The sequence below is a fragment of the Pseudomonas anuradhapurensis genome (assembly GCF_014269225.2).
GTDB lineage: Bacteria > Pseudomonadota > Gammaproteobacteria > Pseudomonadales > Pseudomonadaceae > Aquipseudomonas > Aquipseudomonas anuradhapurensis.
In genome coordinates, this window is record NZ_CP077097.1 from 1,945,050 (window position 1) to 1,990,000 (window position 44,951).

Sequence of the window (44,951 nt, forward strand, 5' to 3'; positions counted from 1 at the left end):
TGGAATTGCCCCTGGCAGGAGCGGCCTTGTGTCGCGATGGGCCACAAAGCGGCCCCGGCCACAGCTGTGGCGTCCGAAATCGTGGGGGTGCTTCGCACCCCTTTCGCGACACAAGGCCGCTCCTACCGGTACAGCGTCAACCCGAAGCCGGCGCGGTTCACACCTGTAGGAGCGGATTTATCCGCGATGCAGGCGCTGCGGTGGATGGCACCGGCTGCGCCGGTGATCGCGGCCGAAGCCACTCCAACAGATTCCGCGCCAGGGCCGTACCTGGGGGCAAGCTCGCGATGCGGCCGGTTCAGGCAAACGCCGCCAGCAAATCCTGCGCAAATGCCTGCTGTGCCTCGCCAACCCCCTGCGCCCGATGCCGGGCCAGGGTAAACGGCACGACGAAATCCAGCCGCGAATCCAACGCCCATAACAGCCCCTCGGCCTCCCAGGTCTGCGCGTAATGACGGGGCAGGTAACCGATGTGCCGCCCCGACAGGACAAACGTCAGCACGCTCTCGATCTGTTCCGCGACCGCCATGCTGCGCCGGCTCTGGAACGGTTCGCCGCCCTTGAGAAACCGGTACGGATGGCGCACCTGGTCCATTTCCAGCAAGCGCTCGTGCGTCACCCCCGTTACGCCGAACAGCACATGCCCGGCGCCGCAATACAGCCGCTGCCGCTCCTCGAACAGCGGCTGGTAATCGAACGCCGCCTGGTTACCGGAGAAATAGCTGATGGCGTAGTCCAGCCGCTGCTCCAGCAACAGCCGCTCCAGCTCCGCCGGCGGCGCACTGATCAGCTCCAGCTGCACCGCCTCGGCACGCCGGCGAAACGCCGCGATGGCCGCTGCCAGGCGCAGGTTCACCGCCTTGTCCTGATTCTCTGCCATGCCGACCCGAACCGTCCCCAACAGCCGCCCGGCAACGCCATTGGCCTGCTGGCGGAAGCGCTCGACGTCCAGCAGCAGGTCACGCGTGGCGTCCAGCAGTAACGCACCTTTTTCGGTCAGGGCAAAACCGCCCTTGCCCCGGCTGCACAGGCGGTAGCCCAAGCGCGTTTCCAGCTGCGCCATGCGCTGGCTGATGGTGGGTTGGCTCAGGCCCAGCACGCCCTGGGCAGCGCTGAAGCCACCGGCCTCGACTACAGTGACGAACAGCCGCAGCAGGTGCAGGTCGAGGTCGTGCAGTTGTCCGAGCATTACATTGCTCCTGATGAATGTCAGCTTTGCAAACTTGCCATTCCTGCAATGTAACCCGGCTGGCATGCTCGCGGCATCCACCCACTTGCCGAGGTGTCCGCCATGCATCGCTCGTTGTGCCTGCTGTCTCTGCTCCTGGCCTTGCCACTGCAGGCCGAGGAAAAGGTTGTCAATCTGTACAGCTGGGCCGACTACGTCGCCCCGCAAACCCTGCAGCGCTTCGAGCAGGAAACCGGCTACAAGGTGCGCTACGACACCTTCGACACCACCGAGGTGCTGGAAACCAAGCTGCTGACCGGTGGCAGTGGCTACGACGTGGTGGTGCCGTCTTCCAGCGTACTGGCCCGGGCGCTGAAGGCCAATGCCTTGCAGCCGCTCGACGCCCAGGCCATGCCCGGCTATGCCAACCTCGACCCGGACCTGCTGGCCAAGCTCGCCGAAGCCGACCCCGGCAACCGCCATGCCGTGCCCTACACCTGGGGCACCCTGGGCCTGGGGGTGAATGTCGAAGCGGTACGCCAGCGCCTGGGCGATGTGCCGCTGGACAGCCTTGACCTGTTGTTCAAGCCCGAGTACGCCAGCCGCCTCAAGGACTGTGGCATCGCCATGCCCGACTCGCCGCAGGAAGTGATCGGCGTCGCCCTGAACTACCTGGGCAAGGACCCCTACAGCCAAAGCAAGGGCGACTTGGCGGCGGCGCAACAGCTGTTGAGCCAGTTGCAGCCTTCGATCAGCTACGTTGCCAATGGCCGGCAGATCAGCGACCTGGCGAACGGCAGCGTGTGCCTGGCATTGACCTACAACGGCGATGCAGCGATGGCCGCCGACCAGGCGCGCCGCGCCGGCAAGCCGTTCGAGCTGGTCTACCGCATCCCCCGCGAGGGGACGCTGGTCTGGCAGGACAACCTGGTCATCCCCAGGGACGCCCCGCACCCCGAAGCGGCGCGGGCGTTCATTGCCTTCATGCTCAAGCCCGAGTCGGTCGCCGCGCTGACCAATACGCTGTTCTTCGCCAACGCCAACCAGGCAGCCACGCCGCTGGTGGACGAAGCGGTGCGCAATGACCCGGACATCTACCCGCCGCAGGCGCTACGCCAGCGGCTGTATGCCGACCGCAGCATGGCCCTGGCCGACCTGCGCCAGCGCAACCGCCTGTGGACCGCCTTCCGCAGCCGCCAGTAACCGATGATGAACAGGAGCCCGACCGTGGAGCACGCTGCAAACAATGACCAAGCCATGACCCGCGACAGCCTGTACGGCACCGCCGCGGAAAGTACCTACGCCGGTATCACCAGTTTTTCCCGCCGCCGTTACAGCCGTGACCTGCGTGGCGTCGATGTGGTCGTCAGCGGGGTGCCGTTCGATACGGCTACCAGCAACCGCCCCGGCGCGCGCTTTGGCCCGCGGGCGATCCGCGCCGCCTCGGTGCAGCAGGCCTGGGCCCGGCATTGGCCGTGGGCGTTCGATCCGTTCGATCACCTGGCGGTGATCGATTACGGCGATTGCGCCTTCGACAGTGGCACGCCGCAATCGGTACCGGACAGCATCGAGGCGCATGCGGCGCATATCCTGGAGGCGGGCTGCGCCATGCTCACCCTGGGCGGCGACCATTTCATCAGCTACCCGTTGCTCAAGGCCCACGCGCGGCGCCACGGCCCGCTGGCGCTGATCCACTTCGATGCACACAGCGACACCTGGCCGGACGAGGAGGGCCAGCGCATCGACCATGGCACCATGTTCTGGCATGCCGCTCGCGAAGGCCTGGTAGACCCGGCCTGTTCGGTACAGATTGGCCTGCGCACCACCAATGACGACAGCCAGGACTTTGCCATCCTTGATGCCCGCCAGGTGCACCGCCAGGGCAGCGAGGCGGTGATTGGGGCGATTCGCCAGCGGGTGGGCGAACGACCGGTGTACCTGACCTTCGATATCGACTGCCTCGACCCGGCCTACGCGCCCGGTACCGGCACGCCGGTGTGCGGCGGGCTGAGCACGCTGCAGGCGCTGGAGATCCTCGGTGGCTTGCGCGGTATCAACCTGGTCGGCATGGACCTGGTGGAGGTGGCACCGGCCTATGACCACGCCGACATCACCGCGCTGGCGGGGGCCACCCTGGCGATGGAGATGCTGTGCCTGTATGCCGCACGGCACAAGGTGCAGGCCCCGTAATCAGCGCCGAGGCGAACGGTTCCCCTGTAGGAGCGGCCTTGTGTCGCGAAGGGCTGCGCAGCAGCCCCCGAAGCCCATACTGAAACATCAGGAATCATCTCCACCCGCATTCACACTTTTGCCGCGAACCCTTCGCGCCGTAGGCTATCAAAGCCACCAGGCGCGGCTTTTTCGTACAGGAGGTGAAGCATGACCCCAACCTTGCCCATCCTGGCACTCGGCCTGGCGCTGTCTCTGCCTGCGCAGGCCGCAGCCGAGCCACCGGTGCAAATCGCCGCCAGCAACAACACCCCCTACAACAGCCCGGTCCAGCGCGCCAACCCCAACAGCCGCCAGGGCAGCATGCCGGCCACGCCGCCGCTGCGTGGCCCGTCCACCGAGCCTTCCCCGCGCCCACCCACGCTGGATAATCGTGGCATTGGCAACGGCGACAATCTGCGTCGCCAGCAACAGACCCCGAACCTGGAACCCACCCGGCCGCCCCGCGACAACCCGCGCGCGCCGTGAGCCAAGTACGCAAAGGAATCCTGCATGCGCCAAGCAACCTGGCTTGTCACCGTCACTGCCGCCGCACTGCTGCCGCTGTTGGCGCAGGCGGCGGACGAACAGCAGTTGCGCAGTGAAGAAGGCAGCTTGACCGTCAATACCGTAGCCGATGGCCTGCGCCACCCGTGGGCCCTGGCGTTTCTGCCGGGCGGCAAGGACATGCTGGTCACCGAGCGTGCCGGTAACCTGCGGCTGGTCAACGCCGAAGGCAAGGTCGGCGCACCGATCAGCGGCGTGCCCAAGGTCTGGGCCGAGGGCCAGGGCGGCCTGCTGGATGTGGTGCTGTCCCCGGACTTCGCCAAGGACCGCACCGTCTACCTGTCCTATGCCGAGGAAGGCAGTGATGGCAAGGCTGGTACTGCAGTGGGCCGTGGCCAGTTGTCCAGCGACCGTGCCCGGCTGGAAAATTTCACCGTGATCTTCCGCCAGCAGCCCAAGCTGTCGGTCGGCAACCACTTCGGCTCGCGCCTGGTGTTCGACCGCGACGGCTACCTGTTCATCACCCTCGGCGAGAACAACCAGCGCCCGACCGCCCAGGACCTGGACAAGCTGCAAGGCAAGATCGTGCGCATCCTGCCAGACGGTGAGGTGCCCAGGGACAACCCCTTCGTTGGCCGGGACAATGTGCGGCCGGAGATCTGGTCGTATGGCCACCGCAATCCGCAAGGCGCCGCGCTCAACCCCTGGACCGGCAAGCTCTGGACCCACGAGCACGGCCCGCGTGGCGGCGACGAGATCAACATCCCCAAGCCTGGCAAGAACTACGGTTGGCCGCTGGCGACCCATGGCATCAACTACTCGCTGCTGCCTATTCCCGAGGCCGAGGGCAAGCACGTGGACGGAATGGTCGACCCACAGCATGTCTGGGAGCAGTCGCCGGGGGTCAGCGGCATGGCGTTCTACGACAGCCCGACGTTCAAGGCGTGGGACCACAACCTGTTCATTGGCGCGCTGGCCACCCAGGAGCTGATCCGTCTGCAGCTGGATGGCGACAAGGTAGTGCATGAAGAGCGGCTGCTGGGGGAGCTGAAGGCGCGTATCCGCGATGTACGGGTGGGGCCGGACGGCTACCTGTATGTACTGACCGATGACAAGGATGGCGCGCTGCTCAAGGTAGGCCTGGGCGACGCTTGATCACCACTGCTGCACGCGGCCCCTGTGGGAGCGGGCGTGCCCGCGAAGCAGGCGCCGCGGTGGATGGCACGGGCTTCGCCCGTGTTCGCGGGCACGCCCGCTCCCACAGGGATCGCGGCAGCCTTTTGAATTCATATAAGACCGTTGTTTCCACAAGGTCCGCGGTATGGCAGCCGTGTAGAATGCCGCATGGCTATCGATCCCCACTCCCTCTACCAGCAGGCCCTGACCACCCAGGGCTATGTCGCCGACCCGGCCCAGGCCCGTGCCGTCGAGGCTTTGCAGGCCTGCTTCCAGGCTGTCGAACAAGGCCGCGCCAGCCTCGGCATCTACCTCTGGGGCCCGGTCGGCCGTGGCAAGACCTGGCTGATGGACCAGTTTCACCGGTGCCTGCAGGTTCCCAGTCGGCGCCAGCACTTCCACCATTTCATGGCCTGGGTCCACCAGCGCCTGTTCCAGCTTAACGGCACCGCAGACCCGCTGCTGGCGCTGGCCCGGGAGCTGGCCGGGCAGATCCGCGTGCTGTGCTTCGACGAGCTGTTCGTCAACGACATCGGTGACGCGATCATCCTCGGTCGCCTGTTCCAGGTGCTGTTCGAACAGGGCGTGGTCATCGTCGCCACCTCCAACCAGCCACCCGAACAGCTGTATCGCGACGGCTTCAACCGAGAGCGTTTCCTGCCCGCCATCGCCGCCATCCAGCGGCACATGCAGGTACTGCCGGTAGCCGGCGAGCAGGACCATCGCCTGCACCCCGGCGCCGCCCGCCAGCGTTACTGGGTGGCGCAGGCGGGGCAGGCCAGCCAGCTGGATGAAGTGTTCCGCCAGCTCAGCCCGAGCGACGCGGGCGATGACCAGCCCTTGGCTCTGGGGGCCAGGCAGGTGCAGGTGGTGCGGCGCAGCCAGCAGGCTATCTGGTGCCGCTTCAGCGACTTGTGTGAACAACCGCTGGCGGCCATGGAGTTCATGGCCCTGTGCGACCGTTTCCCGGCCATCCTGGTATCGGGCGTTCCGGCGCTCGGCGGTGAGCAGCGGGCCGGGCGCATCGCCCGTGGCACCGAGGACGGCGCGCAGCGGGTGGCGGCGGGCGAGCGCGAACTGCCAGCGCTCTCACCCAAGGATGATGCGGTGCGCCGCTTCATTGCCCTGGTCGACGAATGCTACGACCGCCGGGTGGCGTTGTACCTGGAAGCGCAGGTGCCTCTCGATGCCCTCTACACTCAAGGGTATCTGGCGTTCCCGTACCAACGGACCCTGAGCCGGCTACGGGAGATGCAACTGCAACGCTTCGCCTGAAAAGGAGGGTAGCCATGGAGCCGTTGTCGCATTACCTGCTGACCCAGGCCTACAACAATGGCTGGGCCAACCACCGCCTGTACAAGGCCTGCCTGCAACTGACCCAGGATGAATTCGTCGCCCCGCGCTGCAGCTTTTTCCCGTCCATCAAGGCCACCCTCAACCACCTGCTGACGGTGGACTGGTTCTACCTGCACATGCTCGAATGCGAGCAACGTGGGGAGTTGCCCGACGCCGATGGCGAGCGCTTCTTCGCGCCGGAACAGCCGTTCGCCACCTGTACCGACCTGCAGGCCGAGCAGGCCCAGGCCGATCACCGGCTGATCACCTATTGTCGTGGCTTGCGAGATGACGAACTGGGGCGCTATGTGAACATCGTGCGGCCCGACCGGGTGCAGCGCGAGCAACGCTTGCGCCTGCTGGCACACCTGTTCGAGCACCAGGTGCATCACCGCGGGCAGGTGCACGCGATGCTCAGCGACACGGCCATCCGGCCGCCGCAGCTGGACGAGTTTTTCTGCGAGGAAGAGGCTGGCTTGCGGGCAAGTGATTTTGCCGAACTGGGCTGGACCGAGGCGCAAATCTGGAAAGGTTAGGGGGCCGCTTTGCGGCCCTTCGCGGGCTGGCAGAGCAGCCCCTCGACTACCGGCTCATTTGTCCAGCCACTCGACCAGCGTCCGGTTGAACCGCACCGGCTCTTCGATCTGCGGCGCATGGCCCATGCCTTCGAAGGTGATCAGCTCGCCCTTGGGCATCAGCTTGGCCACCTGCGGCCCCAGCACGGCGTACTTGCCCAGCCTGGCCTTCACTTCCGGCGGCGCGATATCACTGCCGATGGCCGTGCTGTCCTGGTCGCCGATCAGCAGCAGGGTCGGCATCTGCAGGTCCTTGAACTCGTAATACACCGGCTGGGTGAAGATCATGTCGTAGATCAGTGCCGAGTTCCACGCCACCGCTTCATGTCCCGGCCCCTTGTTGAGGCCGACCAGCATCTGTACCCAGCGCTCGTACTCCGGCTTCCAGCGCCCGGCGTAGTAGGTCTTGCGCTCATATTCGCGCACGCCGTCGGCATCCAGCTTGAGCTCACGGGCATACCACTGGTCAACCGTGCGGTAGGGCACGCCCAGCGCTTTCCAGTCTTCCAGGCCGATAGGGTTGACCAGCGCCAGGCGTTGCACCTGTTGCGGGTACATCAGCGCGTAGCGGGTGGCGAGCATGCCGCCGGTGGAATGGCCAAGCACCACGGCCTGCTTCACGCCCAACTGTTCGAGCAGGGCATGGGTGTTGCTCGCCAGTTGCTGGAAGCTGTACTGGTAATGCGCCGGCTTGCTGGCGCTGCAGAAGCCGACCTGGTCGGGGGCGATAACCCGGTAGCCGGCCTTGCTCAGGGCGTCGATGGTGGTTTCCCATGTGGCGGCGCAGAAGTTCTTGCCGTGCATCAGCACCACGCTGCGGCCGTTGGCCTGGCCTTGGGCAGGCACGTCCATGTATCCCATCTGCAGGGCCTGGCCCTGGGACTGGAAATCGAAATGCCTGAGTGGGTACGGGTAGCTGAAGCCTTCGAGCTGGGGGCCGTAGGTGGGCGACTCGGCGGCGATGGCCGGGCTGCCGGCAAGGCAGGCCAGGGCCAGGGCGGTTGCGCGCAGCATGGGGGCACTCCGTGTAGGGCCAGGTAGGAAGAGGCGACTGTAACAGTCGATGGACCACACGGAGCGCGAAAGGTGTTACCAGGCATGAAACCTGTCAGGCTGGTTTTTCGCCAGTTGTATCAGTGCCGGCGCGGGTAGCCGGCATCAGTAGTTGGCGACCACGGTGTCCTTGCCATCCTGGGTCACGCCGATGACCTGGTAGGCATCCTTGTGGTCACCCATTTCCATGCCCGGCGAGCCCATCGGCATGCCCGGCACGGCCAGGCCCTTGAGGTCGTTGCGCTTGGCCAGCAGGCGTACCTGCTCGGCCGGCACGTGGCCTTCGACGAACTTGCCGTCGATCACCCCGGTGTGGCAGGACGCCAGGCGCGGCGCCACGCCCAGGCGTTGCTTGACCGCGCTCATGTTGGGCTCGACGTGGTCGTTGACGGTGAAGCCGTTGTCACGCAGGTGGCTGATCCAGGCTTTGCAACAGCCGCAATTGGGGTCGCGGTACACGTCGATGGTCTCGGCGGCCTGTGCCAGGCCGGTCACGGCCAGCAGGCCCAGGGTCAGCAGGTGTTTGCGCAGCATGGGAAGCACTCCTTCCAGCGGTAGGTCAGCCGCTTAGTGTAAGCGGCCTGCACGATGTTCGCCCCTGGCAGCTGTCAGGCAGCTGAGACGCACATTACAGGATTGTCAGCTGGCCACCTCGTCACTGCCGAGGTCGCGCATCAGCAGGGCGTAGCCGAGGGCCACCTGCTCGGGAATCGGCAGGTACACCACATGGCCGTCACCTGGCGCCACCTCGATCGGCTGCTGCTGTCGGTCGCACAAGCGGTGCAGGTCGAAGTGGTAGTTGCCGCGCGGCGTCATCAGCTCCAGGTGGTCGCCCACCGCGAAGCGGTTTTTCACCCGGACTTCGGCCAGGCCGTCGACACGCGCCCCGGTCAGCTCGCCCACGAACTGCTGGCGCTCGGATACCGAGTTGCCGCGCTGGTAGTTCTGGTATTCGTCGTGCACATGGCGGCGCAGGAAGCCCTCGGTGTAGCCACGTTGTGCCAACGACTCGAGGTTGTCCATCAGTGCGCGGTCGAACGGCCGCCCGGCCACCGCGTCGTTGATAGCCTGGCGGTATGCCTGTACGGCGCGCGCGCAGTAGAAGTGCGACTTGGTACGACCCTCGATCTTCAGCGAGTGCACCCCTATGCCGGTCAGGCGAGCAACATGCTGGATGGCGCGCAGGTCCTTGGCATTCATGATGTAGGTGCCGTGTTCGTCCTCGAACGCAGGCATTTCGCTGCCGGGGCGGTTGCTCTCCCGGAGCAGGAACAGCTGGTCGGTCGGTGCACCCAGGCCCAGGGTCGGTTGTACTTCGCGCACGATGTCGCCGGTCGCATTCTCGGTGGCGGGCGTGGCGTCGTACTTCCAGCGGCAGGCGTTGGTGCAGGTGCCCTGGTTGGCATCGCGCTTGTTGAGGTAGCCCGACAGCAGGCAACGCCCGGAATAAGCCATGCACAGGGCGCCATGGACGAACACCTCCAGCTCCATGTCCGGCACTTGCTGGCGGATTTCCTCGATTTCTTCGAGCGACAGCTCGCGCGACAGGATTACCCGGCTCAGGCCCAGCTGCTGCCAGAACTGCACGCTGGCCCAGTTGACCGTATTGGCCTGCACCGACAGGTGCACCGGCATTTGCGGGAAATGCTGGCGCACCAGCATGATCAGGCCCGGGTCGGACATGATCAGCGCGTCCGGCGCCATCTCGATCACCGGCGCCAGGTCCTTGAGGAAAGTCTTCAGCTTGGCATTGTGTGGGGCGATGTTGACCACCACGTAGAAGCGCTTGCCCAGGGCGTGCGCTTCCTGGATGCCCAGTGCCAGGTTGGCATGGTCGAACTCGTTGTTGCGCACCCGCAAGCTGTAGCGCGGCTGGCCGGCGTAGACCGCGTCGGCGCCATAGGCAAAGGCATAGCGCATGGTCTTGAGGGTGCCGGCGGGGGCCAGCAGTTCGGGCTTGGCGGTAGGGTTCATGTGCGCACCGGGGCAAAAGGCGCGGATGCTAGTGCTCACGGACATTGCGGGTATTGATTTGCATCAAGGAAAGCGTGGCACTTTTACCCACGCGGTATGCACTAATATCCCAGAAGCCACGCGAGGACAGGCGATGAACGAAACCGCTTTACAGAACCGAGCCCTGGCAGTGCTCCTGGCGCTGGTGACCATTGCCTTCGTGTGGATCCTGCTGCCTTACTATGGCGCGGTGTTCTGGGCGGTAATACTCGGCATCCTGTTCGCCCCGTTGCAGCGCCACCTGTTGATGCGCTTCGGGCGTCGACGCAACCTGGCTGCGGCCACGACCCTGCTGGTTTGCCTGCTGGTGGCGGTGCTGCCGGTCATCATCACCAGTGCCCTGCTGGTACAGGAGGGCGCCGTGCTGTACCAGCGCATCGAGAGCGGGCAACTGGATATCGCCGGCTATGTCGAGCGCGGCAAGGACATGCTGCCGACCTTCGCCCAGCGCGGCCTGGACAGCATGGGCATGGGTAACCTGGACGGGCTGCGCGACAAGATCAGCAAGTGGGCGACCCAGGGTAGCCAGGTGCTGGCCAGCCGGGCGTTCAGCTTTGGCCAGGGCACGTTCGAGTTCGTGGTCAGCTTTGGCGTCATGATGTACCTGTTGTTCTTCTTCCTGCGCGAAGGCGCGGAGGTCGCTCGCCGGGTACGGCTGGCGGTACCACTGCCCGAGCAGCAGAAGCGCCGCCTGCAGTTGAAGTTCAACCGCGTGGTGCGGGCGACGGTGAAAGGCAATGTGCTGGTGGCCATTACCCAGGGGGCGCTGGGTGGTTTCATTTTCTGGGTGCTGGATATTCCCAGTGCGCTGGTGTGGGCGGTGCTGATGGCGTTTCTGTCACTGCTGCCGGCAGTGGGCGCGGGCATCGTGTGGGCGCCGGTGGCGGCGTATTTCCTGCTGACCGGGGCGATACTGCCGGGGGTGATCCTGACTGCGTTCGGGGTATTGGTGATCGGCCTGGTGGACAACCTGCTGCGACCGATCCTGGTGGGCAAGGATACGCGCATGCCGGATTACCTGATCCTGGTGTCGACCCTGGGCGGGCTGGCCGTGTTCGGCCTCAACGGTTTTGTCATCGGGCCGTTGATCGCGGCGCTGTTCGTGTCGAGCTGGGCGATCTTCGCCGCGACCAAGCCACAGGTGCAATTGCCGGAGTAGGGGGAGGGGCCGCAGCGCGGCCCCGATGAAGGTTCAGGATGCCTGCGGCATCTCGCCCTTGGCCAGGCGCCGGTTGATATCGGCGATCACTTCGGGCAATTCGTTGATCGTGTCGATCAGGTAATGCGGACGGGAGCCGGCGAACAGCGTGTGGATGCGCTGGCGTTCGCTTTCCAGCTTCTCGGCGCTCAGCGCGCGGTAGCCTTCCCAGGTCAGCCCCAGGGCATTGCCCGAGCACACCAGGGCCACGGTCCACATGCCGGCCCGGCGGCCCTCGAGAATGCCCGGCACGGTGTCGTCGACCTTCACGCAGGCCGCCACATCGTCGATACCCAGCGCGATCACGTTGGCCAGGGCCTGGGCCGGCCAGGGGCGGCCGTTCGGGGTTTCGTCGGTGGCCACCACATGGTCGGCCACGTAGCCGTTCTGCGCGGCCAACTCCACCACCTTGTCCATCACCACCTTCGGGTAGCCCGAGCACGAGCCGATCTTCAGGCCAACCTTGCGCAGACCGGTGAGGGTCTCCAGGGCGCCGGGGATCAGCGCCGAGTGCACGGCGATCTTCTCGATCTGCAGCGGCATGAAGCGGTTGTAGATGGCGGTGACATCATCGTCGGTCGGGGTGCGACCGAACACCTTGCGGTAGCGCTCGGCGATTTCCGGCACATCGCACAGGGTGCGGATGTGGTCCCACTTGCCCATGCCCATCGGGCCGCGGGCTTCTTCGATGGAAACCTGCACATCGAATTCGGCGAAGGCTTCGACAAAGATCTGGGTCGGGGCGAAGGAGCCGAAATCGACCACGGTACCGGCCCAGTCGAGAATGGCGGCCTGCAGCCGGGTAGGGTTGCTGTAGTTCATGTGCGCTGATTCCTGGATTGGGGTGGGCAAAGGGTCAGACGTGCAGTACTTCCATTTCCCGCAGCACTTCGGCCACGGCATTCACGGCGGCTTGCATACCGTCCGCGCCGACCACGCCAATGCAGCCGACGCGGAAGGTTTCCACCTGGGTCAGCTTGCCCGGGTAAAGGATGAAGCCCTTGGCCTTGACCCGCTCGTAGAAGTCCTTGAACTGATAGCGAGCATCGTTCGGCGCATGGAAGGTGACTATGATCGGCGCCTGGATCTCGGCTGGCAGGAAGCTGCGCAGGCCGATCGCGGCCATGCCGTCGAGCAGGGTCTTGCAGTTGTCGGCGTAGCGTCGATGACGCGCTGGCAGGCCACCTTCCTCGTGGTACTGCTGCAGCGCTTCATGCAACGCGGCCACCACATGGGTTGGCGGGGTGAAGCGCCACTGGCCGGTCCTGGCCATGTAGGCATGCTGGTCGTGCAGGTCCATGGCCAGCGAGTGGGCATTGCCTTCGGCGGCGGCCAGGGCGGCTTTTTCGGCAAATACGAAGCCCATGCCGGGTACGCCTTCCAGGCATTTGCCGGAGGCGGCGATCAGCGCCTCGAAGGGGATTTCGCGGGCATCGATCGGCAGTGCGCCGAACGAGCTCATGGCATCGATGATCAGGCGTTTGCCGTGGCCTTTGACCACCTCGGCGATCTCGCGCAGCGGGTTGAGGATACCGGTGCTGGTTTCGCAGTGAATCAGCGCGACATGGCTGATGGCCGGGTCGGCGGCCAGCAGGCGCTCGACATCGGCAGCGGTGGTCGGTTGGTCTTCTGCGGTTTCGAAGGTGCTGAAGGCGCGGCCGAGCACTTGGCAGATCTTCGCCAGGCGCTGGCCATAGGCGCCGTTGATCAGTACCAGGACTTTGCCGTCACGTGGCACCAGGGTACCGATGGCGGCTTCCACGGCGAAGGTGCCGCTGCCCTGCAGGGGGACACAGTGATGGCTGGCGCTGCCATCGATGATCGCCAGCAGCTGCTCGCACACGCTGGCGGTCAGCTGGTTGAAGTCGCGGTCCCATGAACCCCAGTCCACCAGCATGGCTTGGCGGGTGCGCATCGATGTGGTCAGGGGGCCGGGAGTCAGCAGAATCGGGGTGATGCTCATGCCGTTATTCCTCGCAAGCGGTGGGCTGAAACTGGTGGGCCTAGGTTGCAATTCGGGCTTCTATCAATCAAATTGTTTGTTGTTATCCGAGCTATAAGTCAGGCCGATACGTATGAACCTGTTCCAGTTGCGCGCGTTCGATGCGGTCGCCCGTGAGGGCAGTTTTACCCGTGCTGCGGCGCGCCTGTTCATCAGCCAGCCGGCGGTGACCGGGCACGTGAAAGCACTGGAGGAGCACTACCAGGTCACCTTGCTGCGGCGTACTGCGCGGCGGGTGGAGTTGACCGAAGAGGGCACCCGCCTGGCGGCTATCACCCGCGCCATGTTCAGCCTGGCCGAAGAGGCGCAGGTCATGCTCGAGGCCAACCGCCAGCTGCTGACCGGGCGCCTGGAAGTGGCGGCCGACGGCCCGCACCGGGTCATGCCGATGTTGGCACTGTTGCGCGAGCGCTACCCGGGTATTACGGTCAACCTGCGTCTGGGCAACGCCCAGGAAACCCTCGCAGCACTGCTTGGCGAGCACGCCGATGTGGCGGTGCTGACCGAGATCGGGCCGCGCAAGGGCCTGTACCTGCAGAACCTGTGCGAGTCGCGGCTGTGTGCCTTGCTGCCGGCCGGGCATGCCTGGGCCTGCGGCGAGGGTGACCTGCCGCTGGCGGCGCTGCATCAGCAGATCATGGTGCTGCGCGAGCCGAATTCCACCACTCGGCGTACCTTCGACAAGGCGTGCAGCCAGGCGGCTGTGCAGCCTCGGGTATTGCTGGAGCTGGACAGCCGCGAAGCGGTGACCGAGGCCGTGGCCTGCGAACTGGGTATCGGCGTGGTGTCGTCGACCGAGGTGGCCAATGACCCACGGGTAGTGGCACGGCCCCTGGCCGGTCGCGGGCTGGTCAACCAGCACTTGGTCGGTTGCCTGGAGCGCCGCCGTGAGTTGCGCCTGATCCAGGCCTTCCTCGGCCTGGTTGCGGGGCTGTGATGGCTGTTTTGAATGGGGCGGCCTAAGATGGCTGGAACTGAGCGGACACGACGGTCGATGAGCGAAAAAGACACCATTTCCATGCAACTGGTGCGTGAAGCACTGCTGCAGACCTGCCCCGCTGGCGAGCCCGACAGCGGCCTGCTGGCCAGGGCCGGCATCGCCGTGGAGCAATTGCACCTGCCAGAAGCCCGCGTCAGCGCCGAAGCCTATGCCCGGCTCTGGCGCTTGCTGACGCGGCGCTGCAACGACGAATTCTTCGCCATGGACCCACGTGGCCTGCGTAGCGGCAGCCTGGCCTTCATGTGCCGGGCCAGCATGGCCCAGCCGACACTGGGTGCTGGCCTGGAAACGGCGCTGGCGTTCCTCTCGCTGATGCTCGAAGACCTGCAGCCCAGCCTGGTGCGCCAGCAGAGCCTGGCCGAGATCGTCATCAACGAACCGCGTGACGCGCCGCGCCGGGCCTTCACCTATTTCACCTTCTGGATGATCGTGCATGGCCTGGCCTGCTGGCTGGCCGGGCGGCGCATTCCGATCCTAGCCATCGACCTGCGCTGCAGCGAGCCGCCCTTTTGTGATGATTACCGGGTGATGTTCTCGGAAAACCTGCAGTTCCAGCGCCCGCGCACGCGCATGATCATTGCCGCTGACAGTCTTGACCTGCCGATCAGGCGCACGCCCGAGGAGCTGCAACGCTTTCTCGCCGAGGCCCCGGGCAACATTCTGGTCAAGTACCGCGACCCGGCCAGCTTCGCTCGGCGTCTGCGTCATGACTTGCTGCACCAGGCGCCCGGGCAGTGGCCCGATGGCGACAGCCTGGCCCGGCAACTGTGCCTGTCGCCGTCGACGCTGCGCCGGCGCCTTGCCGAAGAGGGGCAGACCTACCAGGGGCTCAAGGACAGTGTGCGGCGGGAGCTGGCAATTGCCTGGCTGAGCGGAGAGGAGGCTGGGCTGGGCGAGATTGCCGAGCGTCTGGGTTTTGCAGACAACAGTTCGTTCTACAAGGCATTTCGCAAGTGGTTCGGCTGCAACCCCGGGCATTACCGCGCACTGATCCAGGCCCGCGCCCCGGGGCGCTGAGGGGCGAGTATCGCTGTCCGACGGTAGCGCCCGGAGGCTTTGGAACACTTCCCTCTGCGTTGTGTCGCGGCGCTTGTACAACATGAAAGGCTCTGCTCAATCCCCTGGAGCCACTCATGCCCGCTGTTACCAATAGCCACGATCAATTCATCGGAGCCAGGTTACCGGCCTGGCTCAAGCGCGCCTCACGAGGTCAGATCAATACCCTGCGTAGCAGCCTGAACGCGCATCATGCGAGCCAGGCCCGCCTGCATGGACTGATGCTTGATCTGCTGTCGCCGTCGCAGTTTGCCGAAAAGCACCTGACGGCGCTGCTGGATGCGCCTTTGCCGGACGGGGTGGCCTTCGCCCAGCTCGAATGGCTGCAGGTTGCCCCGCGGTTTGGCACGCTTACTGGCACATTGCAACAGACTTACGAATACAGCGAAAGCCGTGAAAATGGCTTGCAGCGGCTGATGCGCAACTTTGCTGCAGGTAACAGTTATTTCAACGGCACAGGCCTGGTGCTGCCAGGTCGGGATCAGCCATTGACCCCATCGCTGGATGCATTCATCGCCGCGTGCCGCAGACTGGATGTCGGCCAGCGCTATCAGGATGAGTTGCGAAGGGTCTTCAGCCCGGCCACCCGGGCGATCCTGGCCGAGGACAAGCGCTCGGGGTTCAAGCTTGCGATCGAAGTGGCTGCGTTACAGGGCAACATAAGCGCCGATGTACAGATTGCCCTGCGTGAGGTGGTCGATAGCCAGTTGCACCGCCCGCAGGGGCTCAGGGCGACGCCCAGGCTGCTGATGATCCTGGGGCAACCGGTGGCTGACGGCTTGCTCATCCAGTTACATGACAACACCGGCCTGGAACGAGGCACCGTGCTTTACCTGCCCAGCGATCCACACCAGGCCTTGCGTTACTTCGACGATGCGGCGGGCATGAACGACGGCATGGCGCAGCAGCTGCAGAAGGCGGCCTACCGACAGTACTTCACCCAGCTGATAAGCCTTCAACAGCGCGCAGGTTTCGTTACTTTGCTTGGCCAACGCCTCAGTGACGAGCAGCCAGACTTGCAGCTTGAAAGCATGCCGCAGGAAGGCGGCATCTTCACCCAACTGGCTGAGCTGCAAGCCCAACGGGTCAAGGATGATGCACGTCTTTTACTGGTAACGAGCGCCGATGCCGATAGCCGCGCCGCAGAGGCCAGGCACGCGGAGTGGAAAGCCGTGGGGCTAGACATGATGAACCTGGCCGGGTTTTTCATTCCTGTCGTGGGCGCCCTGTTCATGGGGCAACTGGTGGTTCAGGTGTGTTCCGAAGTGTTCGAAGGGGTGACGGATTGGTACAGGGGGCACCAGCACGAAGCGCTGGACCATTTACTTGGCGTCGCCGAGACCCTGGCAGCCACGGCGGCTACCGTAGCAGGGGTCAGCTTCGTGCGCAGCGCATTCGTCGACGGCCTCGAACCGGTAAGCGTCGGTAATGGAATAAGCCGCCTGTGGCGCTACGACCCCGACCAGTATCGATCCATGCCAGACACCATTCATTTGCATGAGGACGGGCGCTTCGGCGGAGGTGAACGCCGCTGGATCCGCATCGATGGATACTACCTGGAAGTGCATAAGCCGGATGCCGATGGCCCCTATCGCTTGCGCCATGCGTCGATGGACGGAGGTTATGGCCCGGTGGTGCTGCATAACGGCGAGCGCAGCTGGCGTTTGCTGCGTGAGCAACCGCTGACCTGGCAGGAGCCCGAGCGTATGCTCGATGCGCTGTGGCCACAATATCCGCACATGGAGTCCCGGCAGGCGGAGCAGGTATTGCAGGTGGCAGGTGTCGACCTGGAAGAACTTCGCGGCGTGCTGGTGGAGAACCGCCCCGCCCCGGTAAGCCTTGGGCAGACCCTGCGTGCTTTCCAGGCACAGGACCGCATCGAAACGTTCTTTTCGCGAATTCGGCTGAACACCCTGATGCCGTCCGACAGTGAGCTGCTGGCCTGGTGTGAGGGCCGGCCGCAGGTTGGCCAGGGGCTGGCACAGGTACTGGAACACGAGGTTGAATTACGACCGCAATTGTTTGCCCACCTGACACAGCAACCGTTTGCCGAGGACCCGCTGACGCAGTTGATCAGGCGTGACTTTCCAGGCTTGCCTTCGGCCTATGTGCGGGAAGTGGTTGCCCACGCCAGCGAACTCGAGCATGGCATGGCGCGGGTCGAGCAACGCTTGCCGTTGCCCTGTGCGCAGGGTGCGCGTTCGCTGTTGCGCCTGGCTCGGCTGAATCGGGCGTTAGCAGGCTTGTACCTGAGTACTGGCTACAGCAATGAAACAGGTGAACTGGCGCTCACGTTGCTCGAAAACCTCGAACTCGAAAACATCGCTATCGACCTGCGTGAGGGCACGCTGGACGGACGTTCGATCAAGCTTCTCGGTGGCGGCGGGCAAGGTCGGGCAGATCGCATACTGGTGTACAGCGATGGCGGGTTCCAGGTCTACAACGGCCTGGGTGAGCAGCAAACCGTTACGATGACTGACCCTGGTTGCATCTATCAGGCCATCTTCGCAGTGCTACCACCTGCGCAGCGGCCTGGCATTGCTTCAGCGCAGCAGTTGCGCGACCAGTTGCTGGCACAGTTGCCTGTTTCACATTGGGGTGTCACCCGCATGCTTGGCTGGCCTGAGCAGCGCAGATGGTTCAGCCCGGGCCGCCGGCTGCAAGATGGACGTTTGGGTTACCCCCTCAGCGACCATCCTTCCATCCCTCCCAGAGATGAGCAGGCAATCATTCGCGACCAGCTGCGTGCGCTGTATCCAGGCCTGGACGAACAGGCGCTCGATACGGAACTGGCGCGCTTGCAGCAGGGCGAGCGCCCGGTATTCGAACGATTGGTGGAATTGCAGGACGGCCATGACCAGCTGGTCCAGCACCTTGACCGCTGGGTTGCAAGCGAGCTGCAGGAAAGCCGCCAAGCTGAGCGCAGGCTGACCGCAGACAGCATCCTTCGGGCCTGGCGATTACAGGGTGAGGTCGTCCCTGCCGCGCAAGGCCGAGCGCAGGGGCAGCGCTTGTCACTGACCGGCGCGCATTTGCGCACACTTCCAGTATTACCGCCGCAGATCGATTTTCATCGTATTACGATGCTGAACATCAACGATACGCCGATAAGTGACATTCCAGTCGATTTCCTCCGCCCGTTCACTGCCGTGACTGCCCTGAACCTCAGCAACAACCAGTTGCTGCGCCTGCCTGTGGGCATCGCGTACCTACCGGGTGTACAGGTGTTGCGCCTGGCGCACAATCAGATCCGGCTCGATGCTCAGACTGTCGCGATACTCCAGGGCCGGCCCAATCTGACCCATCTGGACCTCAGCTACAACCGGCTGGAGGCGCTGGATCTGAGGTTTCACTACCTGTCCCGGTTGACCAGCCTGAACCTGCGGCATTGTCGGCTTGGCACCTGGCCACAGTATCTGGAACTCTGTGGTTTGCTCGAGCGCGCCGACCTGCGTGACAACCAGCTGCGCACGGTGCCGGATGAAATCCTGCAAATGCCGTACGCATTCCGCCGTGTCATCCTGACAGATCGCAATCCATTGACAGGCGTGGCGTTGCAACGATTGTATGCCCTTGACGTCATCAACGAGCACGGGCACTTGCCCGAGACGTCATGGACTGTCGACCTGCGTCGGGCGCTCACGCTTCTGGTTGCCAATGCAGACGCAGCGGAGCAGCAGCGACGACAGGAGCTGTGGCGGCGAATGCTGCAGCAACCAGCGAGCAACCGGCTGCTCCGGCTGTTGGCCCGCCTCGAATTCACCGCCGATTACCGCCAGGCGGGGGCGGCACGAGCAGAGTTGGTCGAGGGCGTGTGGAACCTGCTGGGTGCGCTGGACGCTGACCCGGTGCTCTGCACACGGGTTTTCGCGCGTGCCGAGCTGCCATTGTCTTGCGCGGATGCGGTCGCCAGCCAGTTCAGTGCACTGCAGTTGGAAGTCACCCAGGCCCAGGCGGCAACCCAGGCGCTTGACCCCGAGAGCAGAAGCAGTTTGCTGGCGCTGGGCCGTCAGCTGTTCCGACTGGAGCAGTTGGAGGGGATGGCTTATCGGGATTGTCGACAGCGCCTTTCGGCTGGGGAGCATACCGATGAGCTGGCCCTGCAACTGGCCTACCGAGTGCGCCTGCGTGTTCGCCTGGCGTTGCCCTCTCAGCCCCATGCCATGAGCTACCCCGGTGCGGTGGAACTCGCAGATACCCAAGTCGAGGATGCGTTCCGGCGGGTGACCCAGGCGCAAACGCTCAGCGCCTTCACCGATAGTCTGAGCCAGCGTGAATTCTGGCGCCGTTATCTGCGCCAGCGGCATGAGCAGATGTTCGACGCCATCACAGCGGACTACAGCCAGCGCGCAATCCGGCTTCAAGCGCAGAGGCCGGCCTTGTCGCCGGCCGAATACCAAGCACAGCTGGAGCTGCTGCGAGAGCGGGAAGGCGCGGATATCGAGCGCCTGGTCAGCGGGCTGACGCAGTCCTATCTGCGTGCTACCGAGCGTGCCGAGGGCTGAGCCCGAGGCGGCCAAACCGGTCATCCAGATTGACAGCTTTGGCCATTGTCGCCGTGCCTGAGCGGCGCGAACATCGTCGGACCGATGGTTAACTCCAAAAACAACAAACCAGGAGTCCGACGATGCGTGATTACGCCGAGGCCGTTCGTGCCTTCGACCATGCCCAGGCTGCTGCGGCGGCACTGCATGGCGACCTCACGGCCCTCAACGCCTGTGTCGAATGCTGCGACCGCCATGCCGGGGCCGGCAAGCTGGCACTGACCAGCCTGGACCGCGACGGCAACATTGCGCGGTACAGTTTCGACCAGCTCAGCGACCTGGCAGCCCGTTTCGCCACAGTGCTCAAGGCCCAAGGGGTGCAAGCGGGAGATCGCGTCGCTGGCTTGATGCCACGTACCCCCGAATTGTTGATCACGATTCTTGCCACCTGGCGCCTGGGGGCTGTGTACCAGCCACTGTTCACCGCCTTCGGCCCCAAGGCCATCGAGCACCGCCTGGAACAATCCCACGCCCGCGTCGTCGTCACCGACAGCAACAACCGCGCCAAGCTGGACGATGTGCACGGCTGCCCGACCATCATCACGGTCAACGCCCGCAGCGGCGAGTTGGATTTCCAGCAGAGCCTGGCCAGCACGACGGAGCGCTGCGAACCGCTGATGCGTTCGGGCGATGACCCGTTCCTGCTGATGTTCACATCCGGTACCACCGGCCCGGCCAAGCCGCTGGAGGTGCCGCTGCGCGCGATCGTCGCGTTCCAGGGTTACATGCGCGATGCCATCGACCTGCGTCCGCAAGACAACTTCTGGAACCTGGCCGACCCGGGCTGGGCCTATGGCCTGTATTACGCCGTCACTGGCCCGCTGTCGCTGGGCCATGCCACCACCTTCTACGATGGCCCGTTCAGCGTCGACAGCTGCGCCCAGGTGATCGACACGCTGGGCATCACCAACCTGGCCGGCTCGCCCACCGCTTACCGCCTGCTGATAGCCGCCGGCGACGCATTCGCCAAGCCGGTCAAGGGCCGGCTGCGGGTGGTCAGCAGCGCCGGCGAACCGCTCAACCCGGAGGTGATCCGCTGGTTTGCCGACGAGCTGGGCGTGACCATCCATGATCACTATGGCCAGACCGAACTGGGCATGGTGCTGTGCAACCACCATGGCCTGCAGCACCCGGTGCACCTGGGCTCGGCCGGCTTTGCCATCCCCGGCCATCGCATCGTCGTGGTGGACGAGCAGGGGCAGGAACTGACAGCCGGCCAGCCGGGAATTCTCGCGGTCGACCGTGAGCAGTCGCCGCTGTGCTGGTTTGGCGGCTACCACGGCCTGCCGACCAAGGCCTTCGTCGGCAAGTATTACCTCAGCGGCGATACCGTCGAGCTGAACCCGGACGGCAGCATCAGCTTCGTCGGCCGCAGCGACGACGTGATCACTACCTCGGGCTACCGGGTTGGCCCGTTCGATGTGGAAAGCGCGCTGATCGAGCACCCGGCAGTGGTCGAGGCCGCCGTGATCGGCAAACCGGACCCCGAGCGTACCGAGCTGATCAAGGCCTTCGTGGTCCTGGCCAGCGGCCACGCAGGCAGCGCCGAGCTGGAGGAAACCCTGCGCCAGCACGTGCGCCTGCGCCTGTATGCGCATGCCTACCCCAGGGAAATCGAATTCGTCAGCGAGCTGCCCAAGACCCCGAGCGGCAAGCTGCAACGCTTCATCCTGCGTAACCAGGAAGTCGCCAAACAACAAGCGCAACAGGCCACCCCTGCCAGCGCCTGAAAGGAAACCGATCATGCAAATAGCCAACAAACACTTCATCGTCAGCGGCGCCGCCTCCGGGCTGGGGGCGGCCACCGCGCAGATGCTGGTCGAGGCCGGCGCCAAGGTCATGCTGGTCGACCTCAATGCCCAGGCTGTCGAAGCCAAGGCCCGCGAACTGGGCGGCAACGCCCGCTTCGCAGTGGCCGACATCAGCGACGAACAGGCTGCGCAGGCGGCGGTCGACGCGGCTGTCAGTGCCTTCGGCAGCCTGCACGGGCTGGTCAACTGCGCGGGTATCGTCGGCGCCGAAAAAGTGCTCGGCAAGCAGGGCCCGCACGGCCTGGCCAGCTTCGCCAAGGTGGTCAACGTCAACCTCATCGGCAGCTTCAACCTGCTGCGCCTGGCCGCGGCGGCCATGGCCGAAGGGGCTGCCGATGAGGGCGGCGAGCGCGGGGTGATCATCAACACCGCTTCCATCGCCGCCTACGACGGGCAGATCGGCCAGGCCGCCTACGCAGCCTCCAAGGGCGCCATCGCCAGCCTGACCCTGCCGGCGGCCCGCGAACTGGCGCGCTTCGGCATCCGGGTGATGACCATCGCCCCAGGCATCTTCGAAACGCCGATGATGGCCGGCATGAGCGAGGAAGTACGGGCATCGCTGGCAGCCGGCGTGCCCTTCCCGCCACGCCTGGGCCGCCCGCAGGAATATGCCGCGCTTGCCCGCCACATCATCGAGAACAGCATGCTCAACGGCGAGGTGATCCGCCTCGACGGTGCACTGCGCATGGCTGCCAAGTAAGGAGAACCAACATGACCCTCGCCAACGACCCGATCGTAATTGTTAGCGCCGTGCGCACGCCCATGGGCGGCCTGCAGGGCGACCTCAAGAGCCTGACGGCACCACAACTGGGCAGCGCGGCCATTCGTGCGGCTGTCGAGCGTGCCGGCATCGATGCCGCCAGTGTCGAGCAGGTGCTGTTCGGCTGCGTGCTGCCGGCTGGCCAGGGCCAGGCGCCGGCCCGACAGGCTGCGCTGGGGGCCGGGCTGGACAAGCACACCACCTGCACCACCCTGAACAAGATGTGTGGCTCGGGCATGCAGGCGGCTATCATGGCCCATGACCTGCTGCTGGCCGGCACCGCCGACGTGGTAGTGGCCGGGGGCATGGAAAGCATGACCAATGCCCCCTACCTACTGGACAAGGCCCGTGGTGGCTATCGCATGGGCCACGGCCGGATCATCGACCATATGTTCATGGACGGCCTGGAAGACGCCTACGACAAAGGCCGGCTGATGGGCACCTTCGCTGAAGACTGCGCCCAGGCCAATGCCTTCAGCCGAGAGGCCCAGGACCAGTTCGCCATTGCCTCGCTGACCCGTGCCCAGGCGGCGATCAGCAACGGCCGTTTCGCTGCCGAGATCGTCCCGGTGGAAGTCACCGAAGGCAAGGAAAAGCGCGTTGTCAAGGATGACGAGCAGCCGCCCAAGGCGCGCCTGGACAAGATCCCGCAGCTCAAGCCGGCGTTCCGCGAAGGTGGCACGGTGACCGCCGCCAACTCCAGTTCGATTTCCGACGGTGCCGCGGCGCTGGTGCTGATGCGCCGCTCCGAAGCCGACAAGCGCGGCCTCAAGCCGCTGGCGGTGATCCACGGCCACGCCGCCTTCGCCGACACCCCGGCGCTGTTCCCGACCGCCCCGATCGGCGCCATCGACAAGCTGATGAAGCGCACCGGCTGGAACCTGGCCGATGTCGACCTGTTCGAGATCAACGAGGCCTTCGCCGTGGTCACCCTGGCGGCCATGAAGCACCTCGACCTGCCACATGACAAGGTCAACATCCATGGCGGTGCCTGCGCCCTCGGCCATCCGATCGGCGCTTCCGGCGCACGCATCCTGGTGACCCTGCTGTCGGCCCTGCGCCAGAACAACCTGCGCCGTGGCGTGGCGGCCATCTGCATCGGCGGTGGCGAAGCCACGGCCATGGCTGTCGAATGCCTGTACTGAGGTGAACCATGCTGGTAACTGACGAGCAACAACAGATCGCCGACGCGGTGCGCGCCTTTGCCCAGGAGCGCCTGAAGCCGTTTGCCGAGCAGTGGGACAAGGAACATCGCTTCCCCAAGGAGGCCATCGAGGAGATGGCCGAGCTGGGGCTGTTCGGCATGCTGGTGCCGGAGCAGTGGGGGGGCAGCGACACCGGGTACGTGGCCTATGCCATGGCCCTTGAAGAAATCGCCGCCGGTGATGGTGCCTGCTCGACCATCATGAGCGTGCACAACTCGGTGGGCTGCGTGCCGATCCTGCGCTTTGGCAGCGAGCAGCAGAAAGTCCAGTTCCTTGCCCCGCTGGCCAGCGGCGCGATGCTTGGTGCCTTCGCCCTGACCGAACCGCAGGCTGGCTCCGATGCCAGCAGCCTGAAGACCCGTGCACGCCTGGATGGCGATCACTATGTACTCAACGGCAGCAAGCAGTTCATCACCTCTGGCCAGAACGCCGGGGTGGTGATCGTGTTCGCTGTCACCGACCCGGACGCCGGCAAGCGCGGCATCAGCGCCTTCATCGTGCCCACCGATTCGCCGGGTTACCAGGTGGCGCGGGTCGAGGACAAGCTTGGTCAGCACGCTTCCGACACCTGCCAGATCGTTTTCGACAATGTGCGCGTGCCCCTGGCCAATCGCCTGGGCGCGGAGGGTGAGGGCTACAAGATTGCCCTGGCAAACCTCGAAGGTGGCCGTATCGGCATTGCCGCACAAGCGGTGGGCATGGCCCGCGCGGCGTTCGAAGTGGCGCGCGACTATGCCAACGAGCGGCAGAGTTTCGGCAAGGCGTTGATCGAACACCAGGCGGTGGCGTTCCGCCTGGCCGACATGGCAACGAAAATTACCGTGGCCCGGCAGATGGTGCTGCACGCCGCGGCATTGCGCGATGCCGGGCGCCCGGCGCTGGTGGAAGCATCGATGGCCAAGCTGTTTGCCTCGGAAATGGCCGAAAAGGTCTGTTCGGATGCCTTGCAGACCCTGGGCGGTTATGGCTATCTGAGCGACTTCCCGCTGGAGCGTATCTACCGCGACGTTCGGGTTTGCCAGATCTACGAAGGCACCAGCGACATTCAGCGCATGGTCATTGCGCGCAATCTTTGAAGGAGCAGACTGCATGGCATTCGAAACCATCCTGTTGGATATCCACGGCAAGGTCGGCCTGATCACCCTCAACCGCCCGCAGGCGCTGAACGCGCTTAACGCGCAGATCGTTGGCGAGATCAACCAGGCCCTGGACCAGCTCGAGCGTGACCCGAACATTGGCTGCGTGGTGCTGACCGGTTCCGCCAAGGCCTTCGCCGCTGGTGCCGACATCAAGGAAATGGCCGAGCTGCAATATCCGCAAATCTACGTCGACGACCTGTTCAGCGATGCCGACCGTATTGCCAACCGGCGCAAGCCGATCATCGCCGCGGTGTCGGGCTTTGCCCTGGGGGGTGGCTGCGAGCTGGCGATGATGTGTGATTTCATTCTGGCGGCGGACAATGCCAAGTTCGGCCAGCCGGAAATCAACCTCGGCGTGTTGCCGGGCATGGGTGGCACCCAGCGCCTGACCCGCGCGGTGGGCAAGGCCAAGGCCATGGAACTGTGCCTGACGGGCCGCCTGATGGGCGCTGAAGAAGCCGAGCGCGCTGGCTTGGTGGCGCGTATCGTGCCGCAGGCGGAGCTGGTGGAAGAGGCGCTGAAGGTGGCGGCGACCATTGCCAGCAAGTCGATACCGGTGAGCATGATGGTGAAAGAGAGCGTCAATCGGGCGTTTGAAGTGACCCTCAGTGAAGGCGTGCGCTTTGAACGGCGGGTGTTCCATGCGGCATTTGCTACCGAGGACCAGAAAGAGGGCATGGCTGCGTTCATTGGCAAGCGTGAGGCGCAGTTCAAGGATCGTTGATAGCAGCATCGTTGCCGTTGCTTTTGCTTTTAAGCGCGCGATAGTTCAGGCGCCCCCGAATGCGACTTCAGGAGGCCGAGCGAAGGGCTTGCGGAGGGAGGTGACGGGCATGGATGCCCGTCAAGCGCTGAGGCCCCATGGATGGGGCCTGCAGCGCGTCCTCCCGGGAGCAAGCCCGTAGCGAGGGGACCCCGGAGCGCAGCGTAGGGGCCGGATGATGGGAGTCAGCGTTTTTTGGTTACTTTTTGCCGCGTTTGGCAAAAAGTGACTCGCCGTTGAACTGACCCCTGAATGTTGGACACCTGACCTCACCGAGGGGGTGTTCCATGACGAAATACAACCTATCGCTCAAGCAATTGCTGATCGAGGAATCTCTGTCTGCCGACAGTATTCATGAGGTGGGCGTCAAGCACGGCCTGAGCCCATCGATCCTACGCCGCTGGGTCAAGGGCCATGATGCGCACGGTGCCGCAGGTTTGGCTGCGAAATACAGCCACTACGATGCCCAGTTCAAACTGAAGGTGTTGCAGTGCATCGAGCAAGAGGGGCTGTCCGCCCAGCAAGCGTGCATACGATTTGATATCCGCGGCCCGAGCAGTATCAGGGAATGGAAAAAACGGTACGATGCAGGTGGAGTTGAAGCACTTCAACCGCATCGTCACCGAGAGCCCAGCATGCCCCGCAAACCGTCCAAAAAAACCACAGTAAGCCCTGAAGGCCTTGCGGACGTTGACCTGACACCTGAGCAAATGCTCAAAGAGCTGGCCTATCTGCGTGCCGAGAATGCCTATCTAAAAAAGCTCGATGCCTTGATCCAGGCGGACCCTCGGACTGCGCAGCCAAGAAAACGCAGGCCGTCCAAGGATTGAGGCAGGTATATCCACTTGCTTTGTTGCTCCGTGCTGCCGGGTTGGCGCGCAGCACGTTCTACTACCAAGGCAAAGCGCTGCTGACTGACAAGCATGCAGAACTGAAAGACCGCATCCGCAGCGTCTATCACCAGCATCGCGGACGCTATGGCTATCGCCGCATCACCGCGGCCCTTGGGCACACCGGTGAGTCAATCAATCACAAGAAGGTGCAGCGTTTGATGCAGTTGATGGGCCTTAAATCATTGGTCAGACCGAAGAAATACCGCTCTTATCGGGGCGATGTGGGGCTTGTCTCACCTAATCTGCTCAAGCGGGAATTCAAGACAGAAGGCCCTAATCAGAAATGGGCGACTGACGTGACGGAGTTCAAGGTAAAGGGGCAGAAGCTGTTTCTCTCGCCGGTGATGGACCTGTACAACGGGGAAATCCTGGCTTACCAGACCAACCGCCGACCTGAGTTCAGTATGGTTTCGAGCATGTTGGAGCAAGCCTTTGGGCGGCTGAATCAAGGTGACAAACCAATCTTGCACTCTGATCAAGGCTGGCAGTACCGCCAGCCGACCTACCGGCACATGTTGGCCGAGAAGAACGTTGAGCAGAGCATGTCACGTAAGGGAAATTGCCTGGATAATGCCGCCATGGAAAGCTTCTTCGGTACGCTCAAGAGCGAGTTCTTCTACCTAGAATCCGTTTGAGAGCGTGGAGCAGTTGGCATCAGGGCTGGACGACTACATCGCCTACTACAACCAGGAACGCATAAGCCTCAGATTGAATGGCTTGAGTCCGGTACAATTTCGGACCCAAGCACTGAACCGTTAACCCCTGTCCAACATTCCGGGGTCAGTTCAGGCGAGTCACTTTTTGCCAAACGCGGCAAAAAGTAACCAAAAAACGCTGCGCTCCCATCATCCGGCCCCTACGCTGCGCTTCGGGGTTCCCTCACTCCGGCCTCCTGAAGTCGCGAAGATCAAGATCAAAAGCAGAGCAAGAGCAAGAGCAAGAGCAAGAGCAAGAGCAAGAGCAAGAGCAAGAGCAAGAGCAAGAGCAAGAGCAAGAGCAAGAGCTAGCGCCAGCGCGACGCAGGGCCACGGCCAGACTCCTAGTATGAGGGCGGCGATCGCATTGAGCTGAAGGCACCGACCAGCGGAATGTAGACAATGGAAGCAAATTCCCACCCGATTGCAGTTGCTCCACGCGACGCGGCGCCTTAGACTTCCGCCCCCTGTAAAAGAGTGCCGGTTGGCGCTTGAAGAATTCCGCCACCGATGCCAAGGCGTCGGCAGCATATGAATCGCCCAAATGCACATTTTTTCATAGAGAAATCGATGACCAAGGAACAGTTGCTGGCCATGTCGGCCGATGACTACATGAACGCTGACCAGCTGGCTTTCTTCGCTGGCCTGCTGCAGGCGATGAAAGTCGAAACCCATGAACGCATCGAGCTGAGCCGTGCCACCATCGAAGGCCTGGACACCCCGTCGGACCCTGCCGACGTGGCTTCGGTCGAAGAGGAGCGTAGCTGGCTGGTAAATGCCATCGACCGCGACCAGCGCCTGCTGCCCCAGCTGGAAATGGCCCTGGACCGTATTGCCGACGAAAGCTTCGGCTGGTGCGACGACAGCGGTGAGCCGATCGGCCTGAAGCGCCTGCTGATCAGCCCGACCACCAAGTACTGCATCGAAGCCCAGGAGCGCCACGAGCAGCTCGATCGCCACCAGCGCCAGGTGTAACCCCGCGCGGTGTGCCAAGCCCCACGGAGCGATCCCTGGGGCTTTTTGCGTTTCTTTGCCGCCGGCGGTTTTGTTGCCCCGCGCGTAAAACTGCTGTACCGGGATGCGCTGTTTCCGCGCGGCGAGCGGGCGTATCATGGCTTTATCGTTAGGGTGCTAATTAAATTCCGGAGGGAATGATGAATAGCCGGGTCGATGTAGCCGTGATGATTGGCTCGGGTGTGCCGGCCACGCTGCGGGCGTTGGGTAAACGCATCTGCTGGGTGGTGCTGGTCAATGGCGAGCGGCGTGGTACCGCCTTCGCCACGCGCGAAGAGGCGCTGGAGTGCCAGGCAGCCTGGTTGCAACAGTTGAAGAAAGGCTTGGCCGCCTGAGCGCATCGATTGCGCCGGGCCTGGTAAAACGAGGGCAGGCTGTATCAACGGCAAGAAATGCGCTTTGCCTCTCGACGGATTTCGGTGTTTTCGTGCATATTCTTCCCTCAGTAATGCACTGATGGATTGCAGGGCCCGTTTTCACGTGCGCTCCGGCATTGCCTGTCGCATCTTTCTGGCGGGTTTGCTGTCAGACATTACACTTCCCGGATCGGGAATATGCCGAAAGCCTGTATTGAGGCCAGATCTGGCAAGCCAGAGTAAAGAATCCCGCACGCTGCATCGCCAGCGGGCGCAGACATTTCGCATATCGCTTCATTACTCTTTTCGCCTATCGACAAGAAATGGCCGTGCTTCACCGAGCTTGGGTGAGCGCGGGTTGTAACCGGTTGAGGATTACTTCATTGGCAGTCAGCACTCTTGATACCCATGCGTTGTTCGCCCTGGGCGACTTGCGCGGTAAATTGGCCCAGCTGTTCCAGGGTCGCTTTGTCTACGTCACCGAACAGAATCCCGAAGGCCTTTACATGGCCGAAATCGACACCGAAAGCGCATTGGTGGTCGACGACAAACAGCGCCTCGAACTTAAAGTCGGCGACCACTTCCGCGCCGCCGTGCTGCCCAGCCGGGAAGGTGGCAAGCTGGAAATGCGCTTTCGTGAAATCAAGCTGAACGTCTATGGCGTAGGCGATTACGCCTTCGTCTCGGTACCTGAAGGTGAGGGCATCGTGTTCCGCGAGGGCCACGGCGTGATGCTGGTATTCGCCGCACAGCAGCAGATTCAGGAAGGCCTGGGCAAGTTGCTCAAGGCGGTGACCGGCAAGGTCGCCAAATGGCGCAAAGGTGAACTGACCACCTTCAAGGCCAGTGAATGACCCACGGTGACGACACACCCACCACGCGTGCCGAGTTTCATCGCCAACACCAGGCGGATGCCGTGGCCGAGGCCCAGCGTTTGCTGGCCAGGCGCGCGGAACTGCAAAGTGCCTGGTTGAACTGGGTAGCAGGCGAATTGTACCGCCTTGGCCCGCCGCCCTATGTGGCCATGGTCCGCCGCGAGTTGCAGCGCCTCAGCCAGGCGTGAGGCGACTGGTCAGTTGCCGCGATCGCGCCCGCTGCTGACTTCTTCCGGCACCGGCTCGTTGGCCATGCGCTTGCGGAACAGCGCTGCCCGGGCCAGCAGTAGGGTGGTGACCGGCACGGTAACGGACAGCAGGATCGGAATCAGCCAGGCGTGCAGCACCGGCGCTTGCTTGAGCCAGGAAAAGTAGATGATCGAGGCCAGCGCCACGCACCAGGCGCCGATGGTCGAGGCCAGTGCCGGCGGGTGCATGCGCTGGAAATAGTCCTTCAGGCGTACCAGGCCCACGGCACCGACCAGCGCAAACAGGCTACCGGCCAGCAGCAGCACGGCGGTCACCAGTTCTACCCAGAACGGCAGTTGCAGGGGTTCAGTCATTCGATCACCTCACCGCGCAGCAGGAACTTGGCCAGGGCAAACGAGCCGACGAAGCCGAACAGCGCAATCAGCAGTGCACCTTCGAAGTAGGTGTCACTGGCATAACGGATGCCCAGCACCAGCATGCTCAGCATGGCCAGGATGTACAGGTAGTCCAGCGCCAGCACCCGGTCCTGGGCGGACGGGCCGCGGAACAGCCGGATCAGTGCCAGGGCCATGGCCAGGGCGAAGATGAACAGGCTGGCGAGGACAGCATTGGCAAGCAGACCTGTCATTGGAAGATCTCCATCAGCGGGCGTTCGTAGGTGTCCTTGAAGTGCTGGATGAAGGCCGCCTCATCGTCCAGGTCGAACACATGCAGCAGCAAGACGCTGCGGTCCAGCGCCAGCTCGGACCAGACCGTGCCTGGCACTACCGTGGTAATCATCGACAGCGCCGCCAGGCCATGCGCATCGCGCAGGCTCAGCGGGATGTGCACGAACGCCGAGCGTGGCGGCTGCTTGCCGGCACGCAGCACGCCACGGGCCACCAGCAGGTTGGAGATGATCACATCAATGCCGACCCGGCCGATCAGCCGGGCGATGACCAGTGGCCGCCGCACATGGGCATGCTGGGGGCGCAGCGGTGCCATCAGCAGCGGCGCCAGCACGCCGAGTGCAGCACCCAGCAGCAGGTTGCCGGGGCTGAGCGAAAGGTTCAGCAGCAGCCACAGCGCGAACAGCGACACCGATAACAGCGGGGCGGGGAACAGTCGCTTCATGGCTGCACCTGTACGTCGAGCGAGGTCGGGCCGGGGACGGGTCGCGCGGCCATGACGGCTTGTATGTAAAGCTCGGGAGCCTGCAGGCTGGCGGCGGTGTCCTGGGTATAGCGCAGCAACGGCTCGGCCCTGAGGCTGAGAACCATGCACAGGCCGAGCAGGATGACGATGGGCAGGCATTCATAGCGGCGCAGTAGCGGTGACGGACGCTCTTCGGGCTTCCAGAAACGCTGGATGCCGACGCGGCCAAAGGCAATCAGCGAGGCCATGCCTGACAGGATCAGCAAGCTCACCAGGCCCCAGCCGGACATACCCAGTGGTTGTTCAGGGGGCACGCCCAGCCCCAGCGGGTTGAACAGCGCGCTGATCAGGTTGAGCTTGCCGATAAAGCCCGACAACGGTGGCATGCCGATGATCAGCAGGGCACAGGCGATGAAGCTGAGGCCGAGAAACGCCATGGTCCAGGGGATGATCTGGCCGATCACCACCTGTTGCTCATCATCGAGGTTGATGCCCTTGGGCGGGTGCAGTGACTCCAGCGGCGGTGGCATGGCGTCTTCCTCTTCGTCCAGCGGTGCTTCATTGGCCGAGCGCGAGCGTTCGACCAGCTCGGCGAGAAGGAACAGCGCGCACAGCGCCAGGGTCGAGTTGACCAGATAGAACAACGCTGCACCGGTCAGCGCCGACTGGGCGAAGCCGATGGCGGCGAGCAGGGTACCGGCCGAGACCAAAATACTGAGGGCAGCCATCCGCTCCAGGCGTTGCGCCGCCAGGATCGACACCGCCGCCACTGCCAGGGTGACCAGGCCACCTGATACCAGCCAGTCGCCACCGAAGTGCGCCGAAGCCCCGGCCTGCCCCGAGAACAGCAGGGTCCACAGGCGCAGCACGGCATACAGACCAACCTTGGTCATGATCGCGAACAGCGCCGCCACCGGCGCGCTGGCCGAGGCATAGGCCGGCACCAGCCAGAAGTTCAATGGCCAGATGCCGGCCTTGGCCAGGAAGGCGATGGCCAGGATGGCCGCACCGGCATGCAGCAAGCCACGGTCGGCCTCCGGCACCAGCGGGATCTTCACGGCCAGGTCTGCCATGTTCAGGGTGCCAGTCACGCCATACAGCATCGCCGCGCCGACCAGAAACAGTGACGAGGCAAAGAGGTTGATGGCGATGTAGTGCAGGCCGGCACGCACCCGGGCACGCCCCGAGCCGTGCAGCAGCAGGCCATAGGAGGCTGCCAGCAGCACCTCGAAGAATACGAACAGGTTGAACAGGTCGGCGGTGAGGAAGGCGCCGTACAGGCCCATCAACTGGATCTGGAACAGCGCATGGAAACTGGCCCCGGCGCCATCCCAGCGGGCTCGGGCAAACAGCAGGGCACTGAAACCGATGGTGCCGGTGAGGGTCAGCATCAGCGCCGACAGGTGGTCGACCACCAGCACGATGCCGAACGGTGCCGGCCAGTTGCCTGGCAGATAGACGCCGATCGATTCCGCCTGGCCCTGGATGCGTACCCACAACAGCAGGCTGACCGCGATGGCCAGGCCAGTGAAGGTCGACAGCAGGTTCAACCGGGCCTTCAGCTGCCGGTGTTTCTCGCCCAGCAGCAACATTACCGCCGCCGTTACCAACGGCAGCAGGATGGGCGCGATGATCAGTTGACTCATGCCGCTCATTCGTCACGCTCCCGGCCATCGACGTGGTCGGTACCGGTCAGGCCGCGCGAGGCCAGCAACACCACCAGGAACAGGGCGGTCATGGCGAAACTGATGACGATGGCGGTGAGCACCAGCGCCTGCGGCAGCGGGTCGGTGTAATGCAGCAGGTCCTGCGGCAGGCCGTCCTTGATGATCGGTTCCTTGCCGATGAACAGGCTGCCCATGCTGAAGATGAACAGGTTGACCCCGTACGACAGCAGGCACAGCCCCATGATCACCTGGTAGGTCCGCGGGCGCAGGATCAGCCATACCCCCGAGGCGGCCAGGACGCCGATGGCGATTGCAATCACTTCTTCCATCAGGCGGCTCCCGCTTGGCTGGTTTTCGCCGGGTTGCCCGGGCGGTAGGCGCGCACCGACTGGTGCGCCAGGGCCGTGAGGATCAGCAGGGTCGAGCCGACCACCACGGTGAACACGCCGACATCGAAGAACAGCGCACTGGCCACGTGCACATCGCCAAGCACCGGCAGGTGCAGGTGGGCGGTATGGGTGGTGAGGAACGGGTAGCCCAACAGCATGGCGCCTGCCCCGGTCAGGGTTGCGCACAGCAGCCCGGTGCCCATCCAGCGCAGCGGGCGCAGGCTCATCTGTGCTTCGACCCACTGGGTGCCGGCCACCATGTATTGCAGGATGAACGCCACCGACATCACCAGGCCAGCGACGAAGCCTCCCCCTGGCTGGTTATGGCCACGCATGAACAGGTACATCGATACCAGCAGGGCGATCGGCAGCAGCAGGCGCACCAGCACGGCAGGCACCATCATGAAGCCCAGGGCGGTGTCGGTGGCATGCCGCGGGTTGATCAGGTCGGTGACCACATCGGGTGCCAGCTGGCGCTGCTGCGACGGCAGTTGCATGCTTTCCTTCGGTGGGCGGAAGCGCCGCAGCAACGCGAACACGGTCAGCGCAACGGCCACCAGCACGGTGATTTCACCAAGGGTGTCGAAGCCACGGAAGTCGACCAGCATGACATTGACCACGTTGGTGCCACCACCCTGGGGCAGCGCGCGGCTCAGGTAGAACGAGGAAATGTCGTTGGGTGTCGGGCGGGTCAGCATGGCGTAGGACAGCACCGCCATGCCGCCACCTACCAGCACTGCCAGCAACAGGTCGCGCAAGCGGCGCATGCGTGCACGGTCCAGGCTGCCCGGCAGTGGCGACACACCTTCGATCCGCCGTGGCAGCCAGCGCAGGCCGAGCAGGATCAGCACGGTGGTGACCACTTCCACCACCAGCTGGGTCAGGGCCAGGTCGGGCGCCGAGAACCAGACGAAGGTGATGCAGGTCATCAGGCCGCAGACGCTGACCATGATCAAGGCCGCCAGGCGGTGGTACTTGGCCTGGTAGGCGGCGCCGATAGCGCAGGCAATCGCAATCAGCCACAGCGCGACGAACACGCCCGAGCCGGGAATCTTCGGCCGGTCGCCCCAGCTCAGGCCGCTGTACAGCATGGGGATGAGGCCGGCGAAGAAGGCGGCGAGTACCAGCATGAACAGCTGCGATTGCAGGCGGCGGCTGGTAAGCAGGCGCTCGATGCGCCGCGCCAGCAGCATCAGTTGCACCTGGCCGTGCTCGAACAGGCGCTTGCCGTTGAAGCGCTCGATCAGCGGCGGGTAGGGGAAGCGGCCCAGGCGCAGCTGTTTGCGCAGCACCAGGTACAGCACGATGCCGCCGCTCATGGCTATCAGGCTCATGATCAGCGGCGCGTTCCAGCCGTGCCAGATGGCCAGGCTGTACTCCGGCAGGGTACCGCCCACGACCGGCAGGGCGGCAGCTGCCAGCAGCGGGCCGACTGACTGGGCGGGGAAGATGCCCACTACCAGGCAGGTCAACACCAGCAACTCGACTGGCGCACGCATCCAGCGTGGCGGTTCATGTGGGTTGTGCGGCAGGTCTTCGGCGCTGGGGCCGAAAAAGACGTCGACGGTGAAGCGCAGGGCATAGGCCACGCTGAAGGTGCCAGCCAGGGTGGCGATCACCGGCAACGTGGCCTCGACCCAGGCGGTGGCACTGATGAACACCGTTTCGGCAAAGAACATTTCCTTGGACAGGAAGCCGTTCATCAACGGCACGCCGGCCATCGAGGCGCTGGCCACCATGGCCAGAGTGGCGGTGTACGGCACCAGCCGCACCAGGCCGCTCAGGCGGCGAATGTCACGGGTGCCGCTTTCATGGTCGATGATGCCGGCGGCCATGAACAGCGAGGCCTTGAAGGTGGCATGGTTGAGGATGTGGAACACGGCGGCAACGGCGGCCAATGGGCTGTTGAGCCCCAGCAGCAGGGTGATCAGGCCCAGGTGGCTGATGGTCGAATAGGCCAGCAGGCCCTTGAGGTCGTTCTGGAACATGGCGGCAAAGGCGCCAAGCAGCAGGGTGAGGGCGCCTGCACCGCCGACGATCCAGAACCACTCTTCGCTGCCCGACAGCACCGGCCACAGGCGGGCCAGCAGGAACACCCCGGCCTTGACCATGGTCGCCGAATGCAGATAGGCCGACACCGGGGTCGGTGCGGCCATGGCATGGGGCAGCCAGAACTGGAAGGGAAACTGGGCGCTCTTGCTCAGGGCACCGATAAGGATTAGCGGCAGCAGCACCGGGTACAGTGCATGCTGGCGGATGACGTCGCCGGCAGCCAGGACCTTGTCCAGGTCGTAGCTGCCCACCACATGGCCGAGCAGCAGTGCCCCTGCCAGCAGGCACAGGCCGCCCGCACCCGTGACCATCAGCGCCATGTAGGCACCGCGACGGGCGTCGGCACGGTGGTGCCAGTAGCCGATCAGCAGGAAGGAGAACAGGCTGGTGAGTTCCCAGAAGAACACCAGCTGGATCAGGTTGCCGGAGATCACCAGGCCGAGCATGGCGCCCATGAAGGCGAGGAAAAAGGCGAAGAAGCGCGGTACCGGGTCTTGTGGCGACATGTAGTAGCGGGCATACAGCGACACCAGCGCACCGATGCCCAGCACCAGCAAGGCGAACAGCCAGGCGAAGCCGTCCATGCGCAGTACCAGGTTCAAGCCCAGGCTGGGCAGCCAGAGGAACTCTTCGCGGATCACGCCGCCGTGGGCAACCTGAGGGTACAGCAGCGCTACCTGGACAGTGCCGACCAGGGCGACGAGCCCGGCGAGAATGGACTCCGCGTTACGTGCGTTGTGCGGCAGCACGGCTGCCAGGCAACTGCCCACGAACGGCAGGAGCAATAGCACTATCAATGACATAGCGGCCTATTCTGGAGAAGTTTGCCAGGAATCATACGTGCCAGGGGGGGGATCACCAACACGCAAGCTGTCGCAGAATCCTACAAACAGGCTGTGACCAGCTGATTTTTTATAACAGTTTCTTACAAAGCATAGCCGCAGCTTTAGAGACGGGGCGTGCCGCTAGCGTTCACTCTGTGCTTCCAGCGCTGGCTCGGTTTCGCCCGCACGACGCACCTTGAGTTCGCTGACCACCACCGCGATCACGATCAACAGGCCACCGAGCAGTGCCACGCCTGGCAAGCGTTCGCCGGCGATACGCCCGACGATCCCGGCCCACACGGGTTCGCCGGCATAGATCAGCGTGGCGCGGGTGGGCGAGACCGATTTCTGGGCCCAGTTCATCGCCACCTGGATCACCGCGCTCATCGCGCCCAGGCCCACCGCACTGGCCAGCAGCAGCCAGGAAAAATCAGCAATGCGCTCCTGGGTCGGCACGATCATCAGGAATGCCAGCAGCGAGGCGGTCGCCAGTTGCACCACGGTGACCCGGCGCACATCGACCTGGCCGGCATAGCGGCTGATCAGGATGATTTCGCCGGCGATCGCCACTGCGCTGACCAGGGTCACCAGCTCGCCCTCGCTGAAATGCAGGCGGCCGCCTTCCGGGCCGGCCAGCAGCATCAGGCCGATGAACGCCAGGCCGATACCGATGCTCGGCATCAGGCCGGGCCGGCGGCCCAGCACCAGCCATTGCAGCAGCGGCACGAACGGCACATACAACGCGGTTATGAATGCCGACTGGCTGCTGCTGATGGTTTGCAGGCCCATGGTCTGCAGGCCGTAGCCAAGCATGATCGACACGCCGATCAGCACGCCGGCCTTGAGTTCGGTGAACGTCAGCCCAGGCAGTGCCCGCGCCGATACCACGCCCACGAACAGCGCGGCTGCTGCGAAGCGCAGGCCGACGAAGAACATCGGCCCGCTGACGGCCATCACGTTATGCACCAGCAAAAAGGTGCCGCCCCACAACATGGTGATGAAGACCAGCACCAGTTCGGCCTTGCTCAGGCGAAAGGTAACGGCGGCGGTCGGCTTGCTGCTGGGCTGGTTCATGGTCTTGCGTACTCGGAAGGGGCGGCGCACAATCGCCGCAAAGTGGGCAGTATACTGCGCAATCCCGACCAGTGAGCACTATAGTGCACAAAGAATCTTCGCACCGGGCGTCGGTGCTACAACATGTCAGCCTCAATGTACGCAGCCTGCGCAACGCCGCAGGCATGAGCCAGACGGCGCTCGCCGAGCGTTCCGGGGTCAGCCGGCGCATGCTGGTGGCGATCGAGGCGGGCGAAAAGAATGTCAGCCTGACGACCCTCGACCTGATTGCCGAAGCCCTCGGCGTGGCCTTCAGCACCCTGATCCAGGCTCCGGACCAGCGTGACCCGGGCCGTATCGAAGAGCTGGCCTGGGCGGGTGAGCATCCACAGAGCAGGGCGGTGCTGCTGGGCAGCAGCCCGGCAAGGCGCGAGGTGGAGCTGTGGGAGTGGACCCTGGCGCCCGGCGAGTGCTATCGCAGCGAAGCCGATGCCGAAGGCTGGAGCGAGCAGATCTATGTCGCCGAAGGGCAACTGACACTGATCATCGAAGGCCTCGAGCACTGCCTGCAGCAGGGCCAGTTCCATGTGTTCGCCAGCAATTGTCGCTATGCCTACCGCAATGACGGGGCCGTGGCGGTGCGCTTTGTGCGCAATGTGGTGATCTGATCGAGAAGTCTTGCGGGTTTGCGGGCCTCATCGCCGGCAGGCCAGCGCCCACTGGTCCACCTTCACGCTCGGAGCCAGTGGAGAACCTGTGATAGCCGGCTTGCCGGCGATGAGGCCCGTAGGCACATTCCGAGGCTCGCGGTCAGTTTCCTATCAGTTCATCGGTCTTGACTACCTTGGCATAGGCAAACGCCAGCGCCGCCATTGCCGCCCCATGCACGTCCGCCGCCGGCACCTGCTTGCCATCGAACTCCAGGGGCAAGGTTGCACAGGCATCGTGCGCCACGGTCACGGCGTAGCCCAGGTCGGCCGCGGCGCGGGTGGCAGCGTCGATGCACATGTGGCTCATGCTGCCGACGATGGTCAAGGCTTCGACACCGTGCTGGTCCAGCGTATGCTCCAGGTCGGTGCCGAGGAAGGCATTGACCTTGTGCTTGAGCACCACCGGCTCGCCCGCTGCGGGCCGGACCTTGGCGTGGATGGCCGCCCCTTGCGAGCCTGGCGCGAAGAACGGCGCATCGGCACTCTCGAACTCATGCCGCACATGCACCACCAGGTCGCCCCGTTGGCGTGCCGCCGCCAGCAGGCGTGCGGCATTGTCGGCTGCCTGCTCAGCGCCATCGAGGGTCCATCTGCCGCCGGGGAAGTAGTCGTTCTGGATGTCGATGATGATCAGCGCCTGCTTGCTCATGCTGCCTCCTGTGGCAGTAGTCGTTGGATGACGTTAGTTATAGGCTGTGGCCACTGACCTGAGGATTGGCGCAAACGACACTATGCGGGCAAAAACTGACAATGCCACCAGCCTGGATATCGGCCTGCTGCTGTACCAGGGCGCGCAGCGTGCTGCTGTGCATGGCCTGGCCGACCTGTTTCTGGTGGCCAACCGGGTAGCCGCCGAGCTGGGGGCCGTCGAGTTGCCGCGGCTACGTGTCAGCTTCTGGCAAGTCGACGACCTGGGGCAACTGCAGCCTGCGCCCGAGAGCCCAGGCGCCGCCTTGCCTGATCTGCGCGTGCTGATCATACCGCCGAGCCTGGAGTCGGCACCGCAAGCCGAGTTGCTGGAGCGCCACCGTGCGCCGCTGCGCGAGCTGCACGGGCGCGGCACGGTGCTGGCCTCGGTGTGCATCGGTGTGTTCTTCATCGCTGCCAGCGGCCTGCTCGACGGGCGCCCGGCCTGTACCCACTGGAACTACGTGCAAGCGCTGGCCCAGCGGTTTCCCAGGATACGGGTCGGGGCCCAGCAGCCCTTGCTCGATGATGGCGACCTGATCACCTCGGCCGGCTTGATGGCCTGGACCGACCTGGGCCTGCGTTTGCTGGAGCGCTTCATGGGCGCGACCCTGGCAGGCGAAACCGCCCGCTACCTGGCAGTGCAACCGGTGTCGGCGCCGCTGCCTGGTGCCGTGTTCCGCCCGCGTCTGGAGCATGGCGACGAGGCGGTGCTGAAAGTCCAGCACTGGTTGCAGGGCAATGGCGGGCAGGATGTCGACCTGGCCGGCATGGCTGCATGCGCGGGGCTGGAAGCCCGCACTTTCCTGCGCCGTTTTCGTGCTGCAACGGGGCTGCGGCCGACCGAATACTGCCAGCAAGTGAGGGTAGGGCGGGCGTGCCGCTTGCTGGAGTTCACCCGGCGCACCGTCGATCAGATCGCCTGGGGTGTCGGCTACCAGGACCCGGGCGCGTTTCGCAAGGTGTTTCAGCGCATAACCGGCCTGACCCCGAGCGATTATCGCCGGCGCTTTGCCGTCTCCGGCCAGGGCGAGTGCGGCGTATCCGCAGCGGAAAAACGCTTGACCTTGACTTAACTTGAGGTTTTACCCTGCCCGGCATCGCGCTGCATGCGTCCGTAGCAAGGAGACTGCTCATGATGGCAACACCCCATGCCCTGTGGTTTACCCAGATGATCGAATATGAAGTACCCGGCGTCCGCCAGCAGGCATTGGCCCAGGCGCTGGTGGCGCGCAGTGAAGAGCTGGCCACACGCTGTGAGGGGTTGCAGGGGGTCAGCATCCAGGCCAGTGACGATGGCAGCCGAGTGTTGCAGTACCTGCAATGGCAGTCCCGCCAGGCGTGGGCGGCGGCCGCTGCCTATTTTGTCGAGGAGCCGTTTCTCGAACTGCTCGCCGAGCATCAGGCGCGTGGCGTCAGGTTTGCCGCCTACCAGACCCTGCGCAGCCTGGTCCGTGGCGCCGATGGCGGCCTGCACTGCCAGCTGAGTGAAGCTCAGGCATACCAGGGCGCATAGTGCGGGTAACGGTCCAGCCGGGCGCCGATGACCATTTCGCTGATCCACGACGCCAGGATCGAGCTGTAGGCCTTCTGACAAGCTTCACTGGACAACGCATGGTCGGCACCGTCGACGATGCGGTGCGTGAGCGAATGAGCGCTGACAAATGCCGAGCGGTAGCTCATCAGCGTACTGTGCGGCACATAGTCGTCCTGTTCGGACTCCACCAGCAGCACATCGCCGGCGAACTCGGCGCAGGCTGCCAGGGCGCGGTTGTCCGCCGGCCCGAGCGGGCGCTGGCGGTAAGCGTTGAGGCGCTGCCGGTCCAGGGTCTGCTTGGGAATGTCCCATTCCTCGTCCCAATACATGGCAGGGACGCGCAGGGCCAGCCATTTGACTGGCCGCTCGCGGGTCAACAGGGTGGCCAGGTAGCCGCCATAGCTGCTGCCGATGATGGCGATGGCACTGCTGTCGACAGCGGGGTGGCTGACCAGGCGGTCGTAGGCCACTACCAGGTCCATCAGGTTCTGTTCGCGGGTAACGGTCAGCCGTTGGCTTTCGGTCTTTTCGTGGCCGCGCAGGTCGAAGGTCATGCAGACACAGCCCAGCCCGGTGATATGCCGGGCACGTGCCAGGTCGCGCTGCTGGCTGCCGCCCCAGCCATGCACGAAGAGAATGCCCGGCATCTTGCTGCCAGGGCTGACCAGGGTGCCGACGATGCTGTCATCCTCGACCTGCAGTTCAACGGTTTCACTCTGAATGGTCATAGTCGCGAATCCGCGCAAATTTGCTGAGTTGTCCGAGTTCACTGTCGTTTCCTTGATAGAAGAGGGTGGCGTCAGTGGGCAGTTCGGGGATGCCGAATACTTCATGGGTGGAAGCCCGCACCCGTTGCAATGCCGGGTCGCCGGCAAAGGCTTGCAAGGCCAGCAGTTCGGCACTGCTGGCGCCGCCCAGCCGCCAGGATTGTTCGAGTACGCCGCTGCGCAAGTGGCCCTCGGCAGTGAAGCCGCGGGCGATGTCATAGTTGCGCCGCGAGGCGATGAAGCCCGGCAGGTGGCGCTCGGCTGCCTGCTCGTAGACGATTGCCTGGTTGATGGCCAGGCGCAGGTGATCTTCCAGTGGTAGCTGCAGCAGCGCGTCGTAGCCGCCGCGCACCACCACCAGATCGGAGCCGCCATAGACTTCGACGCCCTGGTGATCGCGGGTCAGGTACTGGATGCCGTGATAGCTGCAGGTGTGGCCGGCGACGCGCACCTGGCCGACGCTGAAGGTCTGCACCTCGCTCAGGTCTTCTTCCAGCACCAGCCCCCACAGGGCCAGTTCCTGGTCATCCATGCCGGCCAGCAGTGGCTCCAGCGCATCCAGCGTGGTGATGACCTGCTGCCCGCGGCCTGCACAAGCCAGCACGGGCTTGATCCGCAATGGGCCGTCCAGCAGCAGCAGGTGCGCGGCGTTGCGTGCGTCGGCCTTGCTGAACACCGTGTAGCCGCGCAACAGGGCGTCGCTGGCTTGCCGGGCGAAGGCATCGGTCCAGCCTGGAGGGAAACTGGCCCCCGCCGGTAACGGGTGGGAGATTGCCTTGGTCGCCATGTATGGATAGGCGACCAGGCCACCGAACAGGTCGTGCTCGCTGCAGATGCCCAGGCTGGCCTGGCGCTTGGGGTCGACCAAGGTTTCGGTGGGCAGGTAGTAGTAGCCATCGGCGGCGCTCGGCGGTTGGCTGGGCTGCACGTATGGGCAACCCAGCAAGCGCGCCAGGCCTTCGGCGAGCTTGAGATGCACGGCATGCTCGTGGTCAGGGGTGCGTGCCCGGGTGTCGAGCAGCACCACGCCGCTTTTAGGGGCGCTGGCATTGGGCATGGTCGTTTGCCTGTATGCAGTGAATGTATCTGTGTGAAGCCGTTACTTTGGCGAAGTTCAGCAAAACTTGATCGGTGGTCCCGGCCGCGCTGTAGGAAATGTCCTGTATGTGCAGGGCGTGGCGGGCAATGCATACCGTGTGTCGGTCGCCACGATTGCAGGGCTTCGACGGCTGTTCCATTATCGGCACACTGGATCAATCGTGATGTAGCCGCAGGAGAGCGCATGAACGTTCAGACCACCCTTGGGCAAAGCGTGCCGCAGCGCCTTGCACACGTGCGCCAAGTCATGGCCGCAGAGGGCATCGATGCCTTGCTGGTACCCTCGGCCGACCCCCATCTTTCCGAATACCTGCCGGCATACTGGCAGGGGCGCCGGTGGCTGTCTGGCTTCCATGGCTCGGTTGGCACGCTGGTGGTCACGGCCGACTTTGCCGGGTTATGGGTCGATAGCCGCTATTGGGAACAGGCGGAGCACGAGCTGGCAGGCACTGGCATCGAGTTGATGAAGCTGTTGCCAGGCAAACCCGGCGCGTTGGAATGGCTGGGCGACCACGTCGAGCGCAACGGCAGCGTGGCGGTGGATGGTGCGGTCATGGCCCTGGCTTCGGCACGCCAGCTGGGCGACCGGTTGAAGCTGCGCGGGGCGCGGCTGGTGACCGGCCGGGACCTGCTCGAACAGGTCTGGGATGGGCGCCCGGCGCTGCCGGGCAACCCGGTCTACCAGCACCTGCCGCCGCACGCCACGGTGAGCCGGGCAGCAAAACTCAAGCAGTTGCGCCAGAGCCTGCAGGCCAAGGGCGCCGACTGGCACTTCATCGCCACCCTGGACGACATCGCCTGGCTCTTCAACCTGCGCGGCAGCGACGTGTCCTACAACCCGGTGTTCATGGCGTTCGCCCTGATCAGCCAGGAGCAAGCCATCCTGTTCGTCGGCCAGGACAAGCTCGATGACCATCTGCGCCAGGTGCTGGCAGTGGATGGCATCGAGGTGCGTGACTACACCGAAGCCGGTAGCGCCCTCGGCGCCCTGCCAGCCGGCAGCCGATTGCAGATCGATCCCGCCCGGGTCACCTGTGGCCTGCTGGATAACCTGCCCGGCGGGGTTGAGCTGGTCGAGGGAATCAACCCCACCACCCTGAGCAAGGCGTGCAAAGGCGAAGACGACCTGATGCACATTCGCCAGGCGATGGAGCAGGACGGCGCGGCCCTGTGCGAATTCTTCGCCTGGTTCGAGGCCAACCTCGGTCAGGAAACCATCACCGAACTCACCATCGACGAGCGCCTGAGCGCTGCGCGAGCCCGGCGCCCGGGCTTCGTTTCGTTGAGTTTCGCGACCATTGCCGCCTTCAATGGCAACGGCGCCATGCCGCATTACCGCGCCACCGAACAGTCGCACGCGGTCATCGAGGGCGATGGTCTGCTGCTGATCGATTCGGGTGGGCAGTACCTGGGCGGTACCACCGACATCACCCGCATGGTACCGGTGGGCAGCCCCAGCCTGCAGCAGAAGCAGGACTGCACGCGCGTGCTCAAGGGCATGATTGCCTTGTCGCGCGCCAGCTTCCCGCGTGGCGTGCTGTCGCCGTTGCTCGACGCCATTGCGCGGGCACCGATCTGGGCTGACCAGGTGGATTACGGCCATGGCACCGGGCATGGGGTGGGTTATTTCATGAACGTGCACGAAGGGCCGCAGGTGATTGCCTATCAGGCCGCGCCGACACCGCAGACCGCGATGCAGCCGGGCATGATCAGCTCGATCGAGCCGGGCACCTACCGCCCGGGGCAGTGGGGCGTGCGCATCGAGAACCTGGTCGTCACCCGCGAGGCCGGCACGAGCGCCTTTGGCGAGTTCCTCAATTTCGAAACCCTGACGCTGTGCCCGATCGACACCCGTTGCCTGTTGCCCGAGCTGCTGGCCAGGGACGAACGGGATTGGTTGAACCGCTATCACGCCCAGGTGCGCGAGCGCCTGGCACCCTTGCTCAAGGGCGAAGCGCTGGCCTGGCTTGAGGCGCGCACCGTGCCATTATAAGGCTTCAAGTAAAAAGGGCAGCTTGCGAGCTGCCCTTTTTTATTTGCAGATGACGATCATGCTGCGGCTGGTGTAACCCGCCGGGTTGATGCCGAACAAGTAGTCACCCGGTTCTTCATCGCTATCGCCCGAGCGTGCGATGACGCGATAGCCTCGCGTGCTGCAGGCGCTCGCAGCCTTGCTGTAACAGTTGTCCCACGAGGAGGAAAGGCCGGAGCAATTGATATGCAGGCCCTTCTTGCCCCTTTTGACCTCGGTCTTGGCGGTGGCGGCACATCCAGCAATGGCCAAGATGGCCAGGATGAGAAAAATACGTTTCATTCCTGTCCTTAAATGCAGGGCGGATCAGCCGTCTGGCCCCGTCGTTATTGCTTTGATTCTTCCTGAAATTTCCCCAGCGTCCGTGTTCTGTCCAGTAGATAGCGTAGAGATGATGATTTTGTGACAGCTTAATCAGCGCGGCGGACCGCCACAATCACTATTCCTGTCTCAAATGAAAATATTTCTCATGTCAGTCTGCGGCGACCGCCGGGCTGGGCTCCTTGCGCATGGACAAGGTGGTGCCGACCGAGGCAATGATGATCGCCAGAATCGCCAGCCATTGGGTGAGCGTCAGCACTTCGCCGAGAAACAGCAGGCCGGACAGTGCGCCGAATGCCGGTTCGATGCTCATCAGGGTGCCGAAGGTGCGCGCCGGGATACGTGTGAGCGCGACCATTTCCAGGCTGTAGGGCAGGGCGGTGGACAGAATCGCAACGCCCAGGGCCAGGGGGATCACGGCGGGTGTGAGCAATGTGCTGCCAGCGTGGGCGATACCGATGGGCGCGACAAACAGGGCAGCCACCACAACCCCCAGCGCGGCACTCTGAATGCCATGCTCGGCCCCGGCACGTTGCCCGAACAGGATGTACAGCGCCCAGCACACTCCGGCGCCGAGGGCATAGGCGGCACCGACCGGGTCCAGGGCCTGCCCGCCATCACCAGCCGGTAGCAACAGCAGCAGGCCGACGATGGCCAGGGCAATCCACAGGAAATCGATTGGCCGACGCGAGGACAACATCGCCACCGCCAGTGGTCCGGTGAATTCCAGGGCCACGGCAATGCCGATCGGTACCGTGCGCAGCGCCATATAGAAGAGGAAGTTCATGCCGCCCAGGGCCATGCCATAGATGATCACGTTACGCAGGGTGTGGGCAGTCATGCGCACGCGCCAGGGGCGCAATATCAGCAGCATGATGATGCTGGCGAAGATCAGGCGCAGGGTGGTGGTGCCTTGTGCGCCGACGATGGGAAACATGCTTTTCGCCAGGGAAGCGCCGGACTGTATCGATGCCATGGCAATGAGCAGCAGGCCGATCGGAAAGAGGTTGGCGGCCAGGCTGCGAGGCTGGGTGTTCATTTCTGTACGGCGATCCTTGGCAGGTTGAGATTGCGCACTATAGTGCGCAATTGGCCTGAAAGGGAACAGCCAAGGTAGACAGCGG

General features: G+C 64.2%; 41 protein-coding genes and 1 pseudogene. 24 read left to right on the forward strand and 18 right to left on the reverse strand.

Features of this window, described 5'->3' with window-relative positions:
* Positions 1–298: 298 nt before the first annotated feature.
* Entirely contained in the window at positions 299–1,189 is an 891-nt protein-coding gene (locus HU763_RS09020) for a LysR family transcriptional regulator (RefSeq protein WP_186690061.1), read from the reverse strand.
* 102 nt (positions 1,190–1,291) lie between these two features.
* Here HU763_RS09020 and HU763_RS09025 point away from each other — a divergent pair, with 102 nt between their 5' ends.
* From HU763_RS09025 to HU763_RS09050, 6 genes are all read left to right on the forward strand, one after another.
* Entirely contained in the window at positions 1,292–2,371 is a 1,080-nt protein-coding gene (locus HU763_RS09025) for a polyamine ABC transporter substrate-binding protein (RefSeq protein WP_186690060.1), read from the forward strand.
* Between the two features lie 24 nt (positions 2,372–2,395).
* Positions 2,396–3,358 carry an agmatinase gene (gene speB, locus HU763_RS09030; protein ID WP_186690059.1) on the forward strand — a complete coding sequence of 321 codons (963 nt, stop codon included), beginning with the start codon at positions 2,396–2,398 and terminating at the stop codon, positions 3,356–3,358.
* Between the two features lie 189 nt (positions 3,359–3,547).
* Positions 3,548–3,865, forward strand: a complete 318-nt coding sequence (locus HU763_RS09035) for a hypothetical protein (protein ID WP_186690058.1) — start codon at positions 3,548–3,550, stop codon at positions 3,863–3,865.
* 24 nt (positions 3,866–3,889) lie between these two features.
* The gene (locus HU763_RS09040) at positions 3,890–5,038 is read left to right on the forward strand and encodes a PQQ-dependent sugar dehydrogenase (protein WP_186690057.1); all 1,149 of its coding nucleotides are present in this window, start codon (positions 3,890–3,892) and stop codon (positions 5,036–5,038) included.
* A 189-nt stretch (positions 5,039–5,227) separates the two neighbouring features.
* Positions 5,228–6,334 (forward strand): cell division protein ZapE, encoded by a 1,107-nt coding sequence (gene zapE / locus HU763_RS09045; RefSeq protein ID WP_186690054.1) that lies wholly within the window; start codon positions 5,228–5,230, stop codon positions 6,332–6,334.
* Between the two features lie 14 nt (positions 6,335–6,348).
* Positions 6,349–6,930: a DinB family protein gene (locus HU763_RS09050; protein ID WP_186690052.1), complete on the forward strand. Its 582-nt coding sequence runs from the start codon at positions 6,349–6,351 to the stop codon at positions 6,928–6,930.
* A gap of 54 nt (positions 6,931–6,984) precedes the next feature.
* On the opposite strand, the gene HU763_RS09055 is transcribed toward HU763_RS09050, so the two are convergent.
* The 3 genes from HU763_RS09055 to trhP form a co-directional block, all read right to left on the reverse strand.
* Positions 6,985–7,983 (reverse strand): alpha/beta fold hydrolase, encoded by a 999-nt coding sequence (locus HU763_RS09055; protein WP_186690050.1) that lies wholly within the window; start codon positions 7,981–7,983, stop codon positions 6,985–6,987.
* Between the two features lie 144 nt (positions 7,984–8,127).
* Positions 8,128–8,556 (reverse strand): DUF411 domain-containing protein, encoded by a 429-nt coding sequence (locus HU763_RS09060; RefSeq protein ID WP_085625662.1) that lies wholly within the window; start codon positions 8,554–8,556, stop codon positions 8,128–8,130.
* Between the two features lie 105 nt (positions 8,557–8,661).
* The gene (gene trhP, locus HU763_RS09065) at positions 8,662–9,996 is read right to left on the reverse strand and encodes a prephenate-dependent tRNA uridine(34) hydroxylase TrhP (protein WP_186690048.1); all 1,335 of its coding nucleotides are present in this window, start codon (positions 9,994–9,996) and stop codon (positions 8,662–8,664) included.
* 133 nt (positions 9,997–10,129) lie between these two features.
* Here trhP and HU763_RS09070 point away from each other — a divergent pair, with 133 nt between their 5' ends.
* Positions 10,130–11,194: an AI-2E family transporter gene (locus HU763_RS09070; protein ID WP_186690046.1), complete on the forward strand. Its 1,065-nt coding sequence runs from the start codon at positions 10,130–10,132 to the stop codon at positions 11,192–11,194.
* A 33-nt stretch (positions 11,195–11,227) separates the two neighbouring features.
* Here the strand turns inward: HU763_RS09070 and phnX are convergent, their stop codons facing one another.
* Positions 11,228–12,055 carry a phosphonoacetaldehyde hydrolase gene (gene phnX / locus HU763_RS09075; RefSeq protein WP_186690044.1) on the reverse strand — a complete coding sequence of 276 codons (828 nt, stop codon included), beginning with the start codon at positions 12,053–12,055 and terminating at the stop codon, positions 11,228–11,230.
* A gap of 34 nt (positions 12,056–12,089) precedes the next feature.
* Positions 12,090–13,196, reverse strand: a complete 1,107-nt coding sequence (locus HU763_RS09080) for a 2-aminoethylphosphonate--pyruvate transaminase (protein ID WP_186690042.1) — start codon at positions 13,194–13,196, stop codon at positions 12,090–12,092.
* 112 nt (positions 13,197–13,308) lie between these two features.
* Between HU763_RS09080 and HU763_RS09085 the strand changes: the two genes are divergently transcribed.
* The 13 genes and pseudogenes from HU763_RS09085 to HU763_RS09145 all read left to right on the forward strand — a co-directional run bounded on the left by HU763_RS09085 (position 13,309) and on the right by HU763_RS09145 (position 29,534).
* On the forward strand, positions 13,309–14,172 hold the full coding sequence (locus tag HU763_RS09085) for a LysR substrate-binding domain-containing protein (RefSeq protein ID WP_186690040.1): 864 nt from the start codon (positions 13,309–13,311) through the stop codon (positions 14,170–14,172).
* A gap of 57 nt (positions 14,173–14,229) precedes the next feature.
* Complete coding sequence (locus tag HU763_RS09090) at positions 14,230–15,252, forward strand: AraC family transcriptional regulator (protein WP_170029154.1); 1,023 nt, start codon at positions 14,230–14,232, stop codon at positions 15,250–15,252.
* A 116-nt stretch (positions 15,253–15,368) separates the two neighbouring features.
* Positions 15,369–19,796 carry an NEL-type E3 ubiquitin ligase domain-containing protein gene (locus HU763_RS09095; RefSeq protein ID WP_186690038.1) on the forward strand — a complete coding sequence of 1,476 codons (4,428 nt, stop codon included), beginning with the start codon at positions 15,369–15,371 and terminating at the stop codon, positions 19,794–19,796.
* Between the two features lie 122 nt (positions 19,797–19,918).
* Complete coding sequence (locus HU763_RS09100; RefSeq protein WP_186690036.1) at positions 19,919–21,565, forward strand: AMP-binding protein; 1,647 nt, start codon at positions 19,919–19,921, stop codon at positions 21,563–21,565.
* Positions 21,566–21,578: 13 nt separating this feature from the next.
* Complete coding sequence (locus HU763_RS09105; RefSeq protein ID WP_186690034.1) at positions 21,579–22,346, forward strand: SDR family NAD(P)-dependent oxidoreductase; 768 nt, start codon at positions 21,579–21,581, stop codon at positions 22,344–22,346.
* Between the two features lie 11 nt (positions 22,347–22,357).
* Positions 22,358–23,551, forward strand: a complete 1,194-nt coding sequence (locus HU763_RS09110) for an acetyl-CoA C-acyltransferase (RefSeq protein WP_186690032.1) — start codon at positions 22,358–22,360, stop codon at positions 23,549–23,551.
* An 8-nt stretch (positions 23,552–23,559) separates the two neighbouring features.
* Positions 23,560–24,687: an acyl-CoA dehydrogenase gene (locus tag HU763_RS09115; protein WP_186690030.1), complete on the forward strand. Its 1,128-nt coding sequence runs from the start codon at positions 23,560–23,562 to the stop codon at positions 24,685–24,687.
* Between the two features lie 13 nt (positions 24,688–24,700).
* Positions 24,701–25,474 carry an enoyl-CoA hydratase gene (locus tag HU763_RS09120; protein WP_170029160.1) on the forward strand — a complete coding sequence of 258 codons (774 nt, stop codon included), beginning with the start codon at positions 24,701–24,703 and terminating at the stop codon, positions 25,472–25,474.
* Between the two features lie 326 nt (positions 25,475–25,800).
* Positions 25,801–27,165: pseudogene (locus tag HU763_RS09125) on the forward strand (IS3 family transposase).
* 506 nt (positions 27,166–27,671) lie between these two features.
* The gene (locus tag HU763_RS09130) at positions 27,672–28,076 is read left to right on the forward strand and encodes a TraR/DksA family transcriptional regulator (RefSeq protein ID WP_003259022.1); all 405 of its coding nucleotides are present in this window, start codon (positions 27,672–27,674) and stop codon (positions 28,074–28,076) included.
* A 179-nt stretch (positions 28,077–28,255) separates the two neighbouring features.
* Positions 28,256–28,450 carry a hypothetical protein gene (locus HU763_RS09135; protein ID WP_170029161.1) on the forward strand — a complete coding sequence of 65 codons (195 nt, stop codon included), beginning with the start codon at positions 28,256–28,258 and terminating at the stop codon, positions 28,448–28,450.
* A gap of 404 nt (positions 28,451–28,854) precedes the next feature.
* Entirely contained in the window at positions 28,855–29,325 is a 471-nt protein-coding gene (locus HU763_RS09140) for a hypothetical protein (protein ID WP_170029162.1), read from the forward strand.
* Positions 29,322–29,534: a hypothetical protein gene (locus tag HU763_RS09145; RefSeq protein WP_186690028.1), complete on the forward strand. Its 213-nt coding sequence runs from the start codon at positions 29,322–29,324 to the stop codon at positions 29,532–29,534. The genes HU763_RS09140 and HU763_RS09145 overlap by 4 nt, the downstream gene beginning before the upstream one ends.
* 9 nt (positions 29,535–29,543) lie before the next feature.
* Here HU763_RS09145 and HU763_RS09150 read toward each other — a convergent pair whose 3' ends face one another.
* The 7 genes from HU763_RS09150 to HU763_RS09180 form a co-directional block, all read right to left on the reverse strand.
* Positions 29,544–29,909, reverse strand: coding sequence for a Na+/H+ antiporter subunit G (locus HU763_RS09150; RefSeq protein WP_186690026.1), 366 nt, complete (start codon positions 29,907–29,909; stop codon positions 29,544–29,546).
* Positions 29,906–30,184 carry a K+/H+ antiporter subunit F gene (locus HU763_RS09155; protein ID WP_170029165.1) on the reverse strand — a complete coding sequence of 93 codons (279 nt, stop codon included), beginning with the start codon at positions 30,182–30,184 and terminating at the stop codon, positions 29,906–29,908. The genes HU763_RS09150 and HU763_RS09155 overlap by 4 nt, the downstream gene beginning before the upstream one ends.
* Entirely contained in the window at positions 30,181–30,669 is a 489-nt protein-coding gene (locus tag HU763_RS09160) for a Na+/H+ antiporter subunit E (protein WP_170029166.1), read from the reverse strand. The genes HU763_RS09155 and HU763_RS09160 overlap by 4 nt, the downstream gene beginning before the upstream one ends.
* A complete protein-coding gene (locus HU763_RS09165) occupies positions 30,666–32,345 on the reverse strand; it encodes a monovalent cation/H+ antiporter subunit D (protein WP_186690024.1) in 1,680 nt (559 codons plus the stop codon). The genes HU763_RS09160 and HU763_RS09165 overlap by 4 nt, the downstream gene beginning before the upstream one ends.
* Entirely contained in the window at positions 32,342–32,686 is a 345-nt protein-coding gene (locus tag HU763_RS09170) for a Na+/H+ antiporter subunit C (RefSeq protein ID WP_170029168.1), read from the reverse strand. The genes HU763_RS09165 and HU763_RS09170 overlap by 4 nt, the downstream gene beginning before the upstream one ends.
* Positions 32,686–35,601 (reverse strand): monovalent cation/H+ antiporter subunit A, encoded by a 2,916-nt coding sequence (locus HU763_RS09175; protein WP_186690022.1) that lies wholly within the window; start codon positions 35,599–35,601, stop codon positions 32,686–32,688. Before HU763_RS09175 ends, HU763_RS09170 begins: the two co-directional genes overlap by 1 nt.
* Before the next feature lie 162 nt (positions 35,602–35,763).
* The gene (locus HU763_RS09180; RefSeq protein ID WP_170029170.1) at positions 35,764–36,696 is read right to left on the reverse strand and encodes a DMT family transporter; all 933 of its coding nucleotides are present in this window, start codon (positions 36,694–36,696) and stop codon (positions 35,764–35,766) included.
* 83 nt (positions 36,697–36,779) lie between these two features.
* Between HU763_RS09180 and HU763_RS09185 the strand changes: the two genes are divergently transcribed.
* The gene (locus HU763_RS09185) at positions 36,780–37,343 is read left to right on the forward strand and encodes a helix-turn-helix domain-containing protein (RefSeq protein ID WP_186690020.1); all 564 of its coding nucleotides are present in this window, start codon (positions 36,780–36,782) and stop codon (positions 37,341–37,343) included.
* A 142-nt stretch (positions 37,344–37,485) separates the two neighbouring features.
* Here the strand turns inward: HU763_RS09185 and HU763_RS09190 are convergent, their stop codons facing one another.
* Positions 37,486–38,034: a cysteine hydrolase family protein gene (locus tag HU763_RS09190; RefSeq protein ID WP_186690018.1), complete on the reverse strand. Its 549-nt coding sequence runs from the start codon at positions 38,032–38,034 to the stop codon at positions 37,486–37,488.
* Between the two features lie 82 nt (positions 38,035–38,116).
* On the opposite strand from HU763_RS09190, the gene HU763_RS09195 reads away from it, so the two are divergent.
* Entirely contained in the window at positions 38,117–39,148 is a 1,032-nt protein-coding gene (locus HU763_RS09195) for a GlxA family transcriptional regulator (protein ID WP_186690016.1), read from the forward strand.
* A gap of 59 nt (positions 39,149–39,207) precedes the next feature.
* Complete coding sequence (locus HU763_RS09200; RefSeq protein WP_186690014.1) at positions 39,208–39,588, forward strand: antibiotic biosynthesis monooxygenase; 381 nt, start codon at positions 39,208–39,210, stop codon at positions 39,586–39,588.
* Here HU763_RS09200 and HU763_RS09205 read toward each other — a convergent pair.
* A complete protein-coding gene (locus HU763_RS09205) occupies positions 39,567–40,337 on the reverse strand; it encodes an alpha/beta hydrolase family protein (protein WP_170029175.1) in 771 nt (256 codons plus the stop codon). The genes HU763_RS09200 and HU763_RS09205 overlap by 22 nt on opposite strands.
* Complete coding sequence (locus HU763_RS09210; RefSeq protein WP_186690012.1) at positions 40,321–41,433, reverse strand: DUF3182 family protein; 1,113 nt, start codon at positions 41,431–41,433, stop codon at positions 40,321–40,323. The genes HU763_RS09205 and HU763_RS09210 overlap by 17 nt, the downstream gene beginning before the upstream one ends.
* 225 nt (positions 41,434–41,658) lie before the next feature.
* On the opposite strand from HU763_RS09210, the gene HU763_RS09215 reads away from it, so the two are divergent.
* Positions 41,659–43,467 (forward strand): aminopeptidase P family protein, encoded by a 1,809-nt coding sequence (locus tag HU763_RS09215; protein ID WP_186690009.1) that lies wholly within the window; start codon positions 41,659–41,661, stop codon positions 43,465–43,467.
* A 39-nt stretch (positions 43,468–43,506) separates the two neighbouring features.
* Here HU763_RS09215 and HU763_RS09220 read toward each other — a convergent pair whose 3' ends face one another.
* Together HU763_RS09220 and rhtA are read right to left on the reverse strand one after the other, a co-directional pair.
* Positions 43,507–43,788, reverse strand: a complete 282-nt coding sequence (locus tag HU763_RS09220; RefSeq protein WP_170029178.1) for a hypothetical protein — start codon at positions 43,786–43,788, stop codon at positions 43,507–43,509.
* Between the two features lie 190 nt (positions 43,789–43,978).
* Positions 43,979–44,866: a threonine/homoserine exporter RhtA gene (rhtA, locus tag HU763_RS09225; RefSeq protein WP_186690007.1), complete on the reverse strand. Its 888-nt coding sequence runs from the start codon at positions 44,864–44,866 to the stop codon at positions 43,979–43,981.
* Positions 44,867–44,951 lie beyond the last annotated feature (85 nt).

Bases quoted from the DNA above. Each gene is read 5' to 3' on its own strand.
- HU763_RS09020 (WP_186690061.1), bottom strand. From the start codon at position 1,189: ATGCTCGGACAACTGCACGACCTCGACCTGCACCTGCTGCGGCTGTTC.
- HU763_RS09025 (WP_186690060.1), top strand. From the start codon at position 1,292: ATGCATCGCTCGTTGTGCCTGCTGTCTCTGCTCCTGGCCTTGCCACTG.
- HU763_RS09035 (WP_186690058.1), top strand. From the start codon at position 3,548: ATGACCCCAACCTTGCCCATCCTGGCACTCGGCCTGGCGCTGTCTCTG.
- HU763_RS09040 (WP_186690057.1), top strand. From the start codon at position 3,890: ATGCGCCAAGCAACCTGGCTTGTCACCGTCACTGCCGCCGCACTGCTG.
- zapE (WP_186690054.1), top strand. From the start codon at position 5,228: ATGGCTATCGATCCCCACTCCCTCTACCAGCAGGCCCTGACCACCCAG.
- HU763_RS09050 (WP_186690052.1), top strand. From the start codon at position 6,349: ATGGAGCCGTTGTCGCATTACCTGCTGACCCAGGCCTACAACAATGGC.
- HU763_RS09055 (WP_186690050.1), bottom strand. From the start codon at position 7,983: ATGCTGCGCGCAACCGCCCTGGCCCTGGCCTGCCTTGCCGGCAGCCCG.
- HU763_RS09060 (WP_085625662.1), bottom strand. From the start codon at position 8,556: ATGCTGCGCAAACACCTGCTGACCCTGGGCCTGCTGGCCGTGACCGGC.
- trhP (WP_186690048.1), bottom strand. From the start codon at position 9,996: ATGAACCCTACCGCCAAGCCCGAACTGCTGGCCCCCGCCGGCACCCTC.
- HU763_RS09070 (WP_186690046.1), top strand. From the start codon at position 10,130: ATGAACGAAACCGCTTTACAGAACCGAGCCCTGGCAGTGCTCCTGGCG.
- phnX (WP_186690044.1), bottom strand. From the start codon at position 12,055: ATGAACTACAGCAACCCTACCCGGCTGCAGGCCGCCATTCTCGACTGG.
- HU763_RS09080 (WP_186690042.1), bottom strand. From the start codon at position 13,196: ATGAGCATCACCCCGATTCTGCTGACTCCCGGCCCCCTGACCACATCG.
- HU763_RS09085 (WP_186690040.1), top strand. From the start codon at position 13,309: ATGAACCTGTTCCAGTTGCGCGCGTTCGATGCGGTCGCCCGTGAGGGC.
- HU763_RS09090 (WP_170029154.1), top strand. From the start codon at position 14,230: ATGAGCGAAAAAGACACCATTTCCATGCAACTGGTGCGTGAAGCACTG.
- HU763_RS09095 (WP_186690038.1), top strand. From the start codon at position 15,369: ATGCCCGCTGTTACCAATAGCCACGATCAATTCATCGGAGCCAGGTTA.
- HU763_RS09100 (WP_186690036.1), top strand. From the start codon at position 19,919: ATGCGTGATTACGCCGAGGCCGTTCGTGCCTTCGACCATGCCCAGGCT.
- HU763_RS09105 (WP_186690034.1), top strand. From the start codon at position 21,579: ATGCAAATAGCCAACAAACACTTCATCGTCAGCGGCGCCGCCTCCGGG.
- HU763_RS09110 (WP_186690032.1), top strand. From the start codon at position 22,358: ATGACCCTCGCCAACGACCCGATCGTAATTGTTAGCGCCGTGCGCACG.
- HU763_RS09115 (WP_186690030.1), top strand. From the start codon at position 23,560: ATGCTGGTAACTGACGAGCAACAACAGATCGCCGACGCGGTGCGCGCC.
- HU763_RS09120 (WP_170029160.1), top strand. From the start codon at position 24,701: ATGGCATTCGAAACCATCCTGTTGGATATCCACGGCAAGGTCGGCCTG.
- HU763_RS09130 (WP_003259022.1), top strand. From the start codon at position 27,672: ATGACCAAGGAACAGTTGCTGGCCATGTCGGCCGATGACTACATGAAC.
- HU763_RS09135 (WP_170029161.1), top strand. From the start codon at position 28,256: ATGAATAGCCGGGTCGATGTAGCCGTGATGATTGGCTCGGGTGTGCCG.
- HU763_RS09145 (WP_186690028.1), top strand. From the start codon at position 29,322: ATGACCCACGGTGACGACACACCCACCACGCGTGCCGAGTTTCATCGC.
- HU763_RS09150 (WP_186690026.1), bottom strand. From the start codon at position 29,909: ATGACTGAACCCCTGCAACTGCCGTTCTGGGTAGAACTGGTGACCGCC.
- HU763_RS09155 (WP_170029165.1), bottom strand. From the start codon at position 30,184: ATGACAGGTCTGCTTGCCAATGCTGTCCTCGCCAGCCTGTTCATCTTC.
- HU763_RS09160 (WP_170029166.1), bottom strand. From the start codon at position 30,669: ATGAAGCGACTGTTCCCCGCCCCGCTGTTATCGGTGTCGCTGTTCGCG.
- HU763_RS09165 (WP_186690024.1), bottom strand. From the start codon at position 32,345: ATGAGCGGCATGAGTCAACTGATCATCGCGCCCATCCTGCTGCCGTTG.
- HU763_RS09170 (WP_170029168.1), bottom strand. From the start codon at position 32,686: ATGGAAGAAGTGATTGCAATCGCCATCGGCGTCCTGGCCGCCTCGGGG.
- HU763_RS09175 (WP_186690022.1), bottom strand. From the start codon at position 35,601: ATGTCATTGATAGTGCTATTGCTCCTGCCGTTCGTGGGCAGTTGCCTG.
- HU763_RS09180 (WP_170029170.1), bottom strand. From the start codon at position 36,696: ATGAACCAGCCCAGCAGCAAGCCGACCGCCGCCGTTACCTTTCGCCTG.
- HU763_RS09190 (WP_186690018.1), bottom strand. From the start codon at position 38,034: ATGAGCAAGCAGGCGCTGATCATCATCGACATCCAGAACGACTACTTC.
- HU763_RS09195 (WP_186690016.1), top strand. From the start codon at position 38,117: ATGCGGGCAAAAACTGACAATGCCACCAGCCTGGATATCGGCCTGCTG.
- HU763_RS09200 (WP_186690014.1), top strand. From the start codon at position 39,208: ATGATGGCAACACCCCATGCCCTGTGGTTTACCCAGATGATCGAATAT.
- HU763_RS09205 (WP_170029175.1), bottom strand. From the start codon at position 40,337: ATGACCATTCAGAGTGAAACCGTTGAACTGCAGGTCGAGGATGACAGC.
- HU763_RS09210 (WP_186690012.1), bottom strand. From the start codon at position 41,433: ATGCCCAATGCCAGCGCCCCTAAAAGCGGCGTGGTGCTGCTCGACACC.
- HU763_RS09215 (WP_186690009.1), top strand. From the start codon at position 41,659: ATGAACGTTCAGACCACCCTTGGGCAAAGCGTGCCGCAGCGCCTTGCA.
- HU763_RS09220 (WP_170029178.1), bottom strand. From the start codon at position 43,788: ATGAAACGTATTTTTCTCATCCTGGCCATCTTGGCCATTGCTGGATGT.
- rhtA (WP_186690007.1), bottom strand. From the start codon at position 44,866: ATGAACACCCAGCCTCGCAGCCTGGCCGCCAACCTCTTTCCGATCGGC.